At 64.9% G+C, this 56724-nt stretch carries 56 protein-coding genes and 1 tRNA gene (2 of these 57 only partly in view); 33 read left to right on the forward strand and 24 right to left on the reverse strand.

Annotated features, from left to right (window positions below; all coding sequences use genetic code 11):
- Nucleotides 1-253, forward strand: the 3' portion of a protein-coding gene (gene irrA / locus KMZ29_RS00265) for an iron response transcriptional regulator IrrA (protein ID WP_305854509.1). The gene continues 239 nt to the left of window position 1, outside the view; 253 of the gene's 492 nt are visible here — the last part of the coding sequence; its start codon lies off the left edge, out of view; its stop codon occupies nt 251-253.
- 117 nt (nt 254-370) lie between these two features.
- Here irrA and KMZ29_RS00270 read toward each other — a convergent pair whose 3' ends face one another.
- Nucleotides 371-898, reverse strand: coding sequence for an SH3 domain-containing protein (locus KMZ29_RS00270; protein WP_215621970.1), 528 nt, complete (start codon nt 896-898; stop codon nt 371-373).
- 370 nt (nt 899-1268) lie between these two features.
- On the opposite strand from KMZ29_RS00270, the gene KMZ29_RS00275 reads away from it, so the two are divergent.
- The gene (locus KMZ29_RS00275) at nt 1269-2270 is read left to right on the forward strand and encodes a 2-hydroxyacid dehydrogenase (protein WP_215621971.1); all 1002 of its coding nucleotides are present in this window, start codon (nt 1269-1271) and stop codon (nt 2268-2270) included.
- 250 nt (nt 2271-2520) lie between these two features.
- Here KMZ29_RS00275 and KMZ29_RS00280 read toward each other — a convergent pair whose 3' ends face one another.
- A complete protein-coding gene (locus KMZ29_RS00280; RefSeq protein ID WP_215624077.1) occupies nt 2521-3333 on the reverse strand; it encodes a HesA/MoeB/ThiF family protein in 813 nt (270 codons plus the stop codon).
- Between the two features lie 235 nt (nt 3334-3568).
- Here KMZ29_RS00280 and KMZ29_RS00285 point away from each other — a divergent pair, with 235 nt between their 5' ends.
- From KMZ29_RS00285 to KMZ29_RS00295, 3 genes are all read left to right on the forward strand, one after another.
- The gene (locus KMZ29_RS00285) at nt 3569-4936 is read left to right on the forward strand and encodes a serine protease (protein ID WP_215621972.1); all 1368 of its coding nucleotides are present in this window, start codon (nt 3569-3571) and stop codon (nt 4934-4936) included.
- Between the two features lie 221 nt (nt 4937-5157).
- The gene (locus KMZ29_RS00290) at nt 5158-5403 is read left to right on the forward strand and encodes a hypothetical protein (RefSeq protein WP_215621973.1); all 246 of its coding nucleotides are present in this window, start codon (nt 5158-5160) and stop codon (nt 5401-5403) included.
- 9 nt (nt 5404-5412) lie between these two features.
- On the forward strand, nt 5413-5829 hold the full coding sequence (locus KMZ29_RS00295; RefSeq protein ID WP_215621974.1) for a hypothetical protein: 417 nt from the start codon (nt 5413-5415) through the stop codon (nt 5827-5829).
- Between the two features lie 30 nt (nt 5830-5859).
- Here the strand turns inward: KMZ29_RS00295 and ggt are convergent, their stop codons facing one another.
- Nucleotides 5860-7539 (reverse strand): gamma-glutamyltransferase, encoded by a 1680-nt coding sequence (ggt, locus tag KMZ29_RS00300; RefSeq protein ID WP_215621975.1) that lies wholly within the window; start codon nt 7537-7539, stop codon nt 5860-5862.
- Between the two features lie 106 nt (nt 7540-7645).
- Complete coding sequence (gene mutM, locus KMZ29_RS00305; RefSeq protein WP_215621976.1) at nt 7646-8527, reverse strand: bifunctional DNA-formamidopyrimidine glycosylase/DNA-(apurinic or apyrimidinic site) lyase; 882 nt, start codon at nt 8525-8527, stop codon at nt 7646-7648.
- Between the two features lie 214 nt (nt 8528-8741).
- On the opposite strand from mutM, the gene ubiE reads away from it, so the two are divergent.
- The 15 genes from ubiE to trxA all read left to right on the forward strand — a co-directional run bounded on the left by ubiE (nt 8742) and on the right by trxA (nt 27393).
- On the forward strand, nt 8742-9503 hold the full coding sequence (ubiE, locus tag KMZ29_RS00310) for a bifunctional demethylmenaquinone methyltransferase/2-methoxy-6-polyprenyl-1,4-benzoquinol methylase UbiE (RefSeq protein ID WP_215621977.1): 762 nt from the start codon (nt 8742-8744) through the stop codon (nt 9501-9503).
- Entirely contained in the window at nt 9500-11074 is a 1575-nt protein-coding gene (gene ubiB / locus KMZ29_RS00315) for a 2-polyprenylphenol 6-hydroxylase (RefSeq protein ID WP_215621978.1), read from the forward strand. Before ubiE ends, ubiB begins: the two co-directional genes overlap by 4 nt.
- Nucleotides 11075-11129: 55 nt before the next feature.
- Nucleotides 11130-12563 carry a bifunctional phosphopantothenoylcysteine decarboxylase/phosphopantothenate--cysteine ligase CoaBC gene (gene coaBC, locus KMZ29_RS00320; protein WP_215621979.1) on the forward strand — a complete coding sequence of 478 codons (1434 nt, stop codon included), beginning with the start codon at nt 11130-11132 and terminating at the stop codon, nt 12561-12563.
- Nucleotides 12560-13018: a dUTP diphosphatase gene (gene dut, locus KMZ29_RS00325; protein WP_215621980.1), complete on the forward strand. Its 459-nt coding sequence runs from the start codon at nt 12560-12562 to the stop codon at nt 13016-13018. Before coaBC ends, dut begins: the two co-directional genes overlap by 4 nt.
- Before the next feature lie 220 nt (nt 13019-13238).
- Entirely contained in the window at nt 13239-15746 is a 2508-nt protein-coding gene (locus tag KMZ29_RS00330; protein ID WP_215621981.1) for a sensor histidine kinase, read from the forward strand.
- Nucleotides 15743-17266, forward strand: coding sequence for a tRNA (adenosine(37)-N6)-threonylcarbamoyltransferase complex ATPase subunit type 1 TsaE (gene tsaE / locus KMZ29_RS00335; RefSeq protein WP_215621982.1), 1524 nt, complete (start codon nt 15743-15745; stop codon nt 17264-17266). The genes KMZ29_RS00330 and tsaE overlap by 4 nt, the downstream gene beginning before the upstream one ends.
- Nucleotides 17267-17419: 153 nt before the next feature.
- Nucleotides 17420-17743, forward strand: coding sequence for an ArsR/SmtB family transcription factor (locus KMZ29_RS00340; RefSeq protein WP_215621983.1), 324 nt, complete (start codon nt 17420-17422; stop codon nt 17741-17743).
- Nucleotides 17740-18171, forward strand: coding sequence for an SRPBCC family protein (locus KMZ29_RS00345; RefSeq protein ID WP_215621984.1), 432 nt, complete (start codon nt 17740-17742; stop codon nt 18169-18171). Before KMZ29_RS00340 ends, KMZ29_RS00345 begins: the two co-directional genes overlap by 4 nt.
- A 43-nt stretch (nt 18172-18214) precedes the next feature.
- Nucleotides 18215-18424: a hypothetical protein gene (locus tag KMZ29_RS00350; protein WP_215621985.1), complete on the forward strand. Its 210-nt coding sequence runs from the start codon at nt 18215-18217 to the stop codon at nt 18422-18424.
- A complete protein-coding gene (locus KMZ29_RS00355; RefSeq protein ID WP_215621986.1) occupies nt 18421-18888 on the forward strand; it encodes a DUF1801 domain-containing protein in 468 nt (155 codons plus the stop codon). The genes KMZ29_RS00350 and KMZ29_RS00355 overlap by 4 nt, the downstream gene beginning before the upstream one ends.
- A gap of 192 nt (nt 18889-19080) precedes the next feature.
- The gene (locus tag KMZ29_RS00360; RefSeq protein ID WP_215621987.1) at nt 19081-19395 is read left to right on the forward strand and encodes a PilZ domain-containing protein; all 315 of its coding nucleotides are present in this window, start codon (nt 19081-19083) and stop codon (nt 19393-19395) included.
- Between the two features lie 126 nt (nt 19396-19521).
- Nucleotides 19522-20244: a nucleotidyltransferase family protein gene (locus KMZ29_RS00365; RefSeq protein ID WP_215621988.1), complete on the forward strand. Its 723-nt coding sequence runs from the start codon at nt 19522-19524 to the stop codon at nt 20242-20244.
- Nucleotides 20245-20329: 85 nt separating this feature from the next.
- Entirely contained in the window at nt 20330-23485 is a 3156-nt protein-coding gene (gene addB / locus KMZ29_RS00370; RefSeq protein ID WP_215621989.1) for a double-strand break repair protein AddB, read from the forward strand.
- Nucleotides 23479-26973 (forward strand): double-strand break repair helicase AddA, encoded by a 3495-nt coding sequence (addA, locus tag KMZ29_RS00375; RefSeq protein WP_369810059.1) that lies wholly within the window; start codon nt 23479-23481, stop codon nt 26971-26973. Before addB ends, addA begins: the two co-directional genes overlap by 7 nt.
- A 99-nt stretch (nt 26974-27072) precedes the next feature.
- The gene (gene trxA, locus KMZ29_RS00380) at nt 27073-27393 is read left to right on the forward strand and encodes a thioredoxin (protein ID WP_016847387.1); all 321 of its coding nucleotides are present in this window, start codon (nt 27073-27075) and stop codon (nt 27391-27393) included.
- A gap of 120 nt (nt 27394-27513) precedes the next feature.
- Here the strand turns inward: trxA and KMZ29_RS00385 are convergent, their stop codons facing one another.
- The 11 genes from KMZ29_RS00385 to aroA all read right to left on the reverse strand — a co-directional run bounded on the left by KMZ29_RS00385 (nt 27514) and on the right by aroA (nt 38979).
- Entirely contained in the window at nt 27514-28857 is a 1344-nt protein-coding gene (locus KMZ29_RS00385) for a bifunctional folylpolyglutamate synthase/dihydrofolate synthase (RefSeq protein WP_249779799.1), read from the reverse strand.
- Complete coding sequence (accD, locus tag KMZ29_RS00390; protein WP_215621990.1) at nt 28854-29795, reverse strand: acetyl-CoA carboxylase, carboxyltransferase subunit beta; 942 nt, start codon at nt 29793-29795, stop codon at nt 28854-28856. Before accD ends, KMZ29_RS00385 begins: the two co-directional genes overlap by 4 nt.
- A gap of 218 nt (nt 29796-30013) precedes the next feature.
- Nucleotides 30014-30850: a tryptophan synthase subunit alpha gene (gene trpA, locus KMZ29_RS00395; RefSeq protein ID WP_215621991.1), complete on the reverse strand. Its 837-nt coding sequence runs from the start codon at nt 30848-30850 to the stop codon at nt 30014-30016.
- On the reverse strand, nt 30847-32064 hold the full coding sequence (gene trpB, locus KMZ29_RS00400; protein ID WP_215621992.1) for a tryptophan synthase subunit beta: 1218 nt from the start codon (nt 32062-32064) through the stop codon (nt 30847-30849). Before trpB ends, trpA begins: the two co-directional genes overlap by 4 nt.
- The gene (locus KMZ29_RS00405; RefSeq protein ID WP_215621993.1) at nt 32061-32720 is read right to left on the reverse strand and encodes a phosphoribosylanthranilate isomerase; all 660 of its coding nucleotides are present in this window, start codon (nt 32718-32720) and stop codon (nt 32061-32063) included. The genes trpB and KMZ29_RS00405 overlap by 4 nt, the downstream gene beginning before the upstream one ends.
- A 54-nt stretch (nt 32721-32774) precedes the next feature.
- The gene (locus KMZ29_RS00410) at nt 32775-33167 is read right to left on the reverse strand and encodes a LapA family protein (protein ID WP_215621994.1); all 393 of its coding nucleotides are present in this window, start codon (nt 33165-33167) and stop codon (nt 32775-32777) included.
- Between the two features lie 81 nt (nt 33168-33248).
- A complete protein-coding gene (locus KMZ29_RS00415) occupies nt 33249-33554 on the reverse strand; it encodes an integration host factor subunit beta (protein ID WP_215604210.1) in 306 nt (101 codons plus the stop codon).
- Between the two features lie 172 nt (nt 33555-33726).
- Nucleotides 33727-34707, reverse strand: a complete 981-nt coding sequence (gene sppA / locus KMZ29_RS00420; protein WP_215621995.1) for a signal peptide peptidase SppA — start codon at nt 34705-34707, stop codon at nt 33727-33729.
- Nucleotides 34708-35070: 363 nt separating this feature from the next.
- Nucleotides 35071-36774 carry a 30S ribosomal protein S1 gene (rpsA, locus tag KMZ29_RS00425; protein WP_215621996.1) on the reverse strand — a complete coding sequence of 568 codons (1704 nt, stop codon included), beginning with the start codon at nt 36772-36774 and terminating at the stop codon, nt 35071-35073.
- Nucleotides 36775-37006: 232 nt separating this feature from the next.
- A complete protein-coding gene (gene cmk / locus KMZ29_RS00430) occupies nt 37007-37645 on the reverse strand; it encodes a (d)CMP kinase (RefSeq protein ID WP_215621997.1) in 639 nt (212 codons plus the stop codon).
- Nucleotides 37642-38979: a 3-phosphoshikimate 1-carboxyvinyltransferase gene (gene aroA, locus KMZ29_RS00435; protein WP_215621998.1), complete on the reverse strand. Its 1338-nt coding sequence runs from the start codon at nt 38977-38979 to the stop codon at nt 37642-37644. The genes cmk and aroA overlap by 4 nt, the downstream gene beginning before the upstream one ends.
- A 146-nt stretch (nt 38980-39125) precedes the next feature.
- Here aroA and KMZ29_RS00440 point away from each other — a divergent pair, with 146 nt between their 5' ends.
- Nucleotides 39126-39551: a TIGR02300 family protein gene (locus KMZ29_RS00440; RefSeq protein WP_215621999.1), complete on the forward strand. Its 426-nt coding sequence runs from the start codon at nt 39126-39128 to the stop codon at nt 39549-39551.
- Nucleotides 39552-39616: 65 nt separating this feature from the next.
- A tRNA-Ala gene (locus KMZ29_RS00445) sits at nt 39617-39692 on the forward strand.
- Between the two features lie 511 nt (nt 39693-40203).
- Here the strand turns inward: KMZ29_RS00445 and KMZ29_RS00450 are convergent.
- Nucleotides 40204-40662, reverse strand: coding sequence for a MarR family winged helix-turn-helix transcriptional regulator (locus KMZ29_RS00450; RefSeq protein WP_215622000.1), 459 nt, complete (start codon nt 40660-40662; stop codon nt 40204-40206).
- A 168-nt stretch (nt 40663-40830) separates the two neighbouring features.
- Here KMZ29_RS00450 and KMZ29_RS00455 point away from each other — a divergent pair, with 168 nt between their 5' ends.
- The 9 genes from KMZ29_RS00455 (at nt 40831) to KMZ29_RS00495 (ending at nt 48822) form a co-directional block, all read left to right on the forward strand.
- On the forward strand, nt 40831-41256 hold the full coding sequence (locus KMZ29_RS00455; RefSeq protein WP_215622001.1) for an organic hydroperoxide resistance protein: 426 nt from the start codon (nt 40831-40833) through the stop codon (nt 41254-41256).
- Between the two features lie 173 nt (nt 41257-41429).
- A complete protein-coding gene (locus KMZ29_RS00460; protein ID WP_215622002.1) occupies nt 41430-42635 on the forward strand; it encodes a CaiB/BaiF CoA transferase family protein in 1206 nt (401 codons plus the stop codon).
- A 204-nt stretch (nt 42636-42839) separates the two neighbouring features.
- The gene (ugpB, locus tag KMZ29_RS00465) at nt 42840-44153 is read left to right on the forward strand and encodes a sn-glycerol-3-phosphate ABC transporter substrate-binding protein UgpB (RefSeq protein WP_215622003.1); all 1314 of its coding nucleotides are present in this window, start codon (nt 42840-42842) and stop codon (nt 44151-44153) included.
- Nucleotides 44154-44262: 109 nt separating this feature from the next.
- A complete protein-coding gene (gene ugpA, locus KMZ29_RS00470; RefSeq protein ID WP_215622004.1) occupies nt 44263-45144 on the forward strand; it encodes a sn-glycerol-3-phosphate ABC transporter permease UgpA in 882 nt (293 codons plus the stop codon).
- The gene (ugpE, locus tag KMZ29_RS00475) at nt 45144-45992 is read left to right on the forward strand and encodes a sn-glycerol-3-phosphate ABC transporter permease UgpE (RefSeq protein ID WP_215604221.1); all 849 of its coding nucleotides are present in this window, start codon (nt 45144-45146) and stop codon (nt 45990-45992) included. The genes ugpA and ugpE overlap by 1 nt, the downstream gene beginning before the upstream one ends.
- Before the next feature lie 7 nt (nt 45993-45999).
- Entirely contained in the window at nt 46000-47094 is a 1095-nt protein-coding gene (locus tag KMZ29_RS00480; RefSeq protein WP_215622005.1) for a sn-glycerol-3-phosphate import ATP-binding protein UgpC, read from the forward strand.
- Between the two features lie 288 nt (nt 47095-47382).
- Nucleotides 47383-47808 carry an Hsp20 family protein gene (locus tag KMZ29_RS00485; RefSeq protein ID WP_215614004.1) on the forward strand — a complete coding sequence of 142 codons (426 nt, stop codon included), beginning with the start codon at nt 47383-47385 and terminating at the stop codon, nt 47806-47808.
- A 50-nt stretch (nt 47809-47858) separates the two neighbouring features.
- On the forward strand, nt 47859-48125 hold the full coding sequence (locus KMZ29_RS00490; RefSeq protein WP_215604224.1) for a BQ00720 family protein: 267 nt from the start codon (nt 47859-47861) through the stop codon (nt 48123-48125).
- Between the two features lie 151 nt (nt 48126-48276).
- Nucleotides 48277-48822 carry a GNAT family N-acetyltransferase gene (locus KMZ29_RS00495; RefSeq protein ID WP_215622006.1) on the forward strand — a complete coding sequence of 182 codons (546 nt, stop codon included), beginning with the start codon at nt 48277-48279 and terminating at the stop codon, nt 48820-48822.
- On the opposite strand, the gene ptsN is transcribed toward KMZ29_RS00495, so the two are convergent.
- From ptsN to KMZ29_RS00530, 7 genes are all read right to left on the reverse strand, one after another.
- Nucleotides 48783-49244 carry a PTS IIA-like nitrogen regulatory protein PtsN gene (ptsN, locus tag KMZ29_RS00500; protein ID WP_215622007.1) on the reverse strand — a complete coding sequence of 154 codons (462 nt, stop codon included), beginning with the start codon at nt 49242-49244 and terminating at the stop codon, nt 48783-48785. The two genes, KMZ29_RS00495 and ptsN, sit on opposite strands and share 40 nt — an antisense overlap.
- Before the next feature lie 237 nt (nt 49245-49481).
- Complete coding sequence (gene hpf, locus KMZ29_RS00505) at nt 49482-50090, reverse strand: ribosome hibernation-promoting factor, HPF/YfiA family (protein ID WP_215622008.1); 609 nt, start codon at nt 50088-50090, stop codon at nt 49482-49484.
- A 59-nt stretch (nt 50091-50149) separates the two neighbouring features.
- Nucleotides 50150-51811, reverse strand: a complete 1662-nt coding sequence (gene rpoN, locus KMZ29_RS00510; protein WP_215622009.1) for an RNA polymerase factor sigma-54 — start codon at nt 51809-51811, stop codon at nt 50150-50152.
- A 117-nt stretch (nt 51812-51928) separates the two neighbouring features.
- Nucleotides 51929-52930 carry an LPS export ABC transporter ATP-binding protein gene (lptB, locus tag KMZ29_RS00515; RefSeq protein WP_215622010.1) on the reverse strand — a complete coding sequence of 334 codons (1002 nt, stop codon included), beginning with the start codon at nt 52928-52930 and terminating at the stop codon, nt 51929-51931.
- 212 nt (nt 52931-53142) lie between these two features.
- Nucleotides 53143-53877, reverse strand: coding sequence for an LptA/OstA family protein (locus KMZ29_RS00520; RefSeq protein ID WP_215622011.1), 735 nt, complete (start codon nt 53875-53877; stop codon nt 53143-53145).
- A complete protein-coding gene (gene lptC / locus KMZ29_RS00525) occupies nt 53874-54611 on the reverse strand; it encodes an LPS export ABC transporter periplasmic protein LptC (RefSeq protein WP_215622012.1) in 738 nt (245 codons plus the stop codon). Before lptC ends, KMZ29_RS00520 begins: the two co-directional genes overlap by 4 nt.
- A gap of 153 nt (nt 54612-54764) precedes the next feature.
- Nucleotides 54765-55379: a ribonuclease D gene (locus KMZ29_RS00530; RefSeq protein WP_215622013.1), complete on the reverse strand. Its 615-nt coding sequence runs from the start codon at nt 55377-55379 to the stop codon at nt 54765-54767.
- A 224-nt stretch (nt 55380-55603) separates the two neighbouring features.
- On the opposite strand from KMZ29_RS00530, the gene KMZ29_RS00535 reads away from it, so the two are divergent.
- Together KMZ29_RS00535 and KMZ29_RS00540 are read left to right on the forward strand one after the other, a co-directional pair.
- Nucleotides 55604-55906 carry an OST-HTH/LOTUS domain-containing protein gene (locus KMZ29_RS00535; RefSeq protein WP_249779800.1) on the forward strand — a complete coding sequence of 101 codons (303 nt, stop codon included), beginning with the start codon at nt 55604-55606 and terminating at the stop codon, nt 55904-55906.
- Nucleotides 55907-56049: 143 nt separating this feature from the next.
- Nucleotides 56050-56265, forward strand: a complete 216-nt coding sequence (locus KMZ29_RS00540) for a type II toxin-antitoxin system ParD family antitoxin (protein WP_215624081.1) — start codon at nt 56050-56052, stop codon at nt 56263-56265.
- Between the two features lie 265 nt (nt 56266-56530).
- Here the strand turns inward: KMZ29_RS00540 and KMZ29_RS00545 are convergent, their stop codons facing one another.
- On the reverse strand, nt 56531-56724 hold the 3' end of the coding sequence (locus KMZ29_RS00545; protein WP_215622014.1) for a serine/threonine-protein kinase. It continues 1051 nt past the right edge of the window; 194 of the gene's 1245 nt are visible here — the last part of the coding sequence; its start codon lies off the right edge, out of view — the gene reads right to left on this strand; its stop codon occupies nt 56531-56533.

A 56724-nucleotide genomic window follows, 5' to 3' on the forward strand; every position in this document is an offset into this window, starting at 1 on the left:
GTCCCTCGCCACTGTCTACAACACGCTCAATCAGCTCACCGATGCCGGCTTGCTGCGCCAGGTCAGCGTCGACGGCACCAAGACCTATTTCGACACCAACGTGACGGCGCATCACCACTTCTATCTCGAAAACAACCACGAACTGGTCGACATTCCGGATCCGCATCTGGTGCTGCAGAAGATGCCGGAAGTGCCCGAAGGCTACGAGATTGCCCGCGTCGACATGGTCGTGCGGCTGCGCAAGAAGCGCTGACGCCTTACCGAGCGCACAGCGTCATTCCGGGGCGCGTCGCAGACGCGAACCCGGAATCTCGAGGTTCCGGGTTCGATGCTGCGCATCGCCCCGGAACGACAATCAAATGATTTCGCGTCACTCCACCTTCTCGTCGGCGTAGACACCCCACAACCGCTGCTGCTCGATCCAGCCGTCAAAACCGTTGCCGGTGACGCGGCACCAGCCGGCCGCGCACTTCTTGACCTGGGCGACGACGCCGGCCTGCAGGCGGGCGGCAACGGCGGAGGCCGGATCGGCGCGATCGTAGAGCGGCGCAAGTTCGTCCTTGGTCTTCATGGTGATGACGGCGGTGCGTCGGCCCGACAGCAGCGAGTGATAGACCCAGCCCTCGGCGCCCTCGGAATCCCGGACCCGGCGCCAGTTCTCGAATTCGGCGGTGATCTCCACCGGCAGGCCCGAGCGGGTGTAGACCCAGGCGACATCGTTGTCCTTGGTCGGGCCGGCCCTGACGTTCACATGATCGGATTTGAGGCTGACATAGCGCGGCAGCGGCAAGCCGCTGGTCGTGACGGCGGAATCCTTGGCCGAAAATCCGGCGCTGACCGACGCGCCGAGCAACGCGGCCGCGAGCACCACCACTGAACCAAAACGCCCCAACGCCATCAACTCGCCCCCTGCCGAGAACCCGACTCAAATTCTTCGAGCTGAAATGCCGGGAATCCCGACCCCCAAACCCCTAATACTCCGCCCCATCCGCCCCTCGGCCTTTCAACCCCGGCGCTTGCCGGGGTTCTTGTCTTGGCCCGGCCTTCTGCTAGAGAGGACGGAACGCTTGAGAACCAAGACGAGCCCGAATTTTCCGGAGGGGAAGCCAACGGGAAATATCGGGGAACCCCAAGGAATTACCGGGACCGCGCGGCAGCCGCAGTGTCGAACAACCGGGTTAATGAGGTCTGAACGGGCAAGCCTTTGACGATCCAAAAGGTTGACGATCCAAAAGGTTGGCGAGCCAAAGGCCTCATGAGAGCAGGATATGTCGGTTAAGAAAAAGCCTCTCGTTGTCGTCACGCGCAAGCTGCCGGACTCGATCGAGACCCGGATGCGCGAGCTGTTCGATGCCCGGCTCAATCTCGACGATACGGCGCTGACGCCGGAGCAGATCGCCGAGGCGGTGCGGACCGCCGACGTGCTGGTGCCCACCGTCACCGACGAGATCACCGAGGAGATTCTCAAGCAGCCCGACTGCAAGCTGCGGCTGATCGCCAATTTCGGCAACGGCGTCGACAATATCGATGTCCTTGCGGCGCATGCGCGCGGCATCACCGTGACCAACACGCCGAAGGTTTTGACCGAAGACACCGCGGACATGACCATGGCGCTGATTCTGGCGGTGCCGCGGCGGCTGGTCGAGGGCGCCTCGATCCTCACCGAGGGCAAGAACTGGCCGGGCTGGTCGCCGACCTGGATGCTCGGCCATCGCATCGGCGGCAAACGGCTCGGCATCATCGGCATGGGCCGCATCGGCCAGGCGCTGGCGCGCCGGGCGCGCGCCTTCGGCCTGCAGATCCACTATCACAACCGCCGCCCGGTTGCGCCGGTCATCGCCGACGAATTGGGCGCGACCTATTGGGAAAGCCTCGACCAGATGCTGGCGCGGATGGACATCATCTCGGTGAACTGTCCGCACACGCCGGCCACCTTTCATCTCTTGTCAGCGCGGCGGCTGAAACTGATCCGCAAGGACGCCTATATCGTCAACACCGCGCGCGGCGAGGTGATCGACGAAGACACCCTGATCAAGCTGATTGAAGCCGGCGAGATCGCCGGCGCCGGCCTCGACGTGTTCGAGAACGAGCCCGCGGTCAGTCCGAAGCTGGTGCGGCTGGCCAAGGCCGGCAAGGTGACGCTGCTGCCGCATATGGGCTCGGCGACCATCGAAGGCCGCGTCGAGATGGGCGAGAAGGTGATCATCAACATCCGGACCTTCCTCGACAATCACAAGCCGCCGGACCGGGTATTGCCGAGCATGCTGTGAGGCCTCTTACCCTCTCCTGCAATCGCGAAACACTAGTCTAATGATCTCGTGTCCTGGAGCCGGCATAGCGTCCTTCGACGGTGCACGGCAGGGCCGGACAAGAAATCGCGAAAACAACCCCATGCAAAGTAGAGAGGCCCCCGGCTCGGCAGCACTCATGCTGCGCTGCGTCCGGGGCACGAGACGAAAAATGCTCCTTCGTCACGGCCCCCCGCCCTAGCGCCGCCTCAGTTGGCAACCTCTTGCGCGCTCAGAGATCGCCGCTCAGATAGCCGCTCAAATCGGTAATGACAGGCGCATCGCCGTTGAGCGGGTTGGCGGGATCGCGCTTATAGCGCAGGGTTTCGAACCGCATGGCGCGCGCGTCCACCATCAAGAGGCGGCCGACCAGTCCCTCGCCGAAGCCGACGATCTCGCGGATCGCCTCCAGCGCCATCATCGATCCCAAGACCCCCGCGAGCGCACCCATTACGCCGGCCTCGGCGCAGGCCGGCACCGTGCCCGGCGGCGGCGGTTCGGGGAACAGGCAGCGATAGGTCGGGTTGAACTCGCCTTCGGCGTTGGTCTCGTGTGCACGAATCGTGGTCAGCGATCCGTCGAACATGCCGAGCGCCGCCGTGATCAGCGGCTTGGCGGCGAGGAAACACGCATCCGACACCAGATAGCGGGTTTCGAAATTGTCGGAACCGTCGAGCACCAGATCGTAGCTGCCGATCAGTTCCATCGCATTGTCGGCGGCAAGCCGCGTGGCGTGCGCGGCAAACCTGACATGGGGATTGAGCGCGTAGATCTGCCCGGCGGCGCTGTCGACCTTCAGCCTGCCGATATCAGGCGTGGTGTGGATGATCTGGCGCTGCAGATTGGACAGCGACACGATGTCGTCGTCGACCGCGCCGAGCGTGCCGACGCCGGCCGCAGCTAGGTACATCAGCGCGGGCGCGCCGAGACCGCCGGCCCCGATCACCAGCACGGATGCTTCCTTGAGGGCGGCCTGGCCGGGGCCGCCGACCTCCCGCAGCACGATGTGGCGGGCGTATCGTTCGAGTTCCTCGGCGCTCAGCATACTCACGTATTTCCTTCCTTTGCCGTCATTGCGAGCCAACGGGTCGGCGCGCAGCGCCGCCCGATGACAGGCTCCGCGAAGCAATCCATTGGCGCCATGCTCGGGGACCTGTGGATTGCTCCGCTCCTCGCAATGACGGCCCTTAATCTACCCCAAATTTGCTGAACCAGCGCATAGCTGTTGCCGACCAAGCAGATGTGCTTAGTTACGACTACTTCAATGGACGGGACCTGTCATGAGATCGCTGCTGACGGCAACATTGATGGTCGTGGCGATCGGGACTGCCGCGAGTGCGCAGATGACGCCGCCGTCCACCGCGGGCGCCAAGCCGAAACAGGTCACGACCGTGCCGATCCGGCCCGCGGTGCAGACCCCGGCCGATACCGCCAAAGCGATGGCGCAGGCGGAGCGGCTGGCGATCCAGTCCGACCTCGCCTGGGTCGGCGATTACAATGGTGCGATCACGGGCGAAGTCAGCGAGCGAATGGTCGCCGCCATCAAGGCCTTTCAGAAGGCCCGTGGCGGCAAGCAGACCGGCGTGCTCAATCCGCAGGAGCGCGGCATCCTCGCCGAGACCGCGAAGCGGCGGCAGGACAATGTCGGCTGGAAGATCGTCACCGATGCCGGCACCGGCGTGCGGCTTGGGGTGCCCGCGAAACTGGTGCCGCAGCAATCCAGTGACGCCAATGGCGCCAAATGGACCTCCCCCACCGGCACCGTGCAGATCCAGCTTGCGCGGAGCAAGGTAGCAAGCCCTTCCACCGCAAAGCTCGCCGAGCAGGAAAAGAAGGAGCCCGCCGGACGCAAGGTGGATTACACCGTGGTCAAGCCGGACTTCTTCGTGCTGTCGGGCATGCAGGGCCTGAAGAAATTCTACGTGCGCGGAGCGTTCAAGGGCGACGAGGTCCGCATCCTCACCATCCTGTACGACCAGGCCGTCGAAGGCACCGTGGAGCCGGTGGTGATCGCGATGTCGAGCGCCTTCAACCCGTTCCCGGCGGGCGCGCAGATCGCGGGCCCGCCGCCGCGCAAGACGGTCGAATACGGCACCGGCATCGTCGTCAGCGGCGACGGCGCCATCCTTGCCGACCGTCAGGTCACCGACAGCTGTCTCACGATCGCAATCGCCGGCCACGGCAACGCGGATCGCGTCGCCGAGGACAAGGACCGCGATCTCGCGCTGCTGCGGATCTATGGCGCGCGCGGATTGCAGCCGCTCAACCTCGCCAATGGTGCGGCGAAATCAGGCGTCGAACTGACGGGGATTGCCGATCCGCAGAATCAGGGTGGTGCGGCGGCCGTGAGCAGCGTCAAGGCCTCGATCGCACCGGCCGGCAATGGCAGCGATCTCGCGCTGTCGCCGGCGCCGGCGCTGGGCTTTTCGGGTGCCGCGGCGCTCGATACGGAAGGCAAGTTCGCCGGCATCGCGCTGTTGAAACCGGTGGTGGTGGCGGGACCGACCAATGGCGCGGCTGCGGCGCAGGCGGCGCTGGTGCCAGCCGATGTTGTGCGCGACTTTCTCAAAGCCAACGGCGTCAATGCGGCAGGCGGCTCATCGGACGCCAAGGCGGCCGTGGTGCGCGTGATCTGCGTAAGGAAGTAAGGCTTCGAGAGCCGCCCCACGCGCACGCCGTCATCATCCGCCACCGGGTCGGCGCAGCGCGCCGCACGGATTGTTGACGCAGATCAATGACAGTCCGGCCGATCGATCCGCAAATTTCCCCGCAAAAATGTACGTGATTTTATCTGAATAGAGCAATTTCACGGAATGACGATGAAGCGCCTTTTGAAGATGGCGATCGTAGCACTCGCCGCCGGGCAGGGATGACCGACGCCGGGCAACCGGTAGCCACCTGGCGCAAGGTGCTCGCTGCCATTCTCGATTTCGTGATGGTGTTTTTCGGCGGCGGCTACGCCATCGGCTATTTGACCGGCAACGTGACGTCAGAGGGCTTCAAGCTCGAAGGCCTGCCGGCGCTGGTGCTGTTGACGCTGCTGATCGTCTACTTCGTCGCCGGCAGCAAATATCTGGGCGGCACGATCTGGCAGCGCATCCTGTACAAGCACTGAGAGCGAACCATGCCTGACCTATCGCAGCAGGACTTGCTGGCCGGGCTGAAGACCAGGCTCGGCGCACTCGGCCTGTCCGTCCATGAAGATGCCAAACAGGGATTGGTCGGCGAAGCGCAACCGATCCGGTCGAAATGGTGGCTCGGCGCCCGCACCGTCACCTACCGGATGTCGTGCCGGCCGTCGGAAGCGGATCGCACGGTGCAGTTCCGCGAAGCCGTCACCGAATCGAGCTGGGGCCTGCCGCCGCCGACGGTGACCGTCGAGAAGACCAAGGTGAGCGGCTGGAAGTTGTCCGGCGAACGCAGCGACGTATCGCCGGGAGGCGGCGGCACCATCGACTACGCAAAGGTGCGCGACGCCGTCGAGCAGGCCGTCGCCGCCGCCGGCTGGACCTTCCACCTGCAAGGCGGCCGCCTGCCCTGACGGACGTCGCGGCCTGCGATCCAGCGTCGGTTACGCCAAGCCAAACCGGATCCCCGCGCGCGCCAGCCCTCCGGCAAGACCGATCGGCGTGCCGTCGGCGCGCCAGCATGCCGCGCCGGACATCGACCCGTCTTCGTGGAACTGGATCGCATTCATGCCGCCGGCCACGGTCGGCACCGCCAGCACGTCGTGTCCCATCGCCGCCAGCGCCGCGCGAACGCCGTCCGGCACGGCGGCTTCGACCTCGAGCGCATTGCCTTCGGTCCAGACCCGCGGCGCCTCGACCGCCTCCTGCAGGTTCATGCCGTGATCGATCAGGTTGAGCAGCGCCTGCATCGCGCTTGGAAAGATCTTCTTTCCGCCGGGCAGGCCCAGCGCATAGACGAGTTTGCCGTCGCGCAGCGCCATCATGGGCGACATCGAAGTGGTCACGCGCTTGCCCGGCGCCAGCGACAGCGCATGGCCGGGCCGCGGATCGTAGAGGTTCATGTAGTTGTTCGGTATCGTGCCGAGGCCGGGGATCAAGATCCTTGCGCCGAACAGATTGTTGATGGTCTGCGTGGTCGCGACCACGTTGCCCATCGAATCCGCCGCCGTCATGTGCGTGGTGTGCGCGCCTTCGAGCTGCGCCACGCCCGCGCTCCATTTCTGCGCACGGTTTGCATCGATGGCGCGGCGGCGCTCCTTCGCATAGTCCTTCGAGGTCAACCGCTCCACCGGCACGCCGACGAAATCCGGATCGCCGCTGGCGGCGGCGCGGTCGGCAAAGGCGATCTTCAGCACTTCGGCGAGCAGATGGATGGTTGCGGCGGTGCCGAAGCCTTTTCCGGCGATGTCATAGCCTTCGAGAATGTTCAGCATCTGCGCGATGTGCACGCCGGAGGCCGCCGGCGGCGGCGGACCGAGGATCTGCCAGCCGCGATAATCGGTTCGGATCGGCGCGCGCTCGACGGTCCTGTAGGACGTCAGGTCCCGGCGCGTGATGAAGCCGCCATGGGCCTCCATGTAATCGACCAGGATATCGCCGAGCGGGCCGGCATAGAGCGCCGTGTCGCCGTGGCGCGAGATGTGCGCGAGCGTCTCGGCATATTCCGATTGCACGACGCGCTCGCCGGCCTTGAGCGGCGTTCCGTTCGGCAGATAGATTGCCGAGATCGCCCTGTCCTTCAGCATCTCCCGCGCGCTGTCGGCGATGCATTCCTGCAGATAGGGCGTCGCCGCATAGCCGCGCGAGGCGTGCCTGATCGCGGGCTGCATGACGTCGGCGAGCGACATGGTGCCGAACCGGCGCAAGGTCTCGCACCAGGCCTTCAGCGAGCCCGGCACCGCGACCGCCTTCGGCCCGTTCAGGTTCTCGTCGTCGACGGTGTCGAATACGTCATGGGCCGAGCCCGGCTTCGATCGATAGGTGTCGGGACGGACGACCAGCGGAACGGTGCTCTGGCCGTCGATGAAGCGGTGGCTGCCGTCGGCAAGACGGATATGCGCCATGCCGCCGCCGATGATTCCGACCATCATCGGCTCGACCACCGTCAACGTGAACAGGGCCGCGATCGCGGCATCGATGGCGTTGCCGCCGGCAGCCAACATCTCCGCGCCCGCGGCCGAGGCCAGCGGATGATTGCTGACCACCATGCCGCGGCTGCCCGAGGCCGGCTGCTTCTGACACTCGAAGACGGTGTCGGTGCGATCGCGCCAGTTACCATTCATGCCCTTGGCTCTCCCTGATCCCTGCAATTCGTTGCGCCGGTTCGGCCAGACCATCAAAGCCTGCCAGCCCCGCTGGATTGCTTCGCTTCGCCGGGAAGCGGCTACCTCACTTCTGGCACTTCGGACACCAGAAGGTCGAACGGCCGTTCTGGGTGAAACGCCTGACGACGCCGCCGCATTTGGCGGTCTGGCATTTCTCGCCTTCGCGGTCGTAGACCTGGAACGAATGCTGGAAATAGCCGAGTTCGCCCGAGGTCTGGCGATGGTCGCGCAACGATGATCCGCCGGCCTTGATGGCCTGGTTCAGTACGCCGTGGATGGCACTCACCAGGCGCCTGGCGTGATCGGTGGGTTCGCCCTTTTTGGTCGCCAGCGTGGCGGCCAGCCTTCGCGGCGACAGCTGCGAACGATAGAGCGCCTCGCAGACATAGATGTTGCCCAACCCTGCGACCACGCGCTGGTCGAGCAATGCGGCCTTCAGGCTGGTCTTCTTGCTGGCGCAGGACTGCGCCAGCATTTTTGCGTCGAATTCATTGCCGAGCGGTTCGGGGCCGAGGCCTTTCAGCAAGGGCTCGTCGTCGAGCGCCCTGCGGGCAATGATCTTCATGTAGCCGAAGCGGCGCGGATCGTTGAAAATGATCGATGCGCCTGACGACATCTGAAACACCACATGATCATGCGTCCGGTTCTCACTGCGGGGATGGTGGAATTGGCCCGGCGCCGCATCGCCATCATCCTTGAGGACGCGGAACGAGCCCGACATGCCCAGATGCATCAAAAGCACGTCGCCCGAGCCAAGATCGGCCATCAAATATTTGGCGCGGCGGCCGAGCCCGGTCACGGTCTGGCCCTCGAGCCGCGCCACGAAATCCTTCTGGAACGGAAACCGCAGATCCTTGCGCCTGGCCTCCGCTTTCAGGATTTTTGAGCCCTCCATGACCGGCTGCAGGCCGCGGCGGACGGTCTCGACTTCGGGCAATTCAGGCATCGGGGGCGTTCACCTTGAGGACGTGACGTGATAGCGCCATTGCGGCGGGCGCGCTATGGTCCGATCCAATCAGATCCTCGTCATTGCGAGGAGCGAAGCGACGAAGCAATCCGATCTTTCTTGCCGCTGTGGATTGCTTCGCTGCGCTCGCAATGACGGGAAAAACCTTCCATGCCGGCCCCAGTACCGGCAGGACTCGCTCAGGACCGACGGCATGAACCAATCCGACCAGACCACCCATTTTGGCTTCAGGGATGTCCCCCTGGGGGACAAGCAGACGCTGGTGAACGACGTGTTTCACAGCGTGGCGCAGCGCTACGACCTGATGAACGACCTGATGTCGGCGGGCCTGCACCGGGTCTGGAAGGACCTGATGATCAACGCGCTCAATCCGCCGCGCGGGGATACGCCATTTTCGCTGCTCGACGTCGCCGGCGGCACTGGCGACATCGCCTTTCGCGCCGCCGAGGCCTCAGGCGCCGGCTTCCGGGCGACCGTCTGCGACATCAATTCGGACATGCTGGAGGTCGGCCGCACGCGCGCGGCGGCGCGCCATCTCGACGACCGGGTGTCGTTTGTCGAGGGCAATGCCGAGGCGCTGGCGTTTCCCGATCGCAGCTTCGATGCCTACACCATCGCGTTCGGCATCCGCAACGTGCCGCGGATCGATCTTGCGCTCAAGGAAGCCTATCGCGTGCTGAAACCGGGCGGGCGGTTCCTGTGCCTGGAATTCTCCACCGTCGACACGCCCGGCCTCGACCGCATCTACGATCTGTTTTCCTTCAAGGTGATACCGCCGCTCGGCCGCGCCGTGACCGGCGACGCCGAGTCCTATCAGTACCTCGTCGAATCGATTCGGAAATTCCCGAAGCCGAATGTATTCGCCGAGATGATGCGCACCGCCGGCTTTTCCCGCGCCAGCTGGCAGAGTTTTTCCGGCGGCATCGTGGCGTTGCATTCGGGCTGGCGTTTGTGATTTCTGCAATTACCCACATTGCGCGGCTGGCCCGCGCCGGTTTCGTGTTCGCGCGTGAGGGCGTGTTCGGCGTCGTCGATCCCTCGCTGGTGCCGCCGCCCGGGCAGCTCGCGCTCCGCATCGCCCGGCTGGTCGAGCGCCCCGGCGCCAAGTCCGGCCCGCGCCTGTCGCGCGCGCTGACGCGGCTCGGACCCGCCTATCTCAAGCTCGGGCAGTTTCTCGCCACCCGTCCCGACGTGGTCGGCGTCATGATGGCGCGCGACCTGGAAAGCCTGCAGGACCGGCTGCCGCCGTTTTCGCAAGCCGAAGCCGAGGCCGTGATCGCGCAGTCGCTGGAACGCCCGGTGGCGCAGGCCTTTGCGAGCTTCGGTCCGGCGGTCGCCGCCGCCTCGATCGCGCAGGTACATCGCGCTGAAGTCGAGCGCGACGGCGTGCGCACCGCGGTTGCGGTGAAGGTGCTCCGACCCAATGTCGCCGCGCGCTTCCGCCGCGACCTCGCCGATTTCTTTTTCGTCGCGCACAAGGCCGAAGCCCATTCGGCGGAAGCGCGGCGGCTGCGGCTGGTCGAGGTCATCAATACGATGTCGCGCTCGGTCGCGATGGAGATGGATCTGAGGCTGGAGGCCGCCGCCCTCTCCGAGATGGCGGAGAACACCCGCAACGATCCGGATTTTCGCGTGCCCACCGTCGACTGGGATCGTACCACGCACAATGTGCTGACGATGGAATGGATCGACGGCATCGCGCTGAGCGACCATGCGCGGCTGGAGCAATCGCAGGTCGATCTGCCCGACCTCGGGCGCAAGGTGATCCAGAGTTTCCTGCGCCATGCGCTGCGCGACGGCTTCTTTCACGCCGACATGCACCCCGGCAATCTGTTTGTCGACGATGGCGGGCGGCTGGTGGCGGTCGATTTCGGCATCATGGGCCGGCTCGGCATGAAGGAGCGGCGTTTCCTTGCCGAAATCCTGCTGGGCTTCATCACCCGCAACTATCGCCGCGTGGCGGAAGTGCATTTTGAGGCCGGCTACGTGCCGGCGCATCACTCGGTGGAGAATTTCGCGCAAGCCATCCGCGCCATCGGCGAGCCGATCCATAACCGCACCGCCGAAGAAATCTCGATGGCGAAGCTGTTGACCTTGCTGCTCGAGGTCACCGGCCTGTTCGACATGCGGACCCGCCCCGAACTGATCCTGCTGCAAAAAACCATGGTGGTGGTCGAGGGCGTGGCGCGCGGCTTCGATCCGAAACTCGACATCTGGAAGGTCGCCGATCCCGTGGTGCGGGAATGGATCGAGCGCAATCTCGGCCCGGTCGGACGCGTTCAGGGCGCGATGTCGGGCGCCGGCGAGCTTGGCCGGGTGCTGGCCGGCCTGCCGGCGATCGCCTCGCGGTCGGTCGCCGTGCTGGAGCAGCTGGAGACCATGACCCGGGAAGGCATCAGGCTGTCGCCGGAGACGATTGCGGCGATGGGCCGGACCGAGGGCCGCAAGAGCCGCTGGCGCACCCTGGCGCTGTGGATCATCGCGGGCACCTTTATCGCGATCCTGTTCGCGGTCCGGCAATTGTGATTGCATTGCATACACCAGATGATAGCATTGCTATCGTATTTTGCCGGGACTGCTCATGGCCAGCCTGACCATCCGAAAGCTCGACGAGGCCGTAAAGGTCTACCTGCGCCTGCGTTCGGCCAAAAACGGCCGCTCGGTGGAAGAGGAAGTCCGGGTAATCCTGGGTGATCTCATCAAGGGTCGGCCCCTGTCGCCCGCTGCACTCTCGCAGGCCGCTCCGCCGTCTGGGGCCCCGTCCCGCGCGCCCCGGCGCGCCGCTGATGCGACGGAGCAGGCCCGTGTCACCCTGATCATCGGTGGCGGCATCGCGGCCTACAAGGCGCTGGACCTGATCCGGCGGCTGAAGGAGCGGCATATCCACGTCCGCTGCGTCCTGACCCGCGCCGCGCAGCAGTTCGTCACGCCGCTTTCCGCCAGCGCGCTGTCGAACGAGCGCTGCTACACTGACCTGTTCGATCCGGCGAGCGAGTTCGACGCTGGCCACATTCGCCTTGCCCGTGAATGCGACCTGATCGTGGTGGCGCCGGCGACCGCCGATCTGATGGCCAAGATGGCGCAGGGCCACGCCGACGATCTCGCCAGCGCCGTCCTGCTCGCGGCCAACCGGCCCATCCTGCTGGCGCCGGCGATGAACCCGCTGATGTGGAACAACCCCGCCACCCGCCGCAATGTCGCGCAACTCGAGCGCGACGGCGTGGCCATGATCGGACCCAATGCCGGCGAGATGGCGGAAGCCAATGAGGCCGGTGTCGGCCGCATGGCGGAGCCCACGGAAATCGCCGCCGCCGCCGAACGTCTGCTGCGGCCACCGCAACCGCGGCCGCTGGCGGGCAAACGCATCCTGATTACCGCGGGCCCCACCCATGAGCCGATCGACCCGGTGCGCTACATCGCCAACCGCTCCTCCGGCAAGCAGGGTTTTGCCATTGCGGCTGCAGCACAGGCAGCAGGCGCGGATGTCATCCTGGTCTCCGGCCCGGTCGATCTCGACGATCCCCCCGGCGTCACTGTGAAGCACGTCGAGTCCGCGCGCGACATGCTGCAGCAGGTCGAAGCCTCATTGCCGGCAGATATCGCGATCTTCGCCGCCGCGGTTGCCGACTGGCGCGTCGCCAATGCGGGCGAGCAGAAGCTGAAGAAGACCGGGTCCGGCATGCCGCCGCTGCAGCTGGTGGAAAATCCCGACATCCTCGCGACGATCTCGAAGCTCGGAGACAAGCGGCCGCCGCTGGTAATCGGCTTCGCCGCCGAAACCGAACACCTGATCGACAACGCCAAGGCAAAACTCGCGCGCAAGGGTTGCGACTGGATCGTGGCCAACGACGTTTCGCCGGCAACCGGCGTGATGGGCGGCGACCGCAACACGGTGCATCTCTTGACCCGCGACGGCGTAAACATCGGCGTCGATTCCTGGCCTGTCATGACCAAGGAACAGGTCGCAACCGAACTGGTGGCGCGGATCGCCGGCACCGTGGAGAAGGTCTCGTGAGCACGCGCATCAAAGTCGAGATCCGGCAATTGCCGCACGGCGAAGGCCTGGCGTTGCCGGCCTATCAGAGCGCGCACGCCGCGGGGCTCGATTTGCTCGCGGCGGTTCCGGAAGGCGCGCCACTGGTGCTCGCCGCCGGAAAATATGCGCTGGTCCCGACCGGGCTCACCATCGCGCTGCCGCCGGGCTATGAAGCGCAGGTTCGTCCGCGCTCCGGCCTTGCCGCCAAGCATGGCGTCACGGTGTTGAACTCGCCCGGCACCATCGACGCGGATTATCGCGGCGAGATCGGCGTGCTCCTGATCAACCATGGCGACGCCCCGTTCCCGATCCGGCGCGGCGAGCGCATCGCGCAGATGGTGATTGCACCCGTGACGACGGCGGAGTTCGTTCCCGTGGCGGCGCTTTCGGCGACCGACCGCGGCACCGGCGGCTTCGGTTCGACCGGCCGCTGACGGCAAAAAGCCATTCGGGCGGCGCGACCGGGCTGAATGCAGCGGCAATTTTACGAAATCCATTTCCGTAAACGTCACCGCGGCGCATTTTTTCGCCCCGGGATTCGCGTTCACGGTCTGGACTCTTACCCGTCGAGTCCCGTTGGGGATATTGTCATTCGATTCGCGAACGGCGGGTTGAAGCGCGCCGGGCGCAAAGTCGTGCGGTTTGGGGCAAACCATGTCGGGCGTGATCGTGGCGATGCGTCGGACCCTGCTGTCGTGCACTTCACTGGCACGCAACGGCCTGATCGCCCTTGCCAGTGCGGCACTGCTGCCGATTGCGCCGGCGCGGGCGGAGGATCAAGGGCTCGCGCAGGCGATCGCGGCCTATCTCGATCTCGATCACCAGGAATTCGTGATCCTGACCACGGCCCTGGCGCTGCTCGGCTTTTCGGTGGTGGCCGCAATCCTTTTGATGCGCACGCGCGTCCGCGCGGCAAGGAACGAGGCGCGGCTGCGCTCCGACATCGGGGATCTGCAGGTGCAGGCCGACCGCCTGCGCGCGCTGCTGTTCGCGGAACCCCAGATCCTGATCTCGTGGGCGGCGGGCAACAATCGCCCGCAAATCAGCGGCGATACCTCGCTCTTGCTGGCGCAGGATTCGCCGCAGCGGATTCTGGCGTTTGGAACCTGGCTGCCGCCGGAGCCGGCGCTGCAGATGGATCACGCGGTCGACGCGCTGCGCGAGGCCGGCGAGGGTTTTCTGCTCAACCTCACCACGTCCAACGGACACGCGCTGGAGGCCATGGGCCGCGCCATCGGCGGCCAAGCCATTGTGCGGATTCGCGAACTCGGCGGAGTGCGCCGGGAACTGGCTGAAACCAACCTCCGGCTCAGGGCGCTCTCGGAGGAAACCGAGATGCTGCGAGGTTTCGCCGCCGCGGCGCCCTGGCCGATCTGGACCAAAAGCGCCAAGGGCGGTCTCAGCTACGCCAATGCCGCCTATGCGCGGGCGACAGAGACCGTCAGCGTCGCGGACGCGATCGATCGCGGCCTCGAACTGCTCGACAGCGGCGACCGCGGCGTCATGGAGCGCGCGCTGAAGGACACCGCGGCCTTTACCGCGCGGCTGCCGGTCGTGTTCGGCGGCGAACGGCGCATCTACGATGTCCATGCGATGAACGTCGGCGGCGGCTCGGCCGGCATCGCCATCGACGCCAGCGAGGCTACCGCGCTGCGCGCGGCGCTGGAGCGGATGGCGGAGGCCCATCGCCGTACCCTCGATCAATTGTCGTCCGGCGTCGCGGTATTCGACGGCCAGCGGCGGCTGGCCTTCTACAACGATTCCTATCGCCGGCTGTGGGATCTCGACCGCGTCTTTCTCGATGGCAATCCGGACGATTCGAGCGTGCTCGACCGGCTGCGCGCCGCGCGCAAGCTGCCGGAACAGCCGGATTTCCGGGCCTGGAAGGCCAGGCTGCACGAGGCCTATCGCGCGGTCGAGCCCGAAAAGGACACCTGGTACCTGCCCGATGGTCGCGCCGTCAGCGTCGTCACCACGCCCAATCCGGAGGGCGGCGTCACCTATCTGTTCGACGACGTCACCGAAAGCCTCGACCTGGCGCGCCGGTTCGACGGCCTGATCCGCGTCCAGCGCGAAACCCTCGACAATCTCGCCGAAGCCGTCGCGGTGTTCGGCAGCAATGGCCGCGCGCAATTGTTCAATCCGGCCTTCGCCAAAATGTGGAAGCTGTCGCCCGAAGCGCTGCGCGAGCAGCCGCATATCGAGACCGTGGAAGCCTGGTGCAGGCCGCTGTTCGACGATGCCGATACCTGGCGCACCATCCGCGAAGCCATCACCGCGATCGAGAACCGGGTCGAGGTGCCGCTGAAGCTGGAGCGCAACGACGGCAGCGTGCTGGACTGCATGACCATGCCGCTGCCCGACGGCGCCACCATGCTGACGTTCCAGGACATCACCGACACCGAGAACGTCGAGCGCGCGCTGCGCGAGCGCAACGAGGCGCTGGAGACCGCCGACCAGATGAAGGTCGATTTCGTCCACCACGTGTCCTACGAACTGCGCTCGCCGCTGACCACGATCATCGGCTTCGCGCACTTCCTCGCCGATCCCGCTACCGGCCCGCTGATGCCGAAGCAGGCCGAATATCTCGGCTACATCACCGCCTCGACCAACGCGCTGCTCGCCATCATCAACAACATCCTCGATCTCGCCACCATCGACGCCGGCGCGATGTCGCTCAATCTCGGTTCGGTCGACATCCGCAAGACCATCGAGGCCGCCGCCGAAGGCATCCAGGACCGGCTCGCCACCGACCGCATCGAACTCAAGGTCGACGTCGATCCCGATATCGGCAGCTTCGTCGGCGACGAGCGCCGCGTGGTGCAGGTGCTGTATAATCTCCTCGCCAATGCCGTCGGCTTCTCGCCGCAGGACGCCACCGTCGGGCTGAGCGCGCGGCGGACCGAGCGCAGCGTCGTGTTCACCGTGACCGATTCCGGCCCGGGCATTCCGCCCGACGTCAAGGACAAGGTATTCGACTGGTTCGAGAGCCATTCCCACGGCTCGCGGCATCGCGGCGCCGGCCTCGGCCTGTCGCTGGTGCGCTCCTTCGTCGAACTGCACGGCGGCAAGGTGAGCGTCGATTCGATCGTCGGCAAGGGCACGACCGTGACGTGCGACTTCCCGACCGATCAGGCCGCGCACCGTCACGCCGCGGAATGAGCGCTCCCACGACATTCGCGCTGGCGTTATCGAACGAGACGGCGACGGCGCATCTGATGGCCGACCTTGCCTTGCTGATCGGCCCCGGCGACGTCATCACGCTTTCGGGCGACCTCGGCGCCGGCAAGACCGCCGCGGCGCGCGCCATGATCCGCTATCTCGCCGGCGACGACACCATCGAGGTTCCAAGCCCGACCTTCACGCTGGCGCAGAGTTACGACCTGCCGCCGTTCCCGCTGATCCATGCCGATCTCTACCGCGTCAACGATCCCATGGAGCTGGAGGAGATCGGGCTGTCGCCTTTGCCTGAAGCCACGGTGGCGCTGATCGAATGGCCGGAACGTGCGCCGGGCGCGCTTCCACCGGACCGCATCGACATCGCGCTCAGCCATCGCCCGGCGCTGGGATCGGCCGCCCGCGCCGCTGAAATCACCGGTTACGGCAAGGCGGCCGCGCAGGTCGCAAGGCTGAAAGCGCTGCGGCAGTTCCTCGATCGCGCCGGCTATATCGATGCCAGGCGCCAGCGCATGGCCGGCGATGCCTCGACGCGTTCCTATGCGCGGCTGATCCGCGACGACGGCGTCGTGATCCTGATGAATTCGCCGCGGCGCCCGGATGGGCCCGCGATCTATGCCGGAAAATCCTATAGCGCAGCCGTGCATCTGGCCGAGGACGTCAGGCCGTTCGTCGCCATCGATGGCGGCCTGCGCGAGCGCGGCTTCTCGGCGCCGGCGATCCATCACGCCGACCTCGAGGCCGGATTCCTGATCACCGAGGATTTCGGCAGCGAAGGTGTCATCGAGGGCGATCCGCCGCGGCCGATCGCCGAGCGCTATGAGGCGGCGACCGATATGCTGGCGGCCCTGCATCGTGAGCCGTTGCCGGAGAAATTGCCGCTGGCGCAGGAATTCACCTACGCCATTCCGCTGTTCGACACCGATGCGTTGCTGGTCGAGATCGGATTGATGCTCGAATGGTACCTGCCGGATCGCGGCGCCGAGCCGAGCGACGATCTGCGCGCCGAATTCGTCACCCTATGGCGCGATCTGCTCGCAAAGCCGGCGGCGGCGCCCCGGACCTGGGTGCTGCGCGACTTTCATTCGCCCAATCTGATCTGGCTCGCCGGGCGGGAGGGCATCGCGCGGGTCGGCATCATCGATTTCCAGGACGCCGTGCTGGGACCGGCAGCCTACGATCTGGTGTCGCTGTTGCAGGACGCGCGGATCGACGTCCCCGAACAGCTCGAACTCTCGCTATTCGCGCACTACATCAAGGCGCGGCGCGCGGCGGACGAGAGCTTCGATGCGGCCCAGTTTGCCGAGCTCTACGCTATCATGTCGACACAGCGTAACACGCGGCTGCTCGGCACCTTTGCCCGGCTCAACCGGCGCGACGGCAAACCGCAATATCTGCGTCACCAGCCCCGGATATGGACCTATCTCAACCGCTCGCTGGCGCACCCCGCGCTGGCGCGGCTGAAGGAGTGGTATTCCGCCAACGTTCCCCCGCCGGTTCCTTAGACCCCGTTTGCAAAGTTGCATGGCGGAACGGCGAGCCGGCTATGCAATCTGCCGGACTCCCGGACGTTGCTCGAAGAATCCATTTTCACACTTGACCGGCTCATAACTCGATGGTTATACGTTAATCAATAACCAAAAAGTTATCGATCCCGAATGCCGAACGCTCATAATGTGCTCTTCAGAACGCTCGCCGATCCGACCCGGCGGGCTCTCTTCGAGCGATTGTGCCGCGAAGGAGAGCAGACGGTCGGAGCCCTGACGGCTCAGTCCGGGGTCTCGCAACCGGCCGTCTCAAAGCATCTCGGGGTCCTGAAGCAGGCCGGGTTGGTGCGCGACCGCCACGAAGGCCGCCAGACGCACTATAGCGCGCAGCTCGGCGCCTTGGCTCCGCTGATCGACTGGACAAGCCAAATGGCCGGCTTCTGGCAAAGCCGGTTCGATGACCTCGAAGACCTGCTCAAAAGGATGGACCAATGAGCAATACTGCGACCGAAACGCTCTCCGTCATTGTCGAACGGGAGATGCCTTTTCCGCCGGAAAAGATCTGGCGCGCGCTTACGCAACCACACCTGATCGAGGAGTGGTTGATGAAGAACGATTTCAAGCCGGGCGTGGGGCACCGCTTCAATCTTCGCGGAGACTGGGGCGGCGTGCTGGACTGCGAGGTCCTCGCCATCGAGCCGAACAGAACGCTGTCCTACACTTGGAATTTTGCGCACGACGATGCGGCCTACAATCTGACGAGCGTGGTGATCTTTACGCTCACGCCGACGCGCACGGGGACGCATCTGCGCATGCAGCAGTCGGGCTTCCGGCCGGATCAGAAGCAGGCCTTCGGCGGTGCCAAGGCGGGGTGGCAGCAGTTCTTCGCGAAGCTGGAGCAGGTCTTGGCGCGGACAGACTGAGGTCTGCCCATTGCGCGTCGTCTTTATTTCAGAGGAGGTCCCATTGAATTGGAACAATCGGATTCGGCAGGTTCACCGTTGGCTGTCGATCATATTTACGGCGACCGTCGCCGCCAACTTTATCGCCATGGCATTGGGCGAACCGCCCGCTTGGATCGTTTATTCGCCACTGCTCCCGCTGTTCTTGCTCCTGTTCACGGGTCTGTACATGTTCATGCTGCCGTATGTTGCCCAGCGAGCGACAAAATCATGAAAAAAGCGACGACAACGAAAGCGAAGACCGCCTCGAAGGAAGCAAAGGGAGATCGCTCTCCCTCCCAGCAGATCGATGCGCGGATCAAGGAATTGGATGACTGGCGGGGCGAGATGCTCGCCCGGGTTCGAAAGCTGATCAAAGATGCTGACCCGGACGTCGTTGAGGAATGGAAGTGGCGCGGCGTTCCGGTGTGGGAGCACGCCGGAATCATCTGCACCGGCGAGACCTACAAGGCTGCCGTGAAGATGACCTTCGCCAAGGGCGCTGCGTTGGAGGACCCTTCGGGCCTCTTCAACTCCAGCCTCGAAGGCAACACCAGGCGTGCCATCGATTTCCATGAGGGCGACAAGATCGACGAAAAGGCGCTGAAGGCGCTCATTCGCGCCGCCGTGGCACTGAACACGTCGGCGCGAGCGACCGCTCGCCCCGTCCGCTCTCGGAAGGAACCAAAGAGCGCTTGAGGTGCGTCGCGAAACCGGCCTCGTCCATCACGCGCCACGGCGCCCCAGTGCTCGAATCAAAGGCCGAATCGCGCGCCAACCGCTTTGTAAACAGCGCCTGGTTTACCGGTTGTTAGCCGACCCCGCCTTAGTCTGCCGACAGAGCCCTACCCTGGGAGCACGGGGTGCGGTGGCTGTTGGCGGAGCAAATCAATGGCGACAGAGCGGCGCAAGGGCGAGCGCGTCACATTCGAGCGCGGCATCCCCGCGCATATGATGGGCATCGACGGCACTTGGCGGCGCGAATGCACCATGGAAGATATTTCAGAGACCGGCGCCAAGCTCACCGTTGAGGGTTCCGTCGAGGGACTGCATCTCAAGGAGTTCTTCCTGCTGCTGTCGTCCACTGGCCTCGCCTACCGCCGTTGCGAGTTGGCCTGGGTCAATGGCGATCAAATCGGCGTCAATTTCCTCAAGACGGGCGACAAGAGAAAGAAACTTGCCCGGCGCGCGACGGCCGAAGCCTGAGCGTATCGTTGCCGCCGTCGTATCGCCGTCATGTCCGGCGACTATGGCGTCAAGCTCCATGCGCGGTACGAATCGCCGTGATATGATCCGAAACACCAACGACAACCCTTCGAGAAGTCCCTGAAAATGTCCGTCAAACCCTCAAAGGCCATGGTCCTCGCCGCCGGCCTTGGCCTGCGCATGCGCCCCTTGACGGACAAGATGCCGAAGCCGCTGGTTCGCGTCGCCGGCCGCGCCTTGCTCGATCATGTGCTCGACAAGCTCGGCGAGGCCGGCGTCAGCGAGGCCGTCGTCAACGTGCATTATCTACCAGACCAGATCATCGATCACACCGCCGGACGGAAGCAGCCCCGCGTGATCATTTCGGACGAACGCGACCAGGTGCTCGGCACCGGCGGCGGCGTCGTCAAGGCGTTGCCGCTGCTCGGCGACGCCCCGTTTTTCCATGTCAACGCCGACACCCTGTGGATCGACGGCGTGCGGCCGAACCTGGCGCGGCTGGCGGAAGCCTTCGACCCTTCGCGCATGGATATCCTGCTGCTGATGGCGCCGACCACGAGCAGCATCGGCTATGGCGGCCGCGGCGACTACGCCATGCTGCCGGACGGCGCGCTGCGCAAGCGCCGGGAGCATCAGGTCGTCCCCTTCGTCTATGCGGGTGCTGCGATCATGTCGCCGGCGCTGTTCGCCGGCGCGCCGGCGGGCGAATTCTCGCTGACGAGAATGTTCGACCGCGCCAATGAACAGGAGCGGCTGTTCGGCCTGCGGCTGGACGGCGTCTGGATGCATGTCGGAACCCCCGACGCGGTCGAGGCGGCGGAAGAGGCGTTTCTCGAAAGCGTGGCCTGAGGCATCCGTCGTCCCGGCCAATTAAGAGTCGCACCCAAAATGCCGCCCATGCCATGATGCGCCCTGATCCCGAATCAGGAAGCCCATGCGCGTTTTCAGCGTTCCCGTCTCGGCGCCGTTGCTGCGCTCCGTCATTGCCGCGCTGGTCGATGGCAGGCTCGTCGACGGCTTCGAGGCGCGCCGCGATCCGGCGAGGCTGGCGCAGGCGACGCTGTATCTGCCGACCCTGCGCGCCGGACGCATGGCGCGGGAAATCTTTCTCGATGAACTGAAGACCGACGCGGTGGTGCTGCCGCGCATCGTGGCGCTCGGCGACATCGACGAGGACGAACTGGCGTTCGCGCAGGCGACCTCGCCCGGATCGGCGGCGCTGGAAATTCCCCCCGCCATGGATGGACTGCAGCGCCGCCTGCTGCTGGCGCAACTGATCGCTTTATGGGCGAAGCGGATCAGGCCCGCCGATGCGGCGCAGGCGCCGCTGGTGACCGGCGGGCCGGCGTCCACGCTGGCGCTGGCCGACGACCTGGCGCGGCTGATGGACGACATGGTGACCCGCAAGGTCGAATGGTCGGATCTCGACGGGCTGGTGCCGGATGCGCTCGACCGATACTGGCAGCTGACGCTGCAATTCCTCGATGTTGCGAAGACCGCATGGCCCGCGATCCTCGGCGCCCATGGCAGGATCGAGCCGGCGGCGCGGCGCGACCTGTTGATCGAAGCCGAAACCGCGCGCCTGACCGCGCATCACGATGGCCCGGTGATTGCGGCCGGCTCGACCGGATCGATGCCGTCGACCGCAAGACTGTTGCACGCGGTCGCCGCCCTGCCGCAAGGCGCGGTGGTGTTGCCGGGGCTCGATACCGATCTCGACGGCGACGCCTGGCAATTGATCGGCGGCGTCATCGACGCGCAGGGCAAATACACCGCTCCCCCGGCGTCGAACCATCCGCAATACGCCATGCACGCGCTGCTCGAGCGATTCGGCATCAGGCGCAGCGATGTCGAAATCCTCGGCGAGCCGTCGCCGCACGGGCGCGATGTGCTGGTCTCCGAAGCGATGCGGCCGTCGAATGCATCTGCGCAATGGCATCGGCGGCTGGCCGAGCCGGAGGTTTCGGAAAAAATTTCGAACGGCATGGCCAATCTCGCCGTCATCGAGGCGGCCAATCCCGAGATGGAGGCGCTCGCGATTGCCGTCGCGATGCGCGAGGCGCGGCATCAGAACAAGTCGGCGGCGCTGGTGACGCCGGATCGCGCGCTGGCGCGGCGCGTGATCGCGGCACTCGGCCGCTGGAATCTCGAATTCGACGATTCCGGCGGCGACGCGCTGACCGATACACCGGCTGGAATCTTCGCCCGCCTCGCCGCGGAGGCGGCGGCGCGCGGGCTGGAGCCGCCGACACTGCTGGCGCTGTTGAAACATCCGCTGTGCCGGCTCGGCGGCGCACAGGGCGCTTTCAAGAACGCCGTCGAGGCGCTCGAACTGGCGCTGTTGCGCGGCACCCGTCCGCAGGCCGGCAGCGGCGGGCTGGCGCACGATTTCGCCCGCTTCCGCCAGGAGCTCGCCAAGCTCCGCAACGGCGAGTTGTCCTCGCTGCACCGTGCCGAGCCCCGGGCCGGGCTCAACGACGAGGAACTCGATTCGGCGCAAGGGCTGATCGGGGCCTTGCAGAAGGCGCTTGTCCCGCTCGAAAGTATCAGCGCGTCAAAGCCCCATGATTTTGCCGAGCTGGCAAAACGCCATCGCGACGTCCTGATCGAGCTGTCGCGCGACCAGCACGGCGTCGCGGTCGGCTTCGAAGGCCTGCAAGGATCTGCGCTGGCGTCCGCGTTCGACGACCTGCTCGGCAGCCAGGCTCCAAGCGGCCTGATGGTCGAACTCGGCGACTATCCGGAAGTATTCCAGACCGCGTTCGGCGACCGCATCGTGCGGCGGCCGGAATCGGCGCGCGCCCAGCTCCACATCTATGGCCAGTTGGAAGCGCGGCTGACGCAGTCCGACCGCGTCATTCTCGGCGGGCTGGTCGAAGGCGTCTGGCCGCCGGCGCCGCGGATCGATCCGTGGCTGAGCCGGCCGATGCGGCACGAACTCGGACTCGATTTGCCGGAGCGGCGCATCGGCCTCTCCGCACACGATTTTGCGCAATTGCTCGGCGCCGACGACGTCATCCTCAGCCATGCCGCCAAGATCGGCGGCGCGCCGGCGGTGGCCTCGCGCTTCCTGCACCGGCTCGAGGCGGTGGCGGGCGAGGAACGCTGGAAAGCCGCCAGGGCCGCCGGCGAAAAATATGTCGGTTTTGCCGATCGGCTCGACAGCCCCGACAAGGTCGAGCCGGTCCAGCAGCCCGCGCCAAGACCGCCGCGCGCGGTCAGGCCGCTGAAGCTGTCGGTCACCGCGATTGAGGACTGGCTGCGCGATCCCTATACGATCTACGCGAAATACATTCTGAAGCTTGCGGCGCTCGATCCCGTCGACATGCCGCTGTCAGCCGCCGACCGCGGCTCGGCGATCCACGATGCGCTCGGCGAATTCACCCAGAAATTTGCCACGGCGCTGCCCGACGATACCGAGCGGACCTTGCGCGGCATTGGCGAGAAATATTTCACACCATTGATGGAGCGCCCCGAGGCACGGGCGCTGTGGTGGCCCCGATTCCAGCGCATCGCCCGATGGTTTGCGGACTGGGAGACCGTGCGGCGCGGCAATGTCAGCGCCATCGACGCCGAGATCAGGGGCGAGATTGCGATTCCGCTCGACAATGCGCGCAGCTTTGTGCTGTCGGCGCGCGCCGACCGGATCGAACGCCGCCACGACGGCACGTTCGCCATCCTCGACTACAAGACCGGACAGCCGCCGACCGGCAAGCAGGTGCGGATGGGGCTGTCGCCGCAGCTGACGCTGGAGGCGGCGATCCTGCGCGAGGGCGGTTTCGACGGCATCGACGCAGGCTCGTCGGTCGGGGAACTCGTCTATGTCCGCCTCAGCGGCAACAATCCGCCGGGCGAACAAAGGGTGCTGGAGCTGAAGATCAATCAGCGCGATGTGCCGCAGCCGCCCGATGACGCCGCCGACGAAGCACGCAACAAGCTCGAAAACCTGATCCGCGCCTTCGAGGACGAGAGCCAGGCCTATACTTCGCTCAATCTGTCGATGTGGTCGAACCGCTACGGCAGCTACGACGATCTCGCCCGCATCAAGGAATGGTCCGCGGCCGGCGGGCTGGGGATCGAGGAATGGTGATGGCGCCGCGCCCCATCCCCCCCGCCGTCCGCGCCACCCAGGCGCGCGCGTCCGATCCTGGGGCTTCCGCATTCGTTTCCGCCAATGCCGGTTCGGGCAAGACCCATGTGCTGGTGCAGCGGGTGATCCGGCTGCTGCTGGCGCGCGTGCCGCCGGAAAGAATCCTCTGCATCACCTTCACCAAGGCCGCCGCGGCCAACATGGCGGAGCGGGTGTTCTCCACTCTCGGCCACTGGGTCACGCTCGACGACGACGCGCTCGACGCCGCGATCGTCGAAGCGGGAATCGCGCGGCCCGATGCCGATTTGAGGATGCGCGCCCGCGAACTGTTCGCGTCCGCGCTGGAAACGCCGGGCGGGCTGAAGGTGCAGACCATCCACGCGTTGTGCACCCGGCTGCTGCAGCAATTCCCCTTCGAGGCCAATGTGCCGGCGCGCTTTGCGGTACTCGACGACCGCGACCAGACCGAGATGATGGAGCGCGCCAATCTCGCAGTGCTGCTGGAAGCGTCGCGCGATCCCGACAGCGCCGCCGGGCGCGCCCTGATGACCGCCATGGCCAGCGCCGCCGACGTCACCTTCAAGGACGTCGTGCGCGAGGCCTGTCTCAGCCGCGATCACTTCATGGCCTGGACCGACAGCGCCGGTTCCGCCGACGCGGCCGCCGCGCAAGTGTCGGCCGCGCTCGGCGTCGATCCCGGCGACACCATCGAAGATGTCGAACGCGAGATTGTCGAGGGGCCCTATCTTCGGCGAACGGGATGGGAAGAGATCGCCGCCGCACTCGACACCGGCAGTAAATCCGATCAGGACCAGGCAGCCAGGCTACGCGCGGCGCTGGTTTCTTCCGGCGCCACGCAGGTCGACGAATATCTCGGTGTTTTCCTGACCGACGAGCGCAACCCCCGCAAAACCGTGGTGACCAAACGGTTCGCCGCCAAGAACCCGGCGATCGGGCGTTTGTTCGAAGCCGAAATCCTCCGCATCGAACCGCTGATCGAGCGGCGCCGCGCGGTCACCGCGCGCGACCGCACACAAGCCCTGCTGCACATCGCCACCGCGGCGGCGGCGAATTACCGGCGCGAGAAGCAGGAACGCGGCCTGCTCGACTATGACGATCTGATCGACAAGACGCTGGCGATGCTGGACGGCGGCGCGTCGGCCTGGGTGCATTACAAGCTCGACCGCGGCGTCGACCATGTGCTGATCGACGAGGCGCAGGACACCAGCCCCCGGCAGTGGGACATCGTCGACCACATCATTTCCGAATTCACCGCCGGCGAGGGCGCGCGTGACGGCGTCGTCCGCACGGTGTTCGCGGTCGGCGACGAGAAGCAGTCGATCTTTTCGTTCCAGGGCGCGGCGCCACGGGAATTCGATACACGTCGCAGATTGCTGCACAGGAAGTTCGAGGCCGCCGGACTGAAATTCGATCCGGTGTCGTTCAACTATTCGTTCCGGTCGGGGGCGGCGATCCTGCAATCCGTCGATCATGTGTTTCGCGATCAGGAGATCTACGGCAGCATCCATTCGGTCGAGACGGGTTACCCGATCCACCATTCGCTCGCCGACGCCGGGCCCAGCCTGATCGATCTCTGGGAACTGGCGGAAGCCGACGACCGGCAGGACATCGAGGGCTGGCGCGCGCCGTTCGACGGCGTGTCCGTGACCAGTCCGGAAGTGAAGCTTTCAAAACGGATCCAGGCCGAGATCAAAACGCTGATCGAAAGCGGCACCATGACCGGCCACGCCGGCAAGCGCCGCCCGCTGCGCTACGGCGACATGCTGGTGCTGGTGCGGCGGCGCGGCAACGCCTTCGACGCCGTGATCCAGGCGCTGAAGCATGCCAATATCCCGGTCGCCGGCGCCGACCGGCTGAAATTGACCGAGCATATCGCGATCATCGACCTGATGAACCTGGCCGACGCGCTGCTACTGCCGCAGGACGACCTCGCGCTCGCGGTGGCGCTGAAGAGCCCGCTGTTCGGCCTTTCCGACGACGACCTGTTCGCACTGGCGTGGCAGCGCAAGGGATCGCTGCGCGGCGCCTTGAGTCTTCACGCCGCAAGCAACGGAAAGTTCGCGGATGCGCTGAAGCGTCTCGAAGAATGCGAGCGCCGCTGTGCCGCGGGAACGCCGTTTGCGTTCTATGCCTGGCTGCTCGGCGGCGACGGCGGCCGCAAGCGGATCCTGAGGCGGCTCGGCCATGAAGCCAATGACGCGCTCGACGAATTTCTCGAACTGGCGCTTGGCTATGAGCGCAAGGCGCCGGCCTCGCTGCAGGGCTTCATGGCGTGGCTGCGCGCGGCCGACACCGAAGTGAAGCGCGACATGGAAATCACGCGCGACGAAGTCCGCGTCATGACGGTGCACGGCGCCAAGGGACTGGAGGCGCCGGTCGTGTTCCTGGTCGACACCACGTCGTCGCCGTCCGATACGCAGCGCCTGAAACTCATCCATCTGCCGCAGGACAATGCGGCGTCGCATGCACCCGGCGTCGTGGTCTGGGCCGGCAGGAAGGCCGACGATCCCGCGGAGGTCGCGGCGGCCCGCGAGGCGATGCTGGCCGAAACCGAGGATGAGTACCGCCGCCTGCTGTATGTGGCGATGACGCGCGCGGCCGACCGCCTGATCGTCGGCGGCTGCATGCCGGGCAACATGAACAATGTGCGCAGGAATTCCTGGTACGATTTGATCGTCAAGGGCCTCGAAAATTCCGGGCTGCAGTTGCAGGAGATCGAGCGAACTGACGGCGTGGTGAAACGCTACGCGCGGCCTGAGGACGTCACGGCTTCCACAGCCGCGGCTGCGGCTCCAGCGGCAGTCGCCCGGGCCGAGTTGCCCGCCTGGTTGCGCGCGCCGGCGCCTGCGGAACCAGCCGCCGACAACCTGCTGCGCCCGTCCGACCCCGCCGCGGACGAGAGCCATCCGGTCCGGTCAGGCGAATCCATCCAGTTGCGCGCGCGGGCGCTGTTGCGCGGCACGCTGGTGCACCGGCTGCTGCAATCCCTGCCCGACGTCACAGCCGAGCGCCGCCGCGACGCGGCGCTGCGCTACCTCGCCCGCAACGCCGGCGACTGGAGCGACGGCGACCGCGAGGCGCTGGCGGAAGCCATGCTGGCGCTGATCGGGGATTCGCGTTTTGCGCCGGTGTTCGCGCCCGACAGCCGCGCCGAGGTTTCGATCGCGGGACGTCTGGAGCGGCCGGGACGGCCGCCGGCCCTGGTTTCGGGGCAGATCGACCGGCTGGTGGTGACACCGGCCGAGGTCCTGATCGTCGACTACAAGACCAACCACGCCCCGCCGGCCGTAGAGGCCGGGGCGCCGTCCGGCTATGTCCGGCAGCTCGCCCTCTACCGGGCGGTGTTGCGCAAGCTTTATCCCCAGCGGCCGGTCCGGGCCGCGCTGCTTTGGACCGAAACCCCTGATTTGATGGAGATTTCTCCCCCCGCGCTGGACGCGCAGCTCGCATCCATCATCTCGGCGTGAGCGAGCTTGACCGGGCAAGATCGCGTTCATAGGTTGGCCATATCATCCCAAGCGCGATTCTCAACCGCGCTCTCCAACCAACCCGAACGAGGTATTCCCATGGCCGTTGGCAAGGTTTCTGACGCCGATTTCGAAGCCGAAGTGCTCAAGGCGACCGGCCCGGTCGTGGTCGATTTCTGGGCCGAGTGGTGCGGCCCCTGCCGCATGATCGCGCCCGCGCTTGACGAGATTTCCGGCGCGATGGGCGACAAGGTCAAGATCGTGAAGCTGAACGTCGACGAGAGCCCGAAGACGGCCTCGAAGTATGGCGTGATGTCGATCCCGACTTTGATGATCTTCAAGGGCGGCGAGATGGCCTCGCGCCAGGTCGGCGCCGCGCCGAAGGCGAAGCTGCAGCAGTGGATCACCGCCGCGGTCTGAGCCGCTTCCCGCGTAACGATCATTCTGAAAGCGGCCGGCTCATCGCCGGCCGTTTTGTTTTGCGTCACCGATCCACCCGGTCGCCAGCGCAATGGCGGCAAAGCGCATCGAGCTGTCGACCTATCCCGGCGGCGGGCCGTTGAGGCCAAGCACATGTCCCGCGAGATACAGCGACCCCGTGATCAGGATGCGCGGCGGCACCTCGTAGGCGAGGCGGGTGAGCGAACGCAAGGCGGCTTCGACACTGCCTAACGTTTCCACCCGCATGCCGAGGGCACGCGCGGCGTCCGCCAGCCGGTCCGGCGGCATGGCGTTGTCGCGATCCGGGATCTGCACCGCGATGATGTGGCGGGTCAGTCCGGCGAAATTGGCAAGAAACCCGGCCGCATCCTTGTTGGCCATCATGCCGACGATGACCACCAGCGGACGCGACACCCGCTCCTCGAGATCGCCGAGGGCTGCGGCGACGACACGTCCGCCCTCGGCATTGTGTCCGCCGTCGAGCCATATCTCGCAATCCAGCGGCGCCTGGTCCACCAGCGCGCCTGCCGCCAGCCGCTGCATCCGCGCCGGCCATTCGGCGCCGACGATGCCGGCCTCGAACGCCGCGGGATCGATCTTCAAGGTATCCAATGCACGCAGCGTGGCGATGGCGAGGCCGGCATTGTCGAACTGATGCCGGCCGAACAGTTTCGGCGCCGCCAGATCCATCAAGCCGCGTTCGTCCTGATAGACCAGGCGTCCACGCTCGACATTGACGTGCCACTCCTGCCCGGCCCGGTACAGCGGCGCATGCATGCGCCTGGCCTGTTGTTCGATGATGGCGATGGCCTCCGGCGCCTGCTCGGCACAGACCACCGGCACGTTGCGCTTGACGATGCCGACCTTTTCGCGGGCGATCGTCATCAGGGTTTGCCCAAGAAATTCGGTGTGATCCATGCTGACCGGCGCAATCACGGTCGCCATCGGAGCCTCGACCACATTGGTGGCGTCGAGCCGCCCGCCGAGACCGACTTCCAGCAGCACCACGTCGGCCGGATGCTGCGCGAACAGGCAAAATGCCGCCGCGGTTTCAATTTCAAAGATGGTGATGGGAGCGCCCGCATTGGCGCGCTCGCAATGTTCCAGCGCGGCGCGCAGCTCTTCATCGCCGACCAGGGCGCCGCCGCCGGCTGCGCCTAAGCGATAGCATTCATTGAGCCGCACCAGATAGGGCGAGGTGTAGGCGTGGACGCGCAGGTTGGCCGCTTCCAGGATCGCGCGCAGATACGCGATGGTCGAGCCCTTGCCATTGGTGCCGGCGACGTGGATCACCGGCGGCAGTTGGCGCTCGGGATGATCGAGCCGCTGCAGCAGCCGCTGCATCCGCTCGAGGTCGAGATCGATGCGCTTCGGATGCAGCGCCGACAACCGCGCGATCAGCTCGCCGAGCGGCTGGTCCCGTTTTGCCGCGGGCGCGTTCACGCGTGAGGTACGGCCGGCGCCACATCCGCGCCCGATACGATCGGAGCCGCGGCGGCGACCTCGGCTGCGGGCTTCGCGGCGGTTTCGACCGCCGGCGATTTCGTCAGCAGCCGGCAGAGCCGCGCCAAAGTCGGGCGCAGATCGTGACGGTGCACGACCATGTCGACCATGCCGTGGTCTTTCAGGTATTCCGCGCGCTGAAACCCTTCCGGCAATTTCTCGCGGATGGTCTGCTCGATGACGCGGGCGCCGGCGAAGCCGATCAGCGCACCGGGCTCGGCGATCTGCACGTCGCCCAGCATCGCATAGGAGGCGGTGACGCCGCCGGTGGTCGGATTGGTCAGCACCACGATATAGGGCTGTTTCACCTCACGCAGCATCTGCACGCCGACGGTCGTGCGCGGCATCTGCATCAGGGATAGGATGCCTTCCTGCATGCGGGCGCCGCCGGAGGCCGCAAAGACGATGAACGGCGATTTCTTCTCGACCGCGAGCTCGAGCCCGCGCACGATCGCTTCACCGGCGGCCATGCCGAGCGAGCCGCCCATGAAATCGAAATCCTGCACCGCGATCACGACGCCGGCGCCCTCGAGCTTGCCGTAGCCGACCTTGATGGCGTCGTTCAGCCCGGTCCGGGCGCGGGCATCCTTGATGCGGTCGGCATATTTGCGCTCGTCGCGGAATTTCAGCGGATCGGCGGTCACCTCGGGCAACGCCACGTCGAACCAGGTCTCGTTGTCGAAGATCGATTTCAGCCGCGCCACCGCGCCCATGCGCATGTGGTAGTTCGAGCCGGGAATTACGAACTGGTTGGCCTCGACGTCCTTGTAGAACACGAGCTGCCCGGAATCGGGGCACTTGATCCACAAATTCTCCGGCGTTTCGCGGCGCAGGATGCTGCGGATCTTCGGCCGGACGACGTTGGTGAGCCAATTCATGTTTCGCTCCGAAATGCGGTCAAATACGCATCGTTAGCGCATGATCCGCCAAAGTGTGAGCGGTTTGGCGAAAGATCATGCGCTCACTTCAATAGTTTAGAGCGCGATCGGACGCAAAACCGGAATCCACTTTTGCTGATCGCGCTCTGAATTATATGGCGGCCCGGTCGTTACCCGGCAAGTCGCCGCCGACGGTCTATCTCGCCTGCAATTGTGGCTTATTCCGCAGCCTGTTTGGCTCCCCGCACGCCCTGCGCCAGGGCTGCCACGAGATCGGCCACCGCGGTCACCGTTTTCGCGGTCGCGTGGCCCTGGGCATCGAGGCTGGCGGCCAGGGCATCGACCAGCGCGGTGCCGACCACCGCGCCGTCGGCGTTCTCGGCGATGCCGCGCGCCGCTTCCGGGGTCCGGATGCCGAAGCCGACGCAAACCGGCAATTGGGTGTGCCGCTTGATCCGGGCAACCGCCTCGCCGACCACGGCGGTATTGGCGCTGGCGCTGCCGGTGATGCCGGTGATCGAGACGTAATAGACAAAGCCCGACGTATTCGCGAGCACCGCGGGCAGCCGCTTGTCGTCGGTGGTAGGCGTCGCCAGCCGGATGAAATTGAGCCCGGCCTGCATCGCCGGCAGGCACAATTCGACGTCTTCCTCCGGCGGCAGATCGACGATGATCAGGCCGTCGACCCCGGCGGACTTCGCATCGACCAGGAATTTATCGACGCCGTAGATATAGATCGGATTGTAATAGCCCATCAGCACCAGCGGCGTCGCGTTGTCCCCTTTGCGAAACTCGCGCACCATCGCCAGCGTTTTCCTCAGGGTCATGCCGGCCTTCAGCGCGCGCAAGCCGGCCGCCTGGATCGCCGGGCCGTCGGCCATCGGATCGGTGAAGGGCATGCCGATCTCGATGATGTCGGCTCCCGCCTTCGGCAGCGCCTTGACGATATCGAGCGAGGTCGCGGGATCGGGATCACCGGCCATCAGGAAGGTGATGAAGGCGGAGCGGCCTTGCTTCTTCAGCTCGGCAAAGCGTGCGTCGATGCGGGTGGTCATTTCTTCTTCCCCCGCAAAATGTCCGCCACCTGCGGAATGTCCTTGTCGCCGCGGCCGGAGAGATTGACCACCATCAGGTGATCCCTGGGACGCTTCGGCGCGAGCTCCATCACTTTGGCGATGGCGTGCGCGGGCTCCAGCGCCGGGATGATGCCTTCGAGCCGCGACAGCAGTTGAAATGCCGCCAGCGCCTCGTCATCGGTCGCCGACAGATAGGTCACCCGGCCGGTCTCATGCAGCCAGGAATGCTCCGGCCCGATGCCGGGATAATCCAGCCCCGCCGAGATCGAATGCGCGTCCTGGATCTGGCCGTCGTCGTCCATCAGCAAATAGGTGCGGTTGCCATGCAGCACGCCGGGCCGGCCGCCGGCGATCGACGCCGCATGCAACTGCGTCAGCCCGTGGCCGGCCGCCTCGACGCCGAAGATCTCGACGCCGGGATCGTCGAGGAACGGATGGAACAGCCCCATGGCGTTGGAACCGCCGCCGATGCAGGCGATCAGCGAATCCGGCAGGCGGCCCTCGGCCTCCTGCATCTGCACGCGGGTCTCGTCACCGATCACCGACTGGAAGTCGCGCACCATCATCGGATAGGGATGCGGACCGGCAACGGTGCCGATGCAGTAGAAGGTGTTGTGCACGTTGGTGACCCAGTCGCGCAGCGCATCGTTCATCGCGTCCTTCAGCGTGCGCGAGCCCGATTGCACAGGGACCACCCTGGCGCCCAGCATTTCCATGCGGATGACGTTGGGCTGCTGCCGCTCGACGTCGACCGCGCCCATATAGACGACACACTCGAGCCCGAACCGCGCGCACAAGGTCGCGGTGGCGACGCCATGCTGGCCGGCGCCGGTCTCGGCGATGATGCGCTTCTTGCCCATCCGCCGCGCCACCATGATCTGGCCGAGCACGTTGTTGACCTTGTGCGAGCCGGTGTGGTTCAGCTCCTCGCGCTTGAGATAGATTTTCGCGCCGCCGAGATGCTCGGTCAGGCGCTCGGCCAGATAGAGAGGCGACGGCCGGCCGACGTAGTGCTTGAGGTAGCCGTTCATTTCCGCCTGGAACGCCGGATCGGCCTTGGCGTCGGCATAGGCCTTTTCCAGATCGAGGATCAGCGGCATCAGCGTTTCCGCGACGAAGCGGCCGCCGAAAATGCCGAAATGGCCGCGCTCGTCGGGACCGCTGCGGAAGGAATTGGGTAAGGCTGGATTCATCGAATCATCAACTCTTCGGTGGCGCGCGCGGCGCGGATGAAGGCGCGGATCATCTCGGGGTCCTTGACGCCGGGCGTGCGCTCGACGCCCGAGGAAACATCGACGCCGCCGGCGCGGGTGACGCGCACGGCCTCCGCGACATTCCCGGCATGGAGACCGCCGGAGACCATGAACGGCAGTTTGAGGTCGAGATTTTCGAGCACATGCCAGTCGAATACCGCGCCGAGGCCGCCCGGACGTGTGGCGTGCTTGGGAGCACGGGCGTCGAACAGGATGCGGTCGGCGACGGCGGCATAGCCGGGCAACGGCACGAGATCGGCCGCGGTCTCGACCGGAAGCGCTTTCATGACCGGCAATCGGAAGGTCCGTTTGATGTCGCGCAGCCGCGCCACGGTTTCCTTGCCGTGCAGCTGCAGAATGTCGGGCTGCAGCACCTCGACGATATTGCCGAGCGTGGCGTCGTCGGCATCAACGGTGAGCGCCACCTTGACGGCGCGGCCCTTGGCCTGGCGGCCGAGATCACGCGCCGTCTCGAGAGAGAGATGCCGCGGTGACGGCGGAAAGAACACGAACCCTACCATGTCGGCGCCAGCCTGCAGCGCGACGTCGAGCGTCTCGCGCGTGGACAGGCCGCAAATTTTGACGAGCAGGGACATGGTTCCTTCGGGCAACGAAAACAGGGACTTTAAACCGGGCTGACGGGGCGGGTTCTACAACGTCGCGCCCTGCTTGTCTCGCCCGCCGGACCCGTAACCGCCGCCCTGCGTCAGCGCCGGAAGGCGCTGCGGATCGCCGCGCCAGGCCGCCTGGCTTGCGCGGAGATCGGCCAGTTGCGTCCGGGCCGCCCGCGCCTCGGCCTCGTGCTGACGCGCGGCGCGCCGCCAGTGGCGCTGCCGGAACCAGGTCGCGGAGCCGCCCGCCACCACGCCGAGGATCGCCACCGCGATGATGACGACGAACAGCGGCAGCGTCACCCCGACCGTCGGATAGGTCGAATTGAACGGGTCGAACGACACCGTCACCAGATGCCGGTTGGCGACCGCGAAGATGACGAAGAACAGGCCAAGGGGAATGACGACCAGAGCCGTGAGAAACTTTCGCATGACCATCTCTCGCGTTGACGGAGGCCCTTGGCCCATTCCGCTAGTGGCTTGCGAACCCCACGGCCAACCGGCGTAAAACGCCTACGCGCCGGCGTCGGAAGCCCCGCTGTCGCGGTTCAGCCGTTCGCGCATTTCCTTGCCGGTCTTGAAAAACGGAACGCTCTTCTGATCGACCGGCACATGCGCGCCGGTGCGCGGATTGCGGCCGGCGCGGGCGGGGCGATGCTTCACCGAGAACGCGCCGAAGCCGCGCAGCTCGACCCGGTCGCCGCGCGCCAGGGCTGCCACGATCTCATCGAGGATCGCGTTCACAATATTCTCGACATCCCGCTGGTAAAGATGCGGGTTGTGCTCGGCGATACGCTGAACAAGTTCGGATTTGATCATCGAGACTGGGACCCGGGAACGTGCGGATATCCATTTCCGTGAAAATACCTTGAACTGTCAAGACGCTAAATCAATTTTGGGCGGCGCGAAAAGGCGTGACAAACGGCCGGATTGGGGATTGTGACGATACCCGCAATGCGGGAGGACCGGACCGGCACCGGATTTTTACGGATCAATTGCCCCCCGCAGGTTGCCACAGCGCCAGCATTCCATCCAGACCGAGGCGATCGACGGCCTGGGCGAGGCCGGCGTGCTCGACCTGCCGCGCGATCGCGCTCAGGCCCAGCGCATCCAGCGTGATGGAAGCCGCGGTTCGCAGAAAAGTCAGGTCGCTGAGGTGCGGCGACAGTTTATAGTCGCGCACCGGCAGATCGGCCTTGACGCCCTTCTGCGCGACCAGCCACGCAATGGCGGTCTTCTCGTCGCCGAGCTGATCGACCATCTTGAGATCGAGCGCCTGGCGGCCGGTGAAGACCCGTCCGTCCGCGACCTTTTCGAGCAAGGCGTCGTCCATGCCGCGCCGGGATTTCACGAGGCCGCGAAACCATGCGTAGGAATCCTTCACCAGCGCATCCAGGGCTGCGCGCGCTTCCGGACTGGTCGGCTCGAACCCGTTGGGCGCTGCTTTCAGCGGCGAGGATTTCACTTCCTCGACCTTGACGCCGACGGTCTTCAACAGCTCGGTGAAATTCGGGTACTGGAACAGCACGCCGATCGAACCGACCAGCGAGCTTTGCTGCGCGACGATATGATCGGCCGCGATCGCGGTGATGTAGCCGCCCGACGCCGCCAGCCCCTCGACCACGACCACCATGGGCTTTTTGGCCTTCAGGCGCACCAGCGCGTCGTAGAGCTGCTCGGAGCCCGCGGTGGTGCCGCCGGGCGAATTGATGTGCACGACGACGGCCGCGGCGCGCGATTTTTCCAGCCGATCCAGCGCCTCGATGCGATCGTTGTTGCTGCGAATCAGGCCGTCGATATGAACCCGTGCAATCGATCCCGACGTCGTGAAGGTGCCGCGTCCGGCCGGCGTCGCGACCACGCCGACGGTGACGACGGCCGCGATCGCGACCACGGCGGCGACCACGCGCCAGAACGTCAGCTTGCGGCGTATCCGGCGGCGATCGACGATCACGTCTGAATCAAGCGACATCGAAAAATCTCCCAGCGAGCGGTCATGGAGGGATCGCACGGTGTTCTCCGCACAGCCCTAACATGTCGTGCCTCAATTACATCAATTGCGATGCAATATGAAGAAAACAAGGCCCCTTCTTCCTTCTCCCCTTGTGGGAGAAGGTGGCGCGCTTTGGAGCGCACTTGCGCTCCTGAGCGCGCCGGATGAGGGGTCTCTATCCACGGAGACATACCCCTCACCCGTCACGAACGCGCTCCGCGCCTTCGTGCCACCCTCTCCCACAAGGGGAGAGGGGAAAAGGAGCGGAGTCCGCTTCTCGAATCAACAAAAAGGCCCCGGTCGAAACCGGGGCCCGATTGATGAAGACGGAAAGCGCGAGGCCTACTTGTCGGTGCGCTGCTTGAGCGCGGTGCCGAGAATGTCGCCCAGCGTCGCCCCCGAATCGGAGGAGCCGTACTGCGCGATGGCTTCCTTCTCTTCGGCGACTTCCAGCGCCTTGATCGAGACCTGCACCTTGCGGGCCTTCTTGTCGAACTGGATCACCCGCGCATCGACCTTTTCGCCGACGGCGAAACGTTCGGCGCGCTGGTCGTTGCGATCACGGGCCAGTTCCGACCGCTTGATGAAGGTGGTGAAGTCGGTACCGGATATCTTGACCTCGATGCCGCTCTCCTTGACCTCGAGCACTTCGCAGGTCACGACCGCGCCCTTCTTGACGTCGCCCGGCTCGGCGAAGGGGTCGCCTTCGAGCTGCTTGACGCCGAGCGAGATGCGCTCCTTCTCGACATCGACGTCGAGCACCACGGCCTTGACCATGTCGCCCTTCTTGAAGTTGTCGATCACCTGCTCGCCCGGAAGCTTCCAGTCGAGATCGGACAGATGGACCATGCCGTCGACGTCGCCTTCGAGACCGAGGAACAGACCGAACTCGGTCTTGTTCTTGACCTCACCCTCGACCACCGAACCGACCGGGAACTTCTCGACGAACACTTCCCAGGGATTGCGCATGGTCTGCTTGAGGCCGAGCGAAATGCGGCGCTTGACCGAATCGACCTCGAGCACCTGCACTTCGACTTCCTGCGAGGTCGAAACGATCTTGCCGGGGTGCATGTTCTTCTTGGTCCACGACATTTCCGAGACGTGGATCAGGCCTTCGATGCCCGGTTCCAGTTCGACGAAAGCGCCGTAGTCGGTGATGTTGGTGACGCGGCCGGTGAAGCGCGCGTTCAGCGGATACTTGGCCTCGATGCCCTGCCACGGATCGTCCAGCAGCTGCTTCATGCCGAGCGAAATGCGGTGGGTCTCGTGGTTGATCTTGATGATCTTGACCTTCACGGTCTGGCCGATGGTGAGCACTTCGGTCGGGTGATTGACCCGGCGCCAGGCGATATCGGTGACGTGCAACAGGCCGTCGATGCCGCCGAGGTCGACGAACGCACCGTAGTCGGTGATGTTCTTGACGACGCCGTCGATCACCTGACCCTCTTCGAGGTTCTGCACCAGTTCCTGGCGCTGCTCGGCGCGGGTCTCTTCCAGAACCGTGCGGCGCGACACCACGATGTTGCCGCGGCGGCGATCCATCTTGAGGATCTGGAACGGCTGCGAATTGTTCATCAGGGGTGCGACGTCGCGGATCGGACGGATATCGACCTGGGAGCGCGGCAGGAACGCCACTGCGCCGTCGAGATCGACGGTGAAGCCGCCCTTGACCTGATTGAAGATGACGCCGTGCACCTTCTCGTTGTTGTTGAAGGCCTTCTCGAGCTTGCCCCAGCTTTCCTCGCGGCGCGCCTTGTCGCGCGACAGCACAGCTTCGCCGAGCGCATTCTCGATGCGGTCGAGAAACACCTCGACCTCGTCGCCGACCTTGAGATCGCTTTCGCGGCCGGGCCCTGCGAATTCGCGCAGCGCCACGCGGCCTTCGGTCTTCAGGCCGACGTCGATGACGGCCATGTCCTTCTCAATCGCAACTACCTTGCCCTTAATGACGGAGCTTTCCTGCAGATTGCCGCCGGCGAAGCTCTCGTCGAGCATCGCGGCAAAATCGTCGCGGGAAGGATTATATGAAGCAGCAGTCGAAGCCATTTGTTCTCCAGATGCGGGTAAAGCCGGCCATTCGGGTTAAAGGGCGTGTCGCGCGTGAAGTGTCAGGTTTCCGCAAACCCTGACGACCGCTATCCGCGAACAATTGCGAAAGCGGGCCGGCAGTATGACTGCACGTTCGATACGTTGATTGTGTCCGGGGCCTGAGCTTATCGATCTCGAAGCCGGGAGCGGGCTTTCCTCCAATGACGGCAGCGGTTTAGTTTGAGAGCGCTCAAACCCGCTGCCGGCCCGCTCGGACGGCCTCGACAATGTCGATGGCGGCCCTGACGCCGCCTTCTATATCCAAATGCGAGTTATCGAGCAAGTAAGCATCTGGGGCCGCTTTCAGGGGGGCTACAGCCCGGTTCTGGTCGCGTTCGTCGCGTTTGAGGATATCCGCCAGCACCAGGGCCTCGTCGGCCTCCTCGCCCCTCGCCCGTGCCTCCAGGGTCCGGCGCCGGGCCCGGACCTTGGGGTCGGCGATGACGAAGATCTTCACATCGGCGTTCGGGCAGATCACGGTTCCGATATCGCGGCCATCGAGCACTGCGCCGGGCGGATCGGCGGCGAATTGGCGCTGAAAATTGACCAATGCCTCCCGCACCTTGGGGATGGCCGAGACCACCGAGGCCGCCTCGCCCACCATTTGCGTCTTCAGCGCGGGATTTCCGAACTTTTCGGGATCGAGTTCCATCGCGACGGCGACCGCGCGGGCCTCGTCGGTGAGATCGGCGCCGGCGTCGAGCAGCGCCTTGGCCACCGCGCGATAGATCACGCCGGTATCGAGGTGACGATAGCCATAGTGATGGGCGAGCCGCTTGCCGAGCGTGCCCTTGCCTGAGGCGGCAGGTCCGTCGATGGCGATGATCATGAGAACTCCGCCCCCAGCCCGCGCATCATCGGGATGAAATCCGGAAACGAGGTGGCGATGAACGCCGTGTCGTCGACCTTGACCGGCTTGTCCGAGGCCAGCCCCATCGCCAGCGCCGACATCGCGATGCGATGATCCATATGGGTGGCGACGAGGCCGCCGCCGGGAACATGACCCCTGCCTTCGACGATCAGGTCGTCGCCCGAAATCTCGACCTTGACGCCGTTGACGCGCAGCATGGCGGCGGTGGCTTCCAGCCGGTCGGATTCCTTGACCCGCAATTCCTGCAGGCCGCGCATGATAGTGGTTCCCTCGGCAAAGGCGGCCGCGACCGCCAGCACCAGATATTCGTCGATCATCGACGGCGCGCGTTCGGGCGGAACCTCGACGCCGCGCAGCTTCGAGGCGCGCACCCGGAATTGCGCCATCGGTTCGCCGGCATCGCCGCGGACCTGGCTTTCCTCGATCGATCCGCCCATTTCGCGCAGCGTCGTGAACAGCCCGGTGCGCAGCGGATTGGTCATGACGTCGGACAGAACGAGGTCGGAATTTTCGACAATCAATGCCGCCACGATCGGAAACGCCGCGGAAGACGGATCGGCCGGCACCACGACCTCGGCGCCGTGCAGTTCGGGCTGGCCCGTGAGCGATATCTTGCGGCCGTGACTGCCTTCGCGGGTCGAGACGATCTCGGCGCCGAAGTGCTTCAGCATCAGCTCGGTGTGGTCGCGGCTCGCCTCGGTCTCGATCACGGTGGTGACGCCGGGCGCGGCCAGCCCCGCCAGCAACACCGCTGATTTGATCTGGGCCGAGGCCACCGGGGTGCGGTAGAGGATCGGCAGCGGATCGCGCGCGCCCTGCAGCGTCAGCGGCAGCCGGCCGCCTTCCCCGCTCGCCACCACCTTCGCCCCCATCAATTCCAGGGGATCGAGCACCCGCCGCATCGGCCTCGAGCGCAGCGAGGCGTCGCCGTCGAAAACCGCCGTGATCGGACAGCCGGCCACGGCCCCCATCACCAGCCGGCAGCCGGTGCCGGAATTGCCGAAGTCGAGCGCGGCCTGCGGTTCCGCGAACCCGCCAACACCGACCCCGCGCACGACCCAGGCGAAATCGCCGGTCCGTTCCACCTTCGCACCCAGCGCCCGCATCGATTTGGCGGTATTGAGCACGTCCTCGCCCTCGAGCAGGCCCGAAATCCGGGTTTCGCCGACCGCCAGCGCGCCCAGGATCAAGGCCCGATGGGAAATCGACTTGTCGCCGGGAACGCGGACTTTGCCGGTCAGGGGCCCACTGGCGCGGGATTCAAGGGGCCTCGGTTGGTCAGATTGGGTCAAGATTGTGTCCTCTACGGGGGCGGCAGGTATCACATGACCCGCACCGCGTCACGCGGCTGTCGGAATGCGCGCAGAGCGCTATTGACAGGGGCGCGGCAACTAGCCAAGTGAAGCACCGTTTTTCAGAAATTCCCAGGATTCCACACGTGGCCAAATCCGATCTCGGAACCAAACGCATTTGCCCGACGACGGGTAAAAAATTCTACGACCTCAACAAGAGCCCGGTGATCTCACCTTACACCGGGGAGGTCGTGCCGATTGCGCCGATTGCGCCGCCCCGGACCCGCGCCGATGCCGCGGCGCGCGCCGCTGCGGCATCCGCCGCCGCCAACGCCGAGGCAACGCCGGAGCCCGCGGAAGCCGAAGAATTGGTGTCGCTCGAGGAAGCCGATGCCGAAGAGAACACCGGCAAGGTCAAGGCCGTCGTTCCGGAATCGGAAGACGACATCGAAATCGACGAGACCATCGAAGGCGACGACGATGACGATTCCACCTTCATCGCCGACGAGGAAGAAGGCGACGAGGACGTGACCGACATCATCGGCGACGTCGGAGGCGACGAAGAGACTTGAGATAAACCCCGAACTGTGTTCTGGGTTCTGCCCCGCGCGCCGCCCAAGGCGCGCGGAAGATTTACGGGGCCATAGCTCAGCTGGGAGAGCGCTTGCATGGCATGCAAGAGGTCGGCGGTTCGATCCCGCCTGGCTCCACCAGCCTTCGCAGGCTGCGCCTGCTTCGGCTGGGCAAGCCCTATCGTAGCGAAGGCTGCCGCGCCGAAGCCCGCAGGGCGAAGGCGGGCTCGGCAGGCTTGGGCACCGCGTTTGTTTCCTCGACATGCATGGAGAGGCTGCGCCTGCTTCGGCTGGGCAAGCCCTATCGTAGCGAAGGCTGCCGCGCCGGAGCCCGCAGGGCGAAGGCGGGCTCGGCAAGTCCGGGTATCGCGTTGTATCCTCCACGTGCATGGAGGCAGCGCCATGAAGTACGTCTACATTCTCGAGAGTCTCGATTCCAGACACTTCTACGTCGGCATTACCGACGACCTCCGCCCCGACTGGCGAAGCACAATGCCGGCGAGGTGCCGTACACTTCGAAGTACGGGCCCTGGCGGATAAGGACCTACGTTGCGTTCAGCGATGAAGCGTTGGCTATCGCGTTCGAGAAATATCTGAAGTCGGGCTCCGGCCGGGCATTCGCGAAGAAATGCCTCTGACGCCTCGCGCTCGGCTATTGCCCGAGCAACGCATTCAGCCGGTCGCGCAGTGCGATGATGTCTTTCTTCATCGCCGAAAGTTCGGAGATCGAACATGCCGAGGCGGCGAGGATGGACTGGGGCACGGTCCGGGCTGTTTCCCGCAGCGCCTGGCCCTGCGGCGTCAGTGCAATCAGCACCTGCCTTTCATCTTCGGTGCTGCGGGTGCGCTTGACGAGATGCGCCGCCTCCAGCCGCTTGAGCAGCGGCGTCAGCGTGCCGGAATCCAGGAACAGCCGCTCGCCGATATTTTTGACCGGCACGCCGTCGCGCTCCCACAGCACCAGCATCACGAGATATTGCGGATAGGTCAGGCCGAGCCGGTCGAGCAGCGGCTTGTAGACGCGGTTGAACGCGTGCGCGGTCGAATAGATCGCGAAGCAGATTTGGTTATCGAGCCGCAGCGGCTGGTCCGCCGCCTGTTTCCCGACCATGGCTAACCTCATCGCTCAATTGGAGATTCCGGCCCCAATGTGCGCCTCCCGGCGCCGATGTTCAATTGCGAACAATCAAATGTGAAGCCAGACATTTTATGTTGTACACAATCTAATTATGTGCAATATAACTGACATCGAAACCGAAGCAAGCAAGGGAAACCACCCGTGTCCGTGAATGTGCTCTACAAGACCAGCGCCAAGGCTAACGGCGGCCGCGATGGCCGCGCCGCCACGCTCGATGGAACGCTGGACGTCAAGCTCGCCACGCCGAAGGAACTGGGCGGAGGCGGCGGCGCCGGCAATAATCCCGAGCAGCTGTTCGCTGCCGGATATGCCGCCTGTTTCATCGGCGCGATGAAGTTCGTGGCCTCGCAAGGCGGCCCGAAGGTGCCCGCCGATGCGGCGGTGACCTCGACCGTGGGCATCGGGCCGCGCTCGGCCGGCGGCTTTGGCCTCGATATCGATCTCGCCGTTTCCCTGCCGGGCATCCCGCGCGCCGACGCCGAGGCGCTGGTGCAGAAGGCGCACCAGGTATGTCCCTATTCCAACGCCACCCGCGGCAACGTCGATGTTCGCCTGACCGTCGTGTGACGACTGCGCCGAATGGCCCGCCACGACAACGGGCGGGCCGTTCGCCGCATCGGCGTTTGACATGCAACCGGGTGCGGGAAGGCATGGCGCGTTCGCATTTGCGCGCCAACGTCCGTGATGCTTAATGGCCGCGACATTCCCCAAACTTTGCAAGAAACGCCAAGAAGACGCCCATGACGACTGAACCCTCCCCCGGCGCGATGACCGGATTGCGCGTGATCGACCTGACGCGCGTGCTCGGCGGACCCTACTGCACGCAGATCCTCGCCGATCACGGCGCCGACGTGATCAAGGTCGAGCCGCCGGCCGGCGACGAAGTGCGCGACTGGGGGCCTCCGTTCCACGGCGAGGACGCGGCCTATTTCGTCGGTATCAACCGCAACAAGCGCTCGATCGGGCTCGATCTCGCTTCCGAGGGCGGCCGCAGCGTTCTGATGAAGATGCTGGAAGGCGCCGACGTCCTGATCGAGAATTTCAAGCCGGGCACGCTCGACAAATGGGGCATCGGCAACGACGTGCTGCGCGCGAAATTCCCGCGGCTGGTGCACTGCCGGATTTCCGGCTTCGGCGCCGATGGCCCGCGCGGCGGCAATCCCGGCTATGACGCCATCATCCAGGCCATGACCGGCATGATCGCCGCGACCGGCTCGCCGCAGAGCGGCCCGATGCGGATCGGCGTGCCACTGGTCGACATCACCACCGGGCTCTACGCGGCGATCGGCATCCTGATGGCGCTGTCGGAACGGCAGAAATCGGGCACCGGGCAGTTTCTCGAAACCACGCTGTACGAAACCGGCCTCGCCATCATGCATCCGCATGCGGCGAATTATTTCATGCACGGCAAGCCGCCGAGCCTGACCGGCAACGAGCATCCCAATCTCGTGCCCTACGCGATCTTCCCGACCCGCACCGACAACATCTTCATCGGCGTCGGCAATGACGGCACCTTCCGCAAGCTGGCCAACGAGATCGGCAAGCCCGAACTCGGCACCGATCCGCGATTTGCTCGCAACAAGGATCGCATCGCCAACCGCGATGCGCTGCGCAGCGAACTCGCCGCCGTGTTCAGCCAGTTCGACGCCGGGCCGCTGTGCGACCGCCTGCTCGCCGCCGGCCTGCCGGCAGGACCGGTGCAGTCGATCGACCAGGCGCTGGCCAGCGCCCATACCGCCCACCGCGGCGACGTCATCGAGAAGGACTGGTACAAGGGGGTCGCCTCGCCGATCCGGCTGTCGCGCAGCAAGCCGAGCCTGCGCCGCACCCCGCCGAAATTCAGCCAGCACACCGCCGAAGTGCTCGGCGAATTCGGCTACTCCAAAGCCGAAATCGACGCCCTGGTGGCCAAGGGGGCGGTCTGCGGCAGCGAACGGAAGCGCTGAGACCAGATCGCGAACGCATCACGGGCCGTCCCGGCGGTGGCCGGGGCCACCACCTCGATGGATGCGAACGCATCCACCTATTTTCCCGCTTCCCTCGGCCGCCGCTTCCCCAATATCATGGTTTCGCTTATACGGTCATTTGCACGTCATCCAGCGCTGTTATCGCGCCAAACGAAGATGATGGTCCAACCGGGAGGAATTTCTATGATGCTTCGACACTTCGGCCTCGCCACCACGCTGGCGGCTACATTCGCGCTCGCCAGTCCCGCTCATGCGGTGACGGAGCTTCAGTGGTGGCACGCCATGACCGGCGGCAACAATGATGTCGTCAACAAGCTCGCCGCAGACTTCAACGCCAGCCAGTCCGACTACAAGGTCGTGCCGTCCTTCAAGGGCGGCTATGCCGACACCATGAACGCCGGCATCGCGGCGTTCCGCGCCGGCAACGCGCCGCACATCATGCAGGTGTTCGAGGTCGGCACGGCGACCATGATGAGCGCCACCGGCGCCATCAAGCCGGTGTACCAGCTGATGAAGGATGCCGGCGAACCGTTCGATCCCAAGGCCTACCTGCCGACGATCACGGGCTACTACTCGACCTCCAAGGGCGAGATGCTGTCGTTTCCCTTCAACTCGTCGTCGACGGTGATGTGGATCAACAAGGATGAGCTGAAGAAGGCCGGCATCGCCGCAATCCCGAAAACCTGGCCGGAAGTGTTCGATGCGGCCAAGAAGCTGAAGGCGGCGGGTCATGCGACCTGCGGTTTCTCCAATGCCTGGGCGTCATGGGTCCATATCGAGCAGTTCTCGGCCTGGCACAACGTTCCGATCGGCACCAAGTCGAACGGGCTCGACGGCTTCGATACCGAGCTGAAGTTCAACTCGCCGCTGCACGTCAAGCACTTGCAGAACCTGATCGACCTTCAGAAGGACAAGACCTACGACTATGGCGGCCGCGCCAACGCCGGTGAAGCCCGCTTCGGCTCCGGCGAATGCGCGATCTTCCTGACTTCCTCGGGCTATTACGGGACCGCCAAAGGCACCGCCAAATTCGATTTCACCTCGGCGCCGATGCCCTATTATCCCGACGTCGCCGGAGCTCCGCAGAACTCGATCATCGGCGGCGCGTCGCTGTGGGTGATGGGCGGCAAGAAGCCCGAGGAATACAAGGGCGTGGCGAAGTTCTTCGCGTTCCTTTCCGACACCGACCGCCAGGCCAAGCTGCATCAGGAATCCGGCTACCTGCCGATCACCAAGGCGGCCTATGAAAAGACCAAGGCGTCCGGCTTCTACGAAAAGAACCCGGTACTGGAGACGCCGCTCAAGGAGCTGACCAACAAGGAGCCGACGGCGAATTCACGCGGCCTGCGCTTCGGCAACATGGTGCAGATGCGCGACCTCTGGGCCGAGGAAATGGAAGCCGCCCTTGCCGGCAAGAAGACCGCCAAGGAAGCGCTCGATGCCGCCGTGGCGCGCGGCAATGCCGTCTTGCGGACGTTTGAAAAGACCGCAAAGTAAGCCATCCCAAACAGTTCCCTCTCCTTTTTGGAGAGGGAGCCTGTCTCGCATCGCCTGAGAATGCCGGGACGTCTGAATAAGCAAGTCGGGAATGAGCAAGTCGGCCTGAATGGAAAAGTCTGCGGTCTTCAACGGCAAGCTGCTCCCCTACCTGTTGCTCGTGCCGCAGCTCATCATCACATTCGTATTTTTCTACTGGCCGGCCAGCCAGGCGGTCTGGCAATCCTTCCTGCGTGAGGACGCCTTCGGGCTCAGGTCCGAATTCATCGGCCTGGAGAACTACCAGGCGCTGTTCGCGCAGCCCGAATATTACGCGGCGATGCTGACGACGCTGGTGTTCTCGACCCTGGTTGCGGTGCTGTCGCTGTCGATCGCGCTGTTGTTCGCAACCCAGGCCGACAAGAACCTGAAAGCCGCCCCGGTCTACAAGACCTTCATGATCTGGCCCTATGCGGTGGCGCCGGCCGTGGCCGGCGTGCTGTGGTTCTTCATGTTCCATCCGTCGCTCGGCACGCTGGCGCGGCCGCTGCGCTGGATGGGCTTTGACTGGAATCCGGTGCTGAACGGCAACCACGCCATGATGCTGGTGGTGATGGCCGCGGTGTGGAAGCAGATTTCCTATAATTTCCTGTTCTTCCTGGCCGGGCTGCAGTCGATCCCGAAGAGCGTCATCGAGGCCGGCGCGATCGACGGCGCAGGGCCGATGCGGCGGTTCTGGACCATCGTTTTCCCGCTGCTGTCGCCGACCACCTTCTTCCTGCTGGTCGTCAACGTCGTCTACGTGTTCTTCGATACGTTCGGCATCATCGACGCGGTGACGGGCGGCGGTCCTGCCGGCGCCACCACCACCATGGTCTACAAGGTCTACGCGGACGGACGGCTCGGCGGCGACCTCGGCGGCTCGGCCGCGCAGTCGGTGGTGCTGATGGTGATCGTGATCGCGCTGACCGCGATCCAGTTCCGCTATGTCGAGCGCAAGGTGCAGTACTGATGGTCGAGCACCGCCCCTGGAACGACGTCATCGCCTACGCCATCCTGACGCTCGGCGTCTTCATCGTCGCCTTTCCGGTCTATCTGGCGCTGATCGCCTCGACCCACGACGCCGGAACGGTGGTCGGCGGCAACATGCCGTTGTCGCCGGGAAGCCAGACGCTCGAAAACTATTACCGCGCCATCTTCGTCGGCGGATCGCGCACCAGCCGCGAACCGGTCGGACATCTCCTGATGAACTCGTTCATCTCGGCGCTCGGCATCGCGGTGGGCAAGATCATCATCTCGATCCTGTCCGCCTACGCCGTGGTGTATTTCCGCTTTCCGTTCCGCAAGACCGCGTTCTGGATCATCTTCGTCACCCTGATGCTGCCGGTCGAGGTTCGCATCTATCCGACCTACAAGGTGGTGGCCGACCTGCATATGCTCGACACCTATGCCGGACTGATCCTGCCCCTGATCGCATCCGCCACCGGTACGCTGTTGTTCCGTCAATTCTTCATGACCGTGCCGGACGAGTTGCTGGAAGCCTCCCGCATCGACGGCGCCGGACCTTTCCGGTTCTTCAAGGATACGCTGCTGCCGCTGTCGGTCACCACGATCGCGGCGCTGTTCGTGATCCAGTTCATCTATGGCTGGAATCAGTATCTGTGGCCGCTCTTGATCACCACGCAGGATTCGATGCAGACCATCGTCACCGGCATCAAGAAGATGCTGACGACGACCGACGAACTGGCCGAATGGCAGCTCGCGATGGCGACGGCCGTTCTGGCGATGCTGCCCCCCGTCGCGGTGGTGGTGTTCATGCAGCGGCTGTTCGTGCGCGGCCTGGTCGAGACGGAGAAATAGGACAGAGATGGCTAACGTAGTTCTCCGCGACGTCCGCAAAACCTACGCCGGTGGCTTCGAGGCCATCAAGGGCATCGATTTCGAGGTCGGCGACGGCCAGTTCTGCGTGCTGGTCGGCCCCTCCGGCTGCGGCAAGTCCACGCTGCTGCGCATGGTCGCGGGGCTGGAGACCATCACCGGCGGCGAGATCGACATCGGCGGGCGCATCGTCAACACGATCGAGCCGGCCGAGCGCGACATCGCCATGGTGTTCCAGAATTACGCGCTCTATCCGCATATGAGCGTCTACAACAACATGGCCTATGGCCTGCGCAACCGGCGCATGCCGGAGCCCGAGATCGACACCCGCGTGCAGGAAGCCGCGCGCATCCTCGAGCTCGGCACCATGCTCGACCGCAAGCCGCGGCAGCTCTCCGGCGGCCAGCGCCAGCGCGTCGCGATGGGCCGCGCCATCGTGCGGCAGCCCAAGGTCTTCCTGTTCGACGAACCCCTGTCCAACCTCGACGCCAAGCTGCGCATCGCCATGCGCGTCGAGATCCGCAAATTGCAGCGCCGGCTGAAGACCACGTCAATCTACGTCACCCACGACCAGCTCGAAGCGATGACGCTCGCCGATATCCTGGTAGTGATGAATGGCGGCCGGGTCGAACAGATCGGCAATCCGCTTGCCATCTACCAGAAGCCCGCGACCACCTTCGTCGCCTCCTTCATCGGCGCGCCGCCGATGAATCTGATGCAGCTGCGGGCGGATGAGATCAGAATCCAGTTCGCCGGCGACAGCCGCGAGGCCGGCGAGGCCGGCATCCTCGGCATCCGCCCCGAGGATTTCGTGATTTCGAACGAGACGATTGCCGGCGGCATTGCACTCGATCTCACCGTGGAGGCGATCGAGCGGGTCGGGGCCGAGACCTTTATCTATGGCACCCGGCAGCACGAAATTCAGGGCGTTGCCGCCAATCCCGGCGAATTGCCGCCGGGCGAAGTGATCGTGCGAATCCCCGGCGCGGTCGCGCCCGCCATCGGCGAGCGAATCAGGGCGGTGGCGCCGCGCGAAAAGCTGCATCTGTTCAGCGCCGACGGTCGCACCCGGATCGATTTGTAGCCTGCCTTGGTCATTCCCCGTGCAAGCGCGTAGCGCTTGTCGCCGGGGCATCGCGCAGCGATGAACCCGGAATCCCGAGATTCCCCGATGTGCCGTTGCACATCTGAGGTTCGCGCTTCGCGCGCCCCGGAATGACGCCGGGAGAGCCATTTTGTCGCGGTTAATCAGGTGCTTGAACACCTCCCAAATCATGCCCATATTGGTTGTTGACCGGAGGGCAAATCCGCCGGCCGGCCAAAAATGGGGCGCCGCAAGGGCCCCTCAAAGTCGCTTCGAGAGGACTTTGTGATGTCTCGTGTTCCTTCGTTATCCAGTCCGTTCCTGCTCGGGTTCGACGAAATCGAGCGTGCGCTCGATCGCGTCGTCAAAGGCGCCGACGGTTATCCTCCCTACAACATCGAGCGCTGCGACCGTGCCAACGGCGCGCCCGAACGCCTGCGGATCACGCTGGCGGTCGCTGGTTTTACCCGCGATCAACTCGATGTAACCATTGAGGAAAACCAGCTCGTGATCCGGGGCCGCCAGCATGACGACAAGGCCCGGCAATACATCCATCGCGGCATCGCCGCGCGCCACTTCCAGCGCACTTTCGTGCTGGCGGAGGGGATGCAGGTGCTGGGCGCGGACCTGAAAAACGGGCTGTTGTCGATCGATCTCGCCCGGCCGGAGCCGGAAAAGGTCGTTAAGACAATCGCTATCAATGAACACGAATAATGGAACGAGTAGCGGACTCGACCGCTTAGTCTGACAGAGGAGTCGAGACCATGACTGAAGGTAACGTTGTCTACGAACCCACCGCCGTCTCACCGGAGGCGCTGGCGACCTTGGGCGAGGGACACATCGCCTATGTGAAGCAGATCCGTTCCGAGGACGTGCCGGGGCTGTTTCCCCAGGCGCCGAAGATCGCGCCGGGACTGAAGCTGTTCGCGCTGCATGCCGCCGACGGCACGCCGATCATGCTGACCGACAGCCGGGAAGCGGCGATCGCCAACGCATGGAGCAACGAATTGCAGGCCGTCAGCGTTCACTGACGCAGGCGCCTGGAGGCGTCGCCGACGCAGCCCGGCTGCGATGGATAGCGCGCATCGGGAATTCGTAAATACGCGGGCATTGCCTCGATCATATCGGGCCGATGTCCGCGTATTTCATTTTGGGCCGACGTCATGCTCCGGGTGGAATCGAATGCGTAAAGAAGCGCCGCAGCCGATCGTCGCAGACGAGCTGTCGAACGGCCGTCCGTTGAGCGTGGCGATGCTTGCGCTCAACAACGCGCACGCGCAGGAACTGTCGTGGCTGGAGCCCGCGCGGCTCGAGCATCTCGTCGCCCAGGCATTCCAGGCGCGCAGAATCGGCAACCTCGACGCCTTTATGCTGGCCCTCGATCAGGACGCCGACTACGACAGCCCGAATTTCCTCTGGTTCCGCGACCGTCATGCGCGCTTTGTCTATGTGGACCGGATCGTCGTGGCAGGGTCCGCGCGCGGACTTGGCTGCGCGCGAAGGCTGTATCACGACCTGTTCGAGCAGGCTGGCAAGGCCGGGCACGACCGCGTGGTCTGTGAGGTCAACACACGTCCGCCGAACCCCGTGTCGGACGCTTTCCATGCGGCGCTAGGATTTGTCGAGGTCGGTCGCGCGAGCATCCATGAGGGCCGCAAGACGGTGCGATACCTGTCCCGTCCGCTGCCCTACGCCGCGCTGGCCGGCGGCAGCGCCAGCACCGAATAGATCGCCTGGGCGTCGCGCGAGGCGCGCAGCTTCTTGGCGACGTCCTGGTCGCGCAGCAGCCGCGCGATCCGCGCCAGCGCCTTCAGGTGATCGGCGCCGGCGCCTTCCGGCGCCAGCAGCAGGAACACCAGATCGACCGGCTGGCCGTCCATCGACTCGAAATCGATCGGGCGTTCGAGGCGCGCGAACAGGCCGAACAGCTTTTCCAGCTTGGGAAGCTTGCCGTGGGGGATGGCGACGCCATAGCCGACGGCGGTGGTGCCGAGTTTCTCGCGCTGCAGCAGCACCTCGAACACGGAGCGCTCGTTCTGCCCGGTCAGGGCGGCCGCCCGCGCCGCCAGCTCCTGCAGCGCCTGTTTCTTGCTGTTGACCTTCAAAGCCGGGAGAATCGCCTCGGGTGCGACCAGATCGGTAATCGTCATGGGGCGTTCCGAGGTGAATTAAACCGTCAGGTTGCGAAATAGGGTTCAGAGGGGCGGCGTCAAGAAGATGAGGCGGTAGGCGGGCCTGTTACCCGGGTCCCGGTCTGGGGCGCTACGGGCTTTCTCCTACTCCAACGCAGGACCGGTGCCAACCACCCGGGGGTCGTTTCCGGTCCCCTCCGTCGAAGGCCGCGGACCATAGGGAGGGTCCCGCGAGGCGTCAATGCCGATTGCCGCCTATCCCCCGGGCTTGATGACAGGGGGGTCGATCCAGCCGACATTGCCGTCCGGCCGCCGGTAAATGATATTCACCCGCCCGCTCGAACCGTGCTGGAACACGAGGCAGGCGGCGCCGGTCAGGTCCAGTTCCATCACCGCTTCGCTGACCGACATCCGCTTCAACGAGGTGGTGGCCTCCGCAATGATGACCGGATTATAGCCGACGTCATCCTGCTCCTCGTCCGCGGGCGCCTCGATGATGTAGCTCGGAACGTCCAGCGTGGGCGCGGTGAGTTCAGCCAGCGCCTCCGCCTCGGCATGCGCCTTGCGGGCCGAGCGGTCCTTGAGGCGGCTCTTGTAGCGGCGCAGGCGCTTTTCGATCATCAGCAGCGCCTGGTCGGCGCTGGCGTAGGCGTCGGCGGCATTGGAATCGGCTTCCAGCGTGATCCCCGAATCCAGATGCAGCGCGCAGTCGGTGCGGAAGCCGAAGCCATCCTTGCTCAGCGTAATGTGGCCGGAATAGTTGCCGTCGAAATACTTGCGCAGAACTTCATCGGTGCGCTCGCTGACGCGCCCGCGCAGGGCTTCGCCGACGTTGATGCTTTTTCCCGAGATCCGGAGGGTCATTTGAGGCCTCGATTAGTCTGGAGGGGAACCGACACTATCCCGATTTGGCCGGGACGCAATCAGGCAGGCTGCGCGTCGCGGGACCGGTCGGAGGATGCGGCAGGCGCGGAAAGGGCATTGCCGAGCATGCTTTGCTTGTCGCGTCGGCGTTGCACCGAGGACGGGATTCGCATCGCCTCGCGGTACTTCGCCACCGTACGGCGGGCGATATCAATGCCGGTGGCGCGCAATCGCTCCACAATGGTGTCGTCGGACAGGATCATGGCCGGGTCTTCCGCATCAATCAGCTGCCTGATGTGGTGACGGACGGCCTCTGCCGAATGGGCTTCGCCGCCGTCGGCCGACGCGATCGAAGCGGTGAAGAAATACTTCAATTCGAAGCTGCCGCGATTGGTCGCCATGTATTTGTTGGCGGTCACCCGCGACACCGTCGACTCATGCATCTGGATCGCGTCCGCCACCGCCTTGAGATTGAGCGGCCGGAGATGCGCCACGCCATGGGTGAAAAAGCCGTCCTGCTGGCGCACGATCTCGGTGGCGACCTTCAGGATGGTGCGGGCGCGCTGATCGAGCGCGCGCACCAGCCAGGTCGCGTTCTGCAGGCAATCGGTGAAATAGGACTTGTCGCCGTCCTTGCGGATGTTCTTCGACAGCTCGGTGTAATAGACCTGATTAACCAGCACCCGCGGCAGGGTGTCGCTGTTGAGTTCGACATGCCAGCCGCCGTCGGGGCCGGGCCGCACATAGACATCCGGCACCATGGTCTGGGTGCGCGATGAGCCGAATTTCAGACCCGGCTTCGGATCGAGCCTGCGGATTTCGCCGATCATGTCGGTGATATCTTCGTCGTCGACGCCGCAGAGTTTTCGCAACGAAGCGATATCGCGCTTGGCCAGGAGATCGAGATGCTCGACCAGCGCCTGCATCGCCGGGTCGTAGCGATTGAGCTCGCGCAGCTGGATCGCCAGGCATTCGCTCAAGTTACGCGCGCAGACGCCGGGCGGATCGAATTTCTGCAGCACCGCGAGCACCGCCTCGACCTCCGCCTGCGACGCTCCCAGCCGCTCGGCGGCCTGCCCCAGATCCGGCGGCAGGTAACCGGCCTCGTCGACGAGATCGATCAGATATTGCCCGATCATGCGCTGCGCCGGCCCGGTAAAGGCCACCGCGAGCTGTTCGGCCAGATGGCTGCCGAGCGTGACCTCGGCGGCGACGAAGGCTTCGAGATTGTAGCTGTCGTCGTTGGAGGCGCCGCCGCCCCATTCGGTATAGGCGGTGGGCGCCGCATCCTGCGCGGTGCGCGCCGCGGCCTCGGCCGGCTCCTCGGAGAACACGTTGTCGAGCGGGGTATCCAGCGTCTGCTCGATCTCGGTGCGGCTGCCAAGGTCGCGGTTCATCCAGTCTTCCTGGCCCGGCTCGAAGCTGTCGCCGGCGGAGCCACCTGCCATTTCCGAAGGCTCGCCGCCGCTTTCATCGCCAAAGGCGGAACCCTGTTCCTCACCGCCGGCATATTCGCCCCGCTCCGGGGAGGGTTCGCCGGCGACCGGCGGCTCGGGGCCGTCGCTGGCGCGCTCCAGCAGCGGATTGCGCTCCAGTTCCTCTTCCACAAAGGCCGAAAGGTCGAGATTGGACAGCTGCAGCAGCTTGATCGCCTGCATCAGCTGCGGCGTCATCACCAGCGACTGGGATTGGCGAAACTCTAATCTCTGCGTCAGCGCCATCGAAACAAGAACCGATCCAAGAAAGTTGGTCCGATTCTTGCTTAAACTAGTCCAAAGCCGATGTACACGGCTTGACGAACTGGAAAAAAGGACTAGAGGCGAAATTCCCGGCCAAGGTTAAAGCCGGAATTCCTCACCCAGATAAAGTCGCCGCACGTCAGGGTTGTTGACGATCTCCTCCGGATTGCCCTCGGTCAGGATCTCGCCCGCATAGACGATATAGGCGCGATCGGTCAGCCCCAGCGTTTCCCGCACATTATGGTCGGTGATCAAAACGCCGATGCCGCGATTGGTGAGATGGCGGACCAGGTCCTGGATGTCGCCGACCGCGATCGGATCGATGCCGGCGAAGGGCTCGTCGAGCAGCATGTAGTTCGGACGGGTCGCCAGCGCGCGGGCGATTTCGACGCGGCGGCGTTCGCCGCCGGACAGCGCGATCGACGGGGTTTTCCGCAACCGGCCGATGTTGAATTCGTCGAGCAGCGAATTGAGTTCGGCCTCGCGCTTCTTCTTCGAGGGCTCCACGACCTCGAGCACCGCGCGGATATTCTGTTCCACGGTGAGGCCGCGGAAGATCGAGGCTTCCTGCGGCAGGTAGCCGATTCCGAGCCGGGCGCGCTGGTACATCGGCAGCCTGGTGACGTCGTGACCGTCGAGTTCGATGGCGCCGCGATCGGCCTTGATCAGGCCGGTGATCATGTAGAATACCGTGGTCTTTCCGGCGCCGTTCGGGCCAAGCAAACCGACGGCCTCGCCGCGGCGGACATAGATGCTGACGCCGCGCACGACCTGCCGGGTGCCGAAACTCTTTTCCACGCTGTGCACGGCGAGCAAGCCCGCCTTCTTGGTCAGCCGCAGCGCGGGCGCGCCATTGACCTTGGGCCGCGGCGGTCGCAGCCTTTCCACTGATGGAGGCGGCGCGCTCGGTTTCAGGACCGGCGGCGCCTCGCGGGCGAACGGCGAGCCGTCGCGCGCCAGTGGCGGCGCGTCGCGCACCGGGCTGGTCAGCATGTCGCCGATGGCATCGCCGAGCGCGGTGATGTCCTCACGCGTACGCGCAAATCCCGGCGGATTGCGTTTGGCCGGGCGCCGACGGAACAAGCTGAGTAAATCCACCATCCCCCGCTTCGCTTCAGCCTTTCACGGTGATCCCGCGAACCCGCCGCGGGCAAATCGATTCGCCCCGGCAACATGAATGAATGGATGTCCCTTGCCCAGCGGAACACCCTCGATCGGGCACGGGTTGGCAGCCGCCGGGCCGCCCCGTAGATACAGGCTTGCGGAGCGCCCTTCAACCTCACCGCCGGCAGATATCGCACAAGTGATTGATGTTATTTCGGTTTGCCGGAAGAGCCCGGGGCCGGGGCCGGCGTCGAAGACGGTATTCCCGGGATCGCCGGAGTTCCCTGGCCGCCGGATGAGATGAACAGCCCCTGGACGCGCCCGCTGTCGGATTCCACCCGCGAGACGCCCGTCGTCATGTCCACCATCAACCGGTCGCCGCGCAGCACATTCTTGCCCTGGGTCAGGACGATACCGCCGAGCATGGTGATCATGTTGGCCCTGGTGTCGAACACGGCGGTTTCCCCGGTCACCACCTGATCCTTCTGGGTCACCACCACATTGCCTCTCGCCTCGAGCCGGCGGATCGACGAGCTGCCGCCGGGACCGGGGCTTGCGGACTGCATCGGCGCCGATTTGGCCGACTTCGAACCGGCGGCCTTCGCACCGGCGGCCGGCGCCGCTGCTGGCGACGAGGTCGAATCGTAGAACACGACAAGCGATTTGGACGTCATGGTGGTGTCGCCCTGCACCACCTTCACATTGCCGGCGAAAGTCGCTTCCTTTTTCTTGTCGCGCATCTCCAGCGAAGCGGCTTCGATCTGGATCGGCTGGTCGCGGTTCTGCGAAAAACCCTGCATCGCGTTGGGCACGCCCTGCATCGCGCTCTGCGCGCCTACTTCACCGGCCGACATCAGCGCCAGCGCGCAAACGGCCGCGCCGGCGTAATGCGCGATCCGCCTGGTCGAAGTGCTGCGCCGGGAAAACATCATCATCGGGATCATTTCGGGTTGGCGTTCTTGCCGGACACGGACCGCGTCCTTGCAGGTTGAGGGGCCGGCTCGGGCGCGGCGGAGACATTGGGGTCGGGGCTGTCCATGATCAGATTCATCACGACGTTGCCTTCGAACCGCACGACCTCGCCGCCATTGGTGATCCTGAGCCGGTCGGCGCTCAGCGTTCCATTGAGCAGCTTGACGTCGACATGCTCTTCCGATGTCACCGTGCTCTTGCCGATATCGACCAGCGCCTGCGACAGCCGGGCTTCATAGCCGGAGGAGGATTGCAGGAAGATATCCTTGCGCAGGTCCAGAAGCTGCGCCTTGGAATCGAACAGCCCGGTGCTGGCGTCCAGCGTGATGTTGGTGGTGCGGTCTTCCATCAACACCTTGGCGCGCAGCGTCCTGAGATCGACGCGATCCGGAACGGTCAGGTCCTGGGTCGCGGTCTTGGCCCACACCTCGTAGGGCCGCTGATCCGGCGTGTAGCCCGACATATGCGGCGATTCCATCGTGATCTTGGTGCCGGAAACCACCAGGTTTCCGATGTCGACCGGCAGCTTCGGCAACAGCATGCGGAACGGATTGTAGACCGAGACGAAGACGATCGCCGTCATCGCCACCACCACGGCGGCCGGCACCGCGATCCGCAGCACCCGCACCATCCGGCTGTGGCGCGCCGCGATCGCGAAGCGGGCGTCCATGCCGGCCTGATAGGGTGGGTTCTGAACCGAATTCACCGCTGCTCCAAAGCGCTGGTACCGCCGGCCATTCTACCCGGGATCGCCAGATTTTGCAGCCTGACACTCGCTATGACTGTGACCGAAACGGGGCCGCAACCCGCGGCATAGCGCCGTTCCGGGCGCTTCAGGCGGGCGCTTCAGGCGAGCGCTTCAGGAATGCGAAAAGATGTCCTCGGCCTCCCAGCCCTGCAGGTCGAGCTTGGCCCGCGTCGGCAGGAAGTCGAAACAGGCCCGGGCGAGTTCCGCACGGCCTTCACGCGCCAGCATGCCGTCGAGGCGTTCGCGCAGGCCATGCAGATGCAGCACGTCGGAAGCGGCATAGGCCAGCTGCGCCTCGCTCAGCGACTGCGCGCCCCAGTCGCTCGACTGCTGCTGCTTCGACAGATCGACATTGAGCACCTCGCGCACCAGGTCCTTCAGGCCGTGGCGATCGGTATAGGTGCGGGAGAGCCTGGAAGCGATCTTGGTGCAGTACACCGGCTGCGGCATCACGCCGAAGGCGTTGTAGAGCGCGGCGAGATCGAAGCGGGCGAAGTGAAAGATCTTCGTCACCTTCGGATTGGCCAGGAGCGCCTTCAGATTCGGCGCGTCGGTACTGTCCTTGGGGATCTGCACCACATCGGCGCTGCCGTCGCCGTTCGACAGTTGCACCACGCAGAGCCGGTCGCGATGCGGATTGAGCCCCATGGTCTCGGTATCGATCGCCACCGAGTCGGTGTAGCGGGTGAGATCGGGCAGATCGCCGCGATGCAGGCGGATGGTCATGACTTTTACGAACCTCGTCGAATCGATGCGGGCCTAAACTAACGTTGAAATCGTCAACAAACGAGGGGCGCGCGCCGCAATCGCGCCAGCTGCGGGAACCGGTCACCGGCCGTCCCTGCCAGCCATTCCGTTCTTTGTCACAAGCCGCTGAAAGTTAACAGCTTTCAATAGCGCCTCCCGCGCGAACGTTGCGCTGCCGTATTTTCCACCTGACCGAGAATCTGTTGCTGCCGCCGATCGCCTCCGGCGCGGAGGCGGCGCCAAAACCGAAATCACGGCAATCGCCGAGTGCGGCGATACCGATTCCAAGGAAGGCGATCTCACAAATTGACAGCGAAGATGGCTGGGTGCTGCTCGGTGAGGTCGGCGGGCAAGTCTCCAATCTATTCTCGGACTTCGACATGCGCTCCTACGGCCACAACAAGCTCAGCGATCTCGTGCGCAAGACCGGCGCCTTCGACGTCGAAAAATCCGATAACGGCCAGTTGGCGGATGCGGGTGAAGCCGGCCGATGGCAAGGCAAGTAAGCCGCAGTAGAGCATGGTGTTTTGGAGCGGATGGATTCGTCCCGTAGGCGCGAGGCACTAACGATCTCGTGTCCCGAACCCGGCATGGCGTCCGTTCGGCGGTGCAGGGCAGGGCCTGGGCAAAAAATCGCGAAAACAACCCCCTGCAAAGTAGAGCGGACCCCGGCCGCTACCATTCGAAAAGCGAGGTGCTGCGCGAGGGCGTCCGGCCCGTTCAGGAACGCGAGGCAAGGTTGGCTGCGCTGGACGCCTCGATCGCGCGTGGCCTTGCTGATGCTGATGCTGGCCGGGTGAAGCCAAGCTCCGACGTGTTTGACCGCCTGGAAGCGAAATTGGCGGCCAAGACGGATCGCGCGTGATCGTCGTCGTCACGGCCGAGGCCGAGGCGGATCTGGGGCAAATCGCTGCGTATGGCGCCCGAGGGATAATCCGGCAAGACCGCTGCTTGATCCCGGCCAAGCATAGTGGGCAAGGGCAAAGTGGTGCCCAGGAAAGGATTGCGTAGGCAGATTGGTATCATATTGAAATTATTAGATAATATTAACCGCCAATCTGAGTTGTTACACAGCAATGTGGCGCGGGGCGTCGGGGTGCCAGCCTAGCGACGGACGGCCCACGCACCGACTAGAATTTCAAATTGGTATTCACGTTCAAGAGACTTTCCTCGCGTGCCTTTTGCTCGGCAAGCTCCCGCCGCCGTTTTTCTGCGTCAGCCTGGGCCTTTTGCTCCAGATCGTATTTCAGTCGGGCCGTCGCTCGTGGGAGCCAGTTTTTCAAGTGGTCAATGATTCGCTGGGCATCTTCTGAGCTAGTGGGAA

Source organism: Bradyrhizobium sediminis (genome assembly GCF_018736085.1).
GTDB classification, from domain to species: domain Bacteria; phylum Pseudomonadota; class Alphaproteobacteria; order Rhizobiales; family Xanthobacteraceae; genus Bradyrhizobium; species Bradyrhizobium sediminis.

Bases quoted from the DNA above. Each gene is read 5' to 3' on its own strand.
- KMZ29_RS00270 (WP_215621970.1), bottom strand. From the start codon at position 898: ATGGCGTTGGGGCGTTTTGGTTCAGTGGTGGTGCTCGCGGCCGCGTTG.
- KMZ29_RS00275 (WP_215621971.1), top strand. From the start codon at position 1,269: ATGTCGGTTAAGAAAAAGCCTCTCGTTGTCGTCACGCGCAAGCTGCCG.
- KMZ29_RS00280 (WP_215624077.1), bottom strand. From the start codon at position 3,333: ATGCTGAGCGCCGAGGAACTCGAACGATACGCCCGCCACATCGTGCTG.
- KMZ29_RS00285 (WP_215621972.1), top strand. From the start codon at position 3,569: ATGAGATCGCTGCTGACGGCAACATTGATGGTCGTGGCGATCGGGACT.
- KMZ29_RS00290 (WP_215621973.1), top strand. From the start codon at position 5,158: ATGACCGACGCCGGGCAACCGGTAGCCACCTGGCGCAAGGTGCTCGCT.
- KMZ29_RS00295 (WP_215621974.1), top strand. From the start codon at position 5,413: ATGCCTGACCTATCGCAGCAGGACTTGCTGGCCGGGCTGAAGACCAGG.
- ggt (WP_215621975.1), bottom strand. From the start codon at position 7,539: ATGAATGGTAACTGGCGCGATCGCACCGACACCGTCTTCGAGTGTCAG.
- mutM (WP_215621976.1), bottom strand. From the start codon at position 8,527: ATGCCTGAATTGCCCGAAGTCGAGACCGTCCGCCGCGGCCTGCAGCCG.
- ubiE (WP_215621977.1), top strand. From the start codon at position 8,742: ATGAACCAATCCGACCAGACCACCCATTTTGGCTTCAGGGATGTCCCC.
- coaBC (WP_215621979.1), top strand. From the start codon at position 11,130: ATGGCCAGCCTGACCATCCGAAAGCTCGACGAGGCCGTAAAGGTCTAC.
- KMZ29_RS00330 (WP_215621981.1), top strand. From the start codon at position 13,239: ATGTCGGGCGTGATCGTGGCGATGCGTCGGACCCTGCTGTCGTGCACT.
- tsaE (WP_215621982.1), top strand. From the start codon at position 15,743: ATGAGCGCTCCCACGACATTCGCGCTGGCGTTATCGAACGAGACGGCG.
- KMZ29_RS00340 (WP_215621983.1), top strand. From the start codon at position 17,420: ATGCCGAACGCTCATAATGTGCTCTTCAGAACGCTCGCCGATCCGACC.
- KMZ29_RS00345 (WP_215621984.1), top strand. From the start codon at position 17,740: ATGAGCAATACTGCGACCGAAACGCTCTCCGTCATTGTCGAACGGGAG.
- KMZ29_RS00355 (WP_215621986.1), top strand. From the start codon at position 18,421: ATGAAAAAAGCGACGACAACGAAAGCGAAGACCGCCTCGAAGGAAGCA.
- KMZ29_RS00360 (WP_215621987.1), top strand. From the start codon at position 19,081: ATGGCGACAGAGCGGCGCAAGGGCGAGCGCGTCACATTCGAGCGCGGC.
- KMZ29_RS00365 (WP_215621988.1), top strand. From the start codon at position 19,522: ATGTCCGTCAAACCCTCAAAGGCCATGGTCCTCGCCGCCGGCCTTGGC.
- addB (WP_215621989.1), top strand. From the start codon at position 20,330: ATGCGCGTTTTCAGCGTTCCCGTCTCGGCGCCGTTGCTGCGCTCCGTC.
- addA (WP_369810059.1), top strand. From the start codon at position 23,479: ATGGTGATGGCGCCGCGCCCCATCCCCCCCGCCGTCCGCGCCACCCAG.
- trxA (WP_016847387.1), top strand. From the start codon at position 27,073: ATGGCCGTTGGCAAGGTTTCTGACGCCGATTTCGAAGCCGAAGTGCTC.
- accD (WP_215621990.1), bottom strand. From the start codon at position 29,795: ATGAATTGGCTCACCAACGTCGTCCGGCCGAAGATCCGCAGCATCCTG.
- trpA (WP_215621991.1), bottom strand. From the start codon at position 30,850: ATGACCACCCGCATCGACGCACGCTTTGCCGAGCTGAAGAAGCAAGGC.
- trpB (WP_215621992.1), bottom strand. From the start codon at position 32,064: ATGAATCCAGCCTTACCCAATTCCTTCCGCAGCGGTCCCGACGAGCGC.
- KMZ29_RS00405 (WP_215621993.1), bottom strand. From the start codon at position 32,720: ATGTCCCTGCTCGTCAAAATTTGCGGCCTGTCCACGCGCGAGACGCTC.
- KMZ29_RS00410 (WP_215621994.1), bottom strand. From the start codon at position 33,167: ATGCGAAAGTTTCTCACGGCTCTGGTCGTCATTCCCCTTGGCCTGTTC.
- KMZ29_RS00415 (WP_215604210.1), bottom strand. From the start codon at position 33,554: ATGATCAAATCCGAACTTGTTCAGCGTATCGCCGAGCACAACCCGCAT.
- sppA (WP_215621995.1), bottom strand. From the start codon at position 34,707: ATGTCGCTTGATTCAGACGTGATCGTCGATCGCCGCCGGATACGCCGC.
- rpsA (WP_215621996.1), bottom strand. From the start codon at position 36,774: ATGGCTTCGACTGCTGCTTCATATAATCCTTCCCGCGACGATTTTGCC.
- cmk (WP_215621997.1), bottom strand. From the start codon at position 37,645: ATGATCATCGCCATCGACGGACCTGCCGCCTCAGGCAAGGGCACGCTC.
- KMZ29_RS00450 (WP_215622000.1), bottom strand. From the start codon at position 40,662: ATGGTCGGGAAACAGGCGGCGGACCAGCCGCTGCGGCTCGATAACCAA.
- KMZ29_RS00460 (WP_215622002.1), top strand. From the start codon at position 41,430: ATGACGACTGAACCCTCCCCCGGCGCGATGACCGGATTGCGCGTGATC.
- ugpB (WP_215622003.1), top strand. From the start codon at position 42,840: ATGATGCTTCGACACTTCGGCCTCGCCACCACGCTGGCGGCTACATTC.
- ugpA (WP_215622004.1), top strand. From the start codon at position 44,263: ATGGAAAAGTCTGCGGTCTTCAACGGCAAGCTGCTCCCCTACCTGTTG.
- ugpE (WP_215604221.1), top strand. From the start codon at position 45,144: ATGGTCGAGCACCGCCCCTGGAACGACGTCATCGCCTACGCCATCCTG.
- KMZ29_RS00480 (WP_215622005.1), top strand. From the start codon at position 46,000: ATGGCTAACGTAGTTCTCCGCGACGTCCGCAAAACCTACGCCGGTGGC.
- KMZ29_RS00485 (WP_215614004.1), top strand. From the start codon at position 47,383: ATGTCTCGTGTTCCTTCGTTATCCAGTCCGTTCCTGCTCGGGTTCGAC.
- KMZ29_RS00490 (WP_215604224.1), top strand. From the start codon at position 47,859: ATGACTGAAGGTAACGTTGTCTACGAACCCACCGCCGTCTCACCGGAG.
- KMZ29_RS00495 (WP_215622006.1), top strand. From the start codon at position 48,277: ATGCGTAAAGAAGCGCCGCAGCCGATCGTCGCAGACGAGCTGTCGAAC.
- ptsN (WP_215622007.1), bottom strand. From the start codon at position 49,244: ATGACGATTACCGATCTGGTCGCACCCGAGGCGATTCTCCCGGCTTTG.
- hpf (WP_215622008.1), bottom strand. From the start codon at position 50,090: ATGACCCTCCGGATCTCGGGAAAAAGCATCAACGTCGGCGAAGCCCTG.
- rpoN (WP_215622009.1), bottom strand. From the start codon at position 51,811: ATGGCGCTGACGCAGAGATTAGAGTTTCGCCAATCCCAGTCGCTGGTG.
- lptB (WP_215622010.1), bottom strand. From the start codon at position 52,930: ATGGTGGATTTACTCAGCTTGTTCCGTCGGCGCCCGGCCAAACGCAAT.
- KMZ29_RS00520 (WP_215622011.1), bottom strand. From the start codon at position 53,877: ATGATCCCGATGATGATGTTTTCCCGGCGCAGCACTTCGACCAGGCGG.
- KMZ29_RS00530 (WP_215622013.1), bottom strand. From the start codon at position 55,379: ATGACCATCCGCCTGCATCGCGGCGATCTGCCCGATCTCACCCGCTAC.